General features: G+C 48.1%; 57 protein-coding genes and 1 pseudogene (1 of these 58 running past the window's edge). 11 read left to right on the plus strand and 47 right to left on the minus strand.

Annotated features, from left to right (window positions below):
* Positions 1-277: transposase (locus A3848_RS32830; RefSeq protein ID WP_256702214.1), on the plus strand; the 277-nt coding region annotated here is incomplete at its 5' end.
* Between the two features lie 140 nt (positions 278-417).
* Here the strand turns inward: A3848_RS32830 and A3848_RS32835 are convergent.
* The 4 genes from A3848_RS32835 to A3848_RS07840 all read right to left on the minus strand — a co-directional run bounded on the left by A3848_RS32835 (position 418) and on the right by A3848_RS07840 (position 3,119).
* Positions 418-546, minus strand: coding sequence for a DUF6254 family protein (locus tag A3848_RS32835; RefSeq protein ID WP_244169897.1), 129 nt, complete (start codon positions 544-546; stop codon positions 418-420).
* Between the two features lie 74 nt (positions 547-620).
* Positions 621-1,601 (minus strand): aldo/keto reductase, encoded by a 981-nt coding sequence (locus A3848_RS07830; protein ID WP_074084399.1) that lies wholly within the window; start codon positions 1,599-1,601, stop codon positions 621-623.
* Positions 1,602-1,620: 19 nt separating this feature from the next.
* On the minus strand, positions 1,621-2,016 hold the full coding sequence (locus A3848_RS07835; protein ID WP_074084400.1) for a cupin domain-containing protein: 396 nt from the start codon (positions 2,014-2,016) through the stop codon (positions 1,621-1,623).
* Positions 2,017-2,210: 194 nt separating this feature from the next.
* Complete coding sequence (locus A3848_RS07840) at positions 2,211-3,119, minus strand: ArsR/SmtB family transcription factor (protein ID WP_074084401.1); 909 nt, start codon at positions 3,117-3,119, stop codon at positions 2,211-2,213.
* A gap of 171 nt (positions 3,120-3,290) precedes the next feature.
* On the opposite strand from A3848_RS07840, the gene A3848_RS07845 reads away from it, so the two are divergent.
* Entirely contained in the window at positions 3,291-4,790 is a 1,500-nt protein-coding gene (locus tag A3848_RS07845; protein ID WP_074084402.1) for a glycoside hydrolase family 43 protein, read from the plus strand.
* A 70-nt stretch (positions 4,791-4,860) separates the two neighbouring features.
* On the opposite strand, the gene A3848_RS07850 is transcribed toward A3848_RS07845, so the two are convergent.
* On the minus strand, positions 4,861-5,169 hold the full coding sequence (locus tag A3848_RS07850) for a hypothetical protein (protein ID WP_074084403.1): 309 nt from the start codon (positions 5,167-5,169) through the stop codon (positions 4,861-4,863).
* A gap of 122 nt (positions 5,170-5,291) precedes the next feature.
* Between A3848_RS07850 and A3848_RS32180 the strand changes: the two genes are divergently transcribed.
* Entirely contained in the window at positions 5,292-5,516 is a 225-nt protein-coding gene (locus A3848_RS32180) for a hypothetical protein (RefSeq protein ID WP_178381929.1), read from the plus strand.
* Positions 5,517-5,604: 88 nt separating this feature from the next.
* Here the strand turns inward: A3848_RS32180 and A3848_RS07860 are convergent, their stop codons facing one another.
* From A3848_RS07860 to A3848_RS07875, 4 genes are all read right to left on the minus strand, one after another.
* Positions 5,605-6,348 (minus strand): amino acid ABC transporter ATP-binding protein, encoded by a 744-nt coding sequence (locus A3848_RS07860; RefSeq protein WP_074084405.1) that lies wholly within the window; start codon positions 6,346-6,348, stop codon positions 5,605-5,607.
* A gap of 15 nt (positions 6,349-6,363) precedes the next feature.
* Positions 6,364-7,023, minus strand: coding sequence for an amino acid ABC transporter permease (locus tag A3848_RS07865; protein ID WP_074084406.1), 660 nt, complete (start codon positions 7,021-7,023; stop codon positions 6,364-6,366).
* 30 nt (positions 7,024-7,053) lie between these two features.
* Positions 7,054-7,824, minus strand: a complete 771-nt coding sequence (locus tag A3848_RS07870; RefSeq protein WP_074084407.1) for an amino acid ABC transporter substrate-binding protein — start codon at positions 7,822-7,824, stop codon at positions 7,054-7,056.
* 296 nt (positions 7,825-8,120) lie between these two features.
* Positions 8,121-8,996, minus strand: coding sequence for a LysR family transcriptional regulator (locus A3848_RS07875; protein WP_074084408.1), 876 nt, complete (start codon positions 8,994-8,996; stop codon positions 8,121-8,123).
* A 115-nt stretch (positions 8,997-9,111) separates the two neighbouring features.
* Here A3848_RS07875 and A3848_RS07880 point away from each other — a divergent pair, with 115 nt between their 5' ends.
* Entirely contained in the window at positions 9,112-10,494 is a 1,383-nt protein-coding gene (locus tag A3848_RS07880) for an MFS transporter (RefSeq protein ID WP_074084409.1), read from the plus strand.
* A 31-nt stretch (positions 10,495-10,525) separates the two neighbouring features.
* On the opposite strand, the gene A3848_RS07885 is transcribed toward A3848_RS07880, so the two are convergent.
* The 3 genes from A3848_RS07885 to A3848_RS07895 all read right to left on the minus strand — a co-directional run bounded on the left by A3848_RS07885 (position 10,526) and on the right by A3848_RS07895 (position 12,945).
* Entirely contained in the window at positions 10,526-10,894 is a 369-nt protein-coding gene (locus A3848_RS07885; RefSeq protein WP_371916083.1) for an MmcQ/YjbR family DNA-binding protein, read from the minus strand.
* A gap of 115 nt (positions 10,895-11,009) precedes the next feature.
* Positions 11,010-12,008: a histidinol phosphate phosphatase domain-containing protein gene (locus tag A3848_RS07890; protein ID WP_074084410.1), complete on the minus strand. Its 999-nt coding sequence runs from the start codon at positions 12,006-12,008 to the stop codon at positions 11,010-11,012.
* Positions 12,009-12,045: 37 nt separating this feature from the next.
* Entirely contained in the window at positions 12,046-12,945 is a 900-nt protein-coding gene (locus A3848_RS07895; protein ID WP_074084411.1) for a metallophosphoesterase family protein, read from the minus strand.
* Positions 12,946-13,073: 128 nt separating this feature from the next.
* Between A3848_RS07895 and A3848_RS33400 the strand changes: the two genes are divergently transcribed.
* Positions 13,074-13,355, plus strand: a complete 282-nt coding sequence (locus A3848_RS33400; protein WP_371916084.1) for a YwiC-like family protein — start codon at positions 13,074-13,076, stop codon at positions 13,353-13,355.
* On the opposite strand, the gene A3848_RS32840 is transcribed toward A3848_RS33400, so the two are convergent.
* The 21 genes and pseudogenes from A3848_RS32840 to A3848_RS08000 all read right to left on the minus strand — a co-directional run bounded on the left by A3848_RS32840 (position 13,297) and on the right by A3848_RS08000 (position 36,424).
* Positions 13,297-13,419, minus strand: coding sequence for a hypothetical protein (locus A3848_RS32840; RefSeq protein ID WP_256702216.1), 123 nt, complete (start codon positions 13,417-13,419; stop codon positions 13,297-13,299). The genes A3848_RS33400 and A3848_RS32840 overlap by 59 nt on opposite strands.
* 11 nt (positions 13,420-13,430) lie before the next feature.
* Positions 13,431-13,811, minus strand: a pseudogene (locus A3848_RS07905) (oxygen-binding di-iron domain-containing protein); the annotation flags it as partial.
* Positions 13,812-13,979: 168 nt separating this feature from the next.
* A complete protein-coding gene (locus A3848_RS07910) occupies positions 13,980-14,927 on the minus strand; it encodes a helix-turn-helix transcriptional regulator (protein WP_074084413.1) in 948 nt (315 codons plus the stop codon).
* A gap of 26 nt (positions 14,928-14,953) precedes the next feature.
* The gene (locus tag A3848_RS07915) at positions 14,954-17,338 is read right to left on the minus strand and encodes a polyprenyl synthetase family protein (protein ID WP_083612013.1); all 2,385 of its coding nucleotides are present in this window, start codon (positions 17,336-17,338) and stop codon (positions 14,954-14,956) included.
* A gap of 188 nt (positions 17,339-17,526) precedes the next feature.
* Entirely contained in the window at positions 17,527-18,453 is a 927-nt protein-coding gene (locus A3848_RS07920; RefSeq protein WP_074084576.1) for a hypothetical protein, read from the minus strand.
* Between the two features lie 117 nt (positions 18,454-18,570).
* The gene (locus A3848_RS07925; RefSeq protein WP_074084415.1) at positions 18,571-19,146 is read right to left on the minus strand and encodes a dihydrofolate reductase family protein; all 576 of its coding nucleotides are present in this window, start codon (positions 19,144-19,146) and stop codon (positions 18,571-18,573) included.
* A gap of 193 nt (positions 19,147-19,339) precedes the next feature.
* The gene (locus A3848_RS07930) at positions 19,340-22,144 is read right to left on the minus strand and encodes a glycoside hydrolase family 2 protein (RefSeq protein ID WP_074084416.1); all 2,805 of its coding nucleotides are present in this window, start codon (positions 22,142-22,144) and stop codon (positions 19,340-19,342) included.
* A gap of 232 nt (positions 22,145-22,376) precedes the next feature.
* Positions 22,377-23,528, minus strand: coding sequence for an amidohydrolase family protein (locus A3848_RS07935; RefSeq protein ID WP_074084417.1), 1,152 nt, complete (start codon positions 23,526-23,528; stop codon positions 22,377-22,379).
* Between the two features lie 2 nt (positions 23,529-23,530).
* Positions 23,531-24,589 (minus strand): aminotransferase class V-fold PLP-dependent enzyme, encoded by a 1,059-nt coding sequence (locus A3848_RS07940; protein ID WP_074084418.1) that lies wholly within the window; start codon positions 24,587-24,589, stop codon positions 23,531-23,533.
* Positions 24,586-25,353 (minus strand): ABC transporter ATP-binding protein, encoded by a 768-nt coding sequence (locus tag A3848_RS07945; protein ID WP_256702221.1) that lies wholly within the window; start codon positions 25,351-25,353, stop codon positions 24,586-24,588. Before A3848_RS07945 ends, A3848_RS07940 begins: the two co-directional genes overlap by 4 nt.
* Before the next feature lie 5 nt (positions 25,354-25,358).
* Positions 25,359-26,114 (minus strand): ABC transporter ATP-binding protein, encoded by a 756-nt coding sequence (locus tag A3848_RS07950; protein WP_074084420.1) that lies wholly within the window; start codon positions 26,112-26,114, stop codon positions 25,359-25,361.
* The gene (locus A3848_RS07955) at positions 26,114-26,980 is read right to left on the minus strand and encodes an ABC transporter permease (RefSeq protein WP_074084421.1); all 867 of its coding nucleotides are present in this window, start codon (positions 26,978-26,980) and stop codon (positions 26,114-26,116) included. The genes A3848_RS07950 and A3848_RS07955 overlap by 1 nt, the downstream gene beginning before the upstream one ends.
* Positions 26,977-27,966, minus strand: coding sequence for an ABC transporter permease (locus A3848_RS07960; protein WP_371916085.1), 990 nt, complete (start codon positions 27,964-27,966; stop codon positions 26,977-26,979). Before A3848_RS07960 ends, A3848_RS07955 begins: the two co-directional genes overlap by 4 nt.
* Positions 27,963-29,582: an ABC transporter substrate-binding protein gene (locus A3848_RS07965; RefSeq protein WP_074084423.1), complete on the minus strand. Its 1,620-nt coding sequence runs from the start codon at positions 29,580-29,582 to the stop codon at positions 27,963-27,965. Before A3848_RS07965 ends, A3848_RS07960 begins: the two co-directional genes overlap by 4 nt.
* Before the next feature lie 144 nt (positions 29,583-29,726).
* The gene (locus tag A3848_RS07970) at positions 29,727-30,551 is read right to left on the minus strand and encodes a Cof-type HAD-IIB family hydrolase (RefSeq protein WP_074084424.1); all 825 of its coding nucleotides are present in this window, start codon (positions 30,549-30,551) and stop codon (positions 29,727-29,729) included.
* Between the two features lie 74 nt (positions 30,552-30,625).
* Positions 30,626-31,057, minus strand: a complete 432-nt coding sequence (locus A3848_RS07975; protein ID WP_074084425.1) for a MarR family winged helix-turn-helix transcriptional regulator — start codon at positions 31,055-31,057, stop codon at positions 30,626-30,628.
* A 159-nt stretch (positions 31,058-31,216) separates the two neighbouring features.
* Positions 31,217-33,175 carry an FtsX-like permease family protein gene (locus tag A3848_RS07980; RefSeq protein WP_074084426.1) on the minus strand — a complete coding sequence of 653 codons (1,959 nt, stop codon included), beginning with the start codon at positions 33,173-33,175 and terminating at the stop codon, positions 31,217-31,219.
* Positions 33,165-33,932: an ABC transporter ATP-binding protein gene (locus A3848_RS07985; protein WP_178381930.1), complete on the minus strand. Its 768-nt coding sequence runs from the start codon at positions 33,930-33,932 to the stop codon at positions 33,165-33,167. Before A3848_RS07985 ends, A3848_RS07980 begins: the two co-directional genes overlap by 11 nt.
* Positions 33,933-34,015: 83 nt before the next feature.
* The gene (locus A3848_RS07990; RefSeq protein ID WP_074084428.1) at positions 34,016-35,047 is read right to left on the minus strand and encodes a sensor histidine kinase; all 1,032 of its coding nucleotides are present in this window, start codon (positions 35,045-35,047) and stop codon (positions 34,016-34,018) included.
* Entirely contained in the window at positions 35,044-35,748 is a 705-nt protein-coding gene (locus A3848_RS07995) for a response regulator transcription factor (protein ID WP_143192360.1), read from the minus strand. The genes A3848_RS07990 and A3848_RS07995 overlap by 4 nt, the downstream gene beginning before the upstream one ends.
* Complete coding sequence (locus A3848_RS08000; RefSeq protein ID WP_167374782.1) at positions 35,720-36,424, minus strand: 4'-phosphopantetheinyl transferase family protein; 705 nt, start codon at positions 36,422-36,424, stop codon at positions 35,720-35,722. Before A3848_RS08000 ends, A3848_RS07995 begins: the two co-directional genes overlap by 29 nt.
* Positions 36,425-36,854: 430 nt before the next feature.
* Between A3848_RS08000 and A3848_RS08005 the strand changes: the two genes are divergently transcribed.
* Positions 36,855-37,103 (plus strand): ribosomal protein L7/L12, encoded by a 249-nt coding sequence (locus tag A3848_RS08005; protein WP_178381931.1) that lies wholly within the window; start codon positions 36,855-36,857, stop codon positions 37,101-37,103.
* A 157-nt stretch (positions 37,104-37,260) separates the two neighbouring features.
* Here A3848_RS08005 and A3848_RS08010 read toward each other — a convergent pair whose 3' ends face one another.
* From A3848_RS08010 to A3848_RS08020, 3 genes are read right to left on the minus strand one after another with little or no spacing between them, the layout of a single operon-like run.
* On the minus strand, positions 37,261-37,899 hold the full coding sequence (locus A3848_RS08010; protein WP_074084431.1) for an ABC-2 transporter permease: 639 nt from the start codon (positions 37,897-37,899) through the stop codon (positions 37,261-37,263).
* Complete coding sequence (locus A3848_RS08015; protein WP_074084432.1) at positions 37,892-38,761, minus strand: ABC transporter ATP-binding protein; 870 nt, start codon at positions 38,759-38,761, stop codon at positions 37,892-37,894. Before A3848_RS08015 ends, A3848_RS08010 begins: the two co-directional genes overlap by 8 nt.
* Positions 38,758-39,138: a GntR family transcriptional regulator gene (locus A3848_RS08020; RefSeq protein ID WP_074084433.1), complete on the minus strand. Its 381-nt coding sequence runs from the start codon at positions 39,136-39,138 to the stop codon at positions 38,758-38,760. The genes A3848_RS08015 and A3848_RS08020 overlap by 4 nt, the downstream gene beginning before the upstream one ends.
* A 227-nt stretch (positions 39,139-39,365) precedes the next feature.
* Here A3848_RS08020 and A3848_RS08025 point away from each other — a divergent pair, with 227 nt between their 5' ends.
* Entirely contained in the window at positions 39,366-40,799 is a 1,434-nt protein-coding gene (locus A3848_RS08025) for a hypothetical protein (RefSeq protein WP_074084434.1), read from the plus strand.
* 204 nt (positions 40,800-41,003) lie between these two features.
* Positions 41,004-41,864, plus strand: coding sequence for an AraC family transcriptional regulator (locus A3848_RS08030; RefSeq protein ID WP_074084435.1), 861 nt, complete (start codon positions 41,004-41,006; stop codon positions 41,862-41,864).
* A 12-nt stretch (positions 41,865-41,876) separates the two neighbouring features.
* Here the strand turns inward: A3848_RS08030 and A3848_RS08035 are convergent, their stop codons facing one another.
* The 4 genes from A3848_RS08035 to A3848_RS08050 form a co-directional block, all read right to left on the minus strand.
* Positions 41,877-42,491, minus strand: a complete 615-nt coding sequence (locus A3848_RS08035) for a DedA family protein (RefSeq protein ID WP_074084436.1) — start codon at positions 42,489-42,491, stop codon at positions 41,877-41,879.
* A gap of 50 nt (positions 42,492-42,541) precedes the next feature.
* Complete coding sequence (locus A3848_RS08040; protein WP_074084437.1) at positions 42,542-43,957, minus strand: HAMP domain-containing sensor histidine kinase; 1,416 nt, start codon at positions 43,955-43,957, stop codon at positions 42,542-42,544.
* Positions 43,954-44,625 (minus strand): response regulator transcription factor, encoded by a 672-nt coding sequence (locus A3848_RS08045; protein WP_074084438.1) that lies wholly within the window; start codon positions 44,623-44,625, stop codon positions 43,954-43,956. Before A3848_RS08045 ends, A3848_RS08040 begins: the two co-directional genes overlap by 4 nt.
* Before the next feature lie 439 nt (positions 44,626-45,064).
* Entirely contained in the window at positions 45,065-45,625 is a 561-nt protein-coding gene (locus tag A3848_RS08050) for a GrpB family protein (protein ID WP_256702225.1), read from the minus strand.
* Positions 45,626-45,789: 164 nt separating this feature from the next.
* On the opposite strand from A3848_RS08050, the gene A3848_RS32185 reads away from it, so the two are divergent.
* From A3848_RS32185 to A3848_RS08060, 3 genes are all read left to right on the plus strand, one after another.
* Entirely contained in the window at positions 45,790-45,960 is a 171-nt protein-coding gene (locus tag A3848_RS32185; protein ID WP_167374780.1) for a hypothetical protein, read from the plus strand.
* A 323-nt stretch (positions 45,961-46,283) separates the two neighbouring features.
* Positions 46,284-47,072: a GNAT family N-acetyltransferase gene (locus tag A3848_RS08055; protein WP_074084439.1), complete on the plus strand. Its 789-nt coding sequence runs from the start codon at positions 46,284-46,286 to the stop codon at positions 47,070-47,072.
* Between the two features lie 190 nt (positions 47,073-47,262).
* Entirely contained in the window at positions 47,263-47,616 is a 354-nt protein-coding gene (locus A3848_RS08060; RefSeq protein ID WP_074084440.1) for a DUF4190 domain-containing protein, read from the plus strand.
* Between the two features lie 103 nt (positions 47,617-47,719).
* Here the strand turns inward: A3848_RS08060 and A3848_RS08065 are convergent, their stop codons facing one another.
* The 7 genes from A3848_RS08065 to A3848_RS08095 form a co-directional block, all read right to left on the minus strand.
* Positions 47,720-48,928, minus strand: a complete 1,209-nt coding sequence (locus tag A3848_RS08065) for a response regulator (protein ID WP_074084441.1) — start codon at positions 48,926-48,928, stop codon at positions 47,720-47,722.
* Positions 48,925-50,691: a cache domain-containing sensor histidine kinase gene (locus A3848_RS08070; RefSeq protein ID WP_074084442.1), complete on the minus strand. Its 1,767-nt coding sequence runs from the start codon at positions 50,689-50,691 to the stop codon at positions 48,925-48,927. The genes A3848_RS08065 and A3848_RS08070 overlap by 4 nt, the downstream gene beginning before the upstream one ends.
* A gap of 75 nt (positions 50,692-50,766) precedes the next feature.
* Complete coding sequence (locus A3848_RS08075; RefSeq protein WP_074084443.1) at positions 50,767-51,591, minus strand: carbohydrate ABC transporter permease; 825 nt, start codon at positions 51,589-51,591, stop codon at positions 50,767-50,769.
* A 17-nt stretch (positions 51,592-51,608) separates the two neighbouring features.
* On the minus strand, positions 51,609-52,499 hold the full coding sequence (locus A3848_RS08080; RefSeq protein ID WP_074084444.1) for a carbohydrate ABC transporter permease: 891 nt from the start codon (positions 52,497-52,499) through the stop codon (positions 51,609-51,611).
* Positions 52,500-52,626: 127 nt separating this feature from the next.
* Positions 52,627-53,997, minus strand: coding sequence for a sugar ABC transporter substrate-binding protein (locus A3848_RS08085; RefSeq protein ID WP_083609589.1), 1,371 nt, complete (start codon positions 53,995-53,997; stop codon positions 52,627-52,629).
* 219 nt (positions 53,998-54,216) lie between these two features.
* A complete protein-coding gene (locus tag A3848_RS08090; protein ID WP_074084445.1) occupies positions 54,217-56,415 on the minus strand; it encodes a DEAD/DEAH box helicase in 2,199 nt (732 codons plus the stop codon).
* A protein-coding gene (locus A3848_RS08095; protein ID WP_074084446.1) for an ATP-binding protein crosses the window boundary here: on the minus strand, positions 56,412-57,671 show its 3' portion. The gene runs 60 nt beyond the window's last position; the window shows 1,260 of its 1,320 coding nt (coding positions 61-1,320); its start codon lies beyond the right edge, outside the window; its stop codon occupies positions 56,412-56,414. Before A3848_RS08095 ends, A3848_RS08090 begins: the two co-directional genes overlap by 4 nt.

The following is a 57,671-nucleotide window of genomic DNA, read 5'->3' on the forward strand; positions in this document are numbered from 1 at the left end:
TATTACAGGAAGTCATATTCTTGGCGACAAAGCCTATGGCTCAGAAGGGATTCGGAATTGGATTACAGCTAAGCAGGCATCCTACACTATCCCGCCTAAAGCGAATAGTCAAAACCCATGGAAAGTCGATTGGTATCGGTACAAAGAGCGACACTTAGTGGAGTGCTTTTTCAATAAAATCAAACATTTTCGCCGTGTGGCTACTCGTTACGACAAATTGGCCAAGTCATTCTTGGCGTTTGTATACGTAGCAGCCATTTTCAAATTGACTCAATGAAAAGTTTTCAGACACGACCTAGTCATTGCACTTGATAAAAACACAAAAAAAGAAATCGCTCTGGAGCGATTTCTTATCAGTCCCGAAATGACTTAATGAAAAAAGACCGCCAGCGCATTCTCCTGGCAGTCTTTCTTCCCCTACAAAGTAGTATGCTTCTCTTCATATTCGCTGGACAAAACCTTAAGCGATTTGATTTTACCATGGGGATGCTGTTCTTGCTTTCGTGACTTCCAGGCAGCTTCTTTCCTTCTCATCTGGTGAGCCATACAAGAATCCTCCTCGGGAAACTGAGATGTATACTACATCCTTATGATGTCGTTCCCAGGCTGCGTTCATTCATTTACTGCGCTCCAACTATTGGATGCGGAATATAAAGTTCTTCAAGGAATGAAACTTCTTCCGTGGATAATTTCACCGACAGAGCACCTGCTGCATCTTCGAGTTGCGATAGCTTCGTCGCGCCGATAATAGGAGCAGCTACAGATTCTTTCTGCAGCAGCCAGGCTAGAGCAATATGAATGCGGGGTACACCGTGTTTTTCTGCAAGTGACGCCACACGTTCAATGATCAGACGGTCTGCAGCTGCACTCGAATCGTATTTGGCTTTTTGAATGAGATCGGTTTCGGATCTATGGGTGCTTTCCGACCAATCGCGGATCAGTCTTCCTGATGCCAGTGGACTATAAGGTGTCACAGCAATTTTGTAGTCCTTGCAGAGCGGCATCATCTCCCTTTCCTCTTCCCGGTAAATGAGATTAAGGTGATTTTGCATGGATACAAAACGAGTCCAGCCATTATTCTCCGCTACATGTAACGCCTTTTGAAATTGCCATGCGAACATGGCAGAAGCGCCGATATATCTGGCCTTCCCGGACTTCACTACATCGTGCATGGCTTCCATAGTTTCTTCGATTGGCGTATGGTAATCCCAGCGGTGAATGATGTAGAGATCTACATAATCAGTCCCTAGCCGCTTCAAGCTTTTGTCGATTTCGCTCATAATAGCCTTACGGGACAGCCCCGAACCATTTGGACCTTGATGCATGCGTCCCCAAACCTTTGTGGCGAGAACAATTTCATCCCGGTTCGCATAATCCTTTAGAGCCCGTCCAATAATCTCCTCACTGGTTCCATTCGCATAGACATTCGCTGTATCAAAAAAGTTAATCCCGAGCTCAAGAGCTCTTTTTATGATAGGGCGGCTGTTATCCTCATCAAGTACCCATTGATGCCCTCCCGGCAGTACACTTCCAAAGCTCATACACCCCAGACAAATCCGCGATACGTCCATTCCTGTATGGCCAAATTTGATATATTCCACAGGTCCAACCTCCTCTTTCCTACAATTCATCAAACCATGCATCATCGACGGCTTCGAACCAATCCGTGGTTCCTGGGGTCATAGCCAGGTGCACAAACCAGCTGTCCTTTGTCGCACCATGCCAATGCTTCACGTTAGGCGGAATATTGACCACATCACCAGTTGTGAGTGAACGGGCGGGTTTGCCTTCTTCCTGATACCAGCCATTGCCGCCTGTAACTAACAGAACCTGTCCAACCTGATGAGCATGCCAGTTATTGCGGGCCCCTGGAGCAAAGGTTACATTGCCGATCACGGTATTCAGAGGCGCTGGATCTGTAAACACCATTTGCAGATAAGCGTCACCTGTAAAATATGCTTGTACCTTCTCTCCTAACGGGAAAATGGTACTATTGCTGAGTTGTTCATTTTTCATTATTATGTCCTTCTTTCTGTTCATAGATGAAATCATGTTCAGCCTCATTTTTATGATGAATGGATACTTTAATGTGTACACGTCTATTATAAAGATATTAAAGACCTTGCCTATTGTTAATACCCTGCGATTTGTTCATTAATGAACGGAATGCTAGAAATTGATCATTATAAAATAATATACACACCTGTCTATCACTCGCTAAGGTATGCACGAATTACAATATCTTGATCATGATTGCCGAAACCGGCCCCATAGAGCGTCAATCCGCCTACATTTACAGAATCCTCTTCAACCGCGAAACGAAGGGTCCAGAATTGTTCCTTTAGCTTGATATCATCAACAGTTACGTCCGACATCCACTCTCCATCTATAAACGTACCTGAAGCGTCAATGCGGATCGTCTTCAATAGTCCGTATTGATTCACATTTCGATGCCACCATTTCGGCGTATATATTCCCCTGGCAGCTCTTCCGAAGTCTGCCGGGCTTGTCCATATTCCAAGTGCGACACCGTTAAACGTGAACCGGATGTCCGAAGGCCAATAATCTCGCAGGCCCGGCGCTTCCGAAGCCATTTCCACTGAAATCTCGATAGCCTCTGGCGTTTGATCAGGAAGCAGATAGTTAGGTGTTTTATACTCTACATAGCCCCTTCCGAACCACAAAATGGCAGCATGAACCCGCTCGGGGTCGAGAAAATAGCGCGGATCGTCCCAAACACCGATTTCTTTCTCGTGCGTGCCAAGTCCGCAAGTAGGATGAACTTCAAATGCGGTATAATGACCGACTGAAATGGTTTGTTCTCTGCTCTTCGTAGCCCGGCTGGCGAAAGGCAGCTCGATCTCAATGTTTTTTTGTGTGAGGAAGCATATTTTGTGCGTCCCTCCGTTTAGACGGACCCTGCGGCTCCCGATTAATCCGGCTTGCTCGAGTTTCCTTATGTGCATGGTAACGATGGAGGGGCTAAGTTCAAGCATAGCCGCAATATCTTTTACATTCATTTCGTTATCGGCAATCAAGCCCATAATCCGCCACCGCACTTCGCTTGCCAGCGCTTCATATAGCGCCATGAATTTCGGTTCCCCGTTCGCTTTTAACATGAACAATCTCCTGACGTTACATATTGAAATCATATATATATTAATTTAATAAATTTACTACCAACCTTCAACCCTCCTCCATTGAAAGTTTATATCGAATGGTGTTTAATTTTCTTAGCAGCAAGGCAAGCTGAATTCTTACATATATGAATTTATAATGAGGAGGATATAATGAAATACAATAATCCGGTCATCAAAGGGTTTTACCCTGACCCCAGCGTATGCAAAGTGGAAAATACCTATTATCTGGTATGCAGTTCCTTTCAATATTTCCCCGGTGTTCCGATTTTTAAGAGCCAAGACCTGATAAATTGGACCCCCATCGGACATTGCTTAACCCGGACAAGCCAGGTTCAGCTGGATAGTGTAAGCAGCTCCGGAGGTGTCTTTGCGCCAACCCTGCGTTACCATCAAGGCCGATTCTACATGACGACCACAAATGATACTACACGTCAGAACTTTTATGTCTGGACCGATGATATTTATGGCGAATGGTCTGAACCTATCATTGTTGATCAAGGGGGAATCGATCCGGATTTATATTTTGAAGACGGAAAAACGTATTTCATGAGCAATGGCACAGATGATGATGGAGTTGCCGGTATTGTCCAGTGTGAAATTGATATTGAATCCGGCCGTAAGCTGTCTCCAAGCCGTTCAGTCTGGCAAGGTACAGGGGGACGCTATCTGGAAAGCCCTCATCTATACAAAATAAATGGACGGTACTATCTGATGGCAGCTGAAGGCGGAACCGAATATGGCCATATGGTCACTTATGCGCGGGGAGATTCACCTTCCGGCCCGTTTGAGGCCTATAGGAACAACCCTGTTTTGACCAATAGGAATTTAGGCGGTTACGAGCTTCAAGGCGTTGGCCACGGTGATCTGATCCAAAACCACGAAGGGAATTGGTGGCTGTTGCATCTGGGATTCCGTCAGACGGGTCTGTATCTTACTTATCACCACTTGGGACGTGAAGTATTCCTGACCCCGGTTACTTTTGGCGAGGATGGATGGTTTACGGCAGGTCATAAGGGTACCACTCTATTAAGTTTCGAAACCGATCGTATCGCGGATACCATCCTTCAACAGGAGAAACAGCTCTTCACGTTCGAGAACACCGATTGGAATCTGGACTGGTGTTATCTCCGGCATCCGGATGCAGAGCATTATGTGTTGGAATCCGATAAGATTAAGCTTAAGGGGACCAGTGTTACGCTTGATGTTCCGGCATCTCCGACCTTTATAGGCATTCGTCAAAAAGACTTCAACGCGGTTATTTCATGCGATATCAGCCTAACCGGTGGCGAAGCTGGCATTACAGTCTATATGGACGAAAACCACCATTATGATCTGGCACTGCGCGGACATCAAGATGGATACGAGGTCATTGAACGACTGAATATCGGTGATATTAAATCCATTGAAAGAGCTATAAATATGGACCAAAATAATCAGGCTACATTGGTTATCAAGTCTACTCCTACTCATTATCACTTCTACGCTCAAGTCAATGGGACAGAAACCCAACTTGGAGCTGCGCAAACGAGATACCTTTCCTCAGAAGTAGCAGGAGGATTTACAGGTGTACTAATCGGCTTGTATGCAGTTGGAGAAAAACCTGATTCCCACGCTGTTTTCACACGATTTAGCTGTGAGTATTTTAAATGAAATAAACAAAAAGGCATCCGCCATGAGAGCGGATGCTTTGCTTACAATAGGAATTACTCGCTTCTCCAGTTCACCCTTCCACCACATCTGCTCGCAGATCCGTAGCCACTTCAATCATTTTGGGAACAATAGCTTCGTTTGAAATAGCTACATACAAATCCCCCATATACAGCCGAAAAGGAATCTCCATATCCCCAAGTTTCCACATAAAAAAATCACCATCGATGGACATGATACTATCTGCTCCTTGAATGGTAAGAACCTGCGAGTATGAAAAGTCAGGTGAGGATGCAAAGTATTGTTTGCACTCTTCCAAAGTGATGCTTTGCTCCGCATTGTTATCTTGCATGGATCGGGTTATACGAAAACGCTGATTCATTAATCTGCCTCCTCTTCTACAAAGCCATATTTTCTCACTTTCTAAGCCCACTGTCAAAACCATGCTTGTCCACGCTTGTCAGAAAGTCCATCGAAGCACCTCCTTCATCTCATCAATCCAGAATGCCGCAAATCGCTTTCAGTTCAATAGTTACCGAAATGCATACGGTGCATAACGCCGAAGCCGATCAATCCAATGTTCAACATAGGCTGGCTTCCTCCTACACCATTCATTACGCACCGTTCCAGGCTGTCCCGCCCCGCAAATTTCCGGGGAGAAGGCTGGACATGGAAAAGTTTCCTGCAGCAGCTTGGATTACGCTGTCATCGCGGATCGTCTGGGGATAAGCGAGGATTATAAGCTGAAATCTCGGTCTCCGATAGACAAAAAAAGCACATAGCATCGGCTATGCACTTTCTTAAATTCCACTTACGTTTAATCCCGATATAAAAATGTCCGGGTCCGCTCCAGCTGCGGGTTGCCGAAGATTTCCTCCGGTGTGCCCGATTCAGCGATTTCCCCGTTGTCCATAAAGAATACACGGTCTGCCACATCTCGGGCAAAGTTCATCTCATGTGTGACGATGATCATCGTCATGTTCTCCTCCGCAAGCTGGCGGATGACACGCAGCACCTCGCCGGTCAGTTCGGGATCAAGCGCCGACGTCGGCTCGTCAAACAGCAGAATGTCCGGGTTGAGCATAAGTGCTCTGGCGATAGCCACCCGCTGCTTCTGCCCGCCTGACAGCATGGAGGGGTATACCTCTGCTTTATCAGCAAGACCTACCTTGGAGAGCAGTTCCCGGCTTTTAGCGGTTATATCCTGAGTGTTCTCCCGTTTCAGCGTTCTCGGCGCAAGTTCCAGGTTTCCCCGTACAGTGAGGTGAGGGAAAAGATTAAAGTGCTGAAACACCATGCCCATAGCTGCGGTAATCCCCCTAATGTCCGCACCACTAGCGTATTTACCGTTCTCCACGAGCGGCTTACCTTGAATAAAAATGCTCCCGCCGGTAACCTCTTCCAGATGCACAAGACTGCGGAGCATGGTGCTTTTTCCGGAGCCGGAAGGCCCGATCACCGCCACTACTTCTCCGGGTTTAACGTCAAAGGTAATCTTTTTCAGCACATCGAGGCTGCCGAAAGATTTCTGCAATTGTTTTACTTCAATCATACTACTCATAGCCAAACAGCCCTTCTACTCATATTTGAAACGTTTCTCCAGACCCTTGAAGAACAGCGTAAGCACCAGTGTCATCAGCAAATAAATTACGCCCGCTACTACAAATGGGGTCACTGTAAAATCGCGGTTCACCGCCGTTTTTGCAAAATTCAACAGCTCCGGTACGGCTACTGCATATAGCAAGGCAGTATCCTTGATCAGGGTAATCGACTCGTTGGCTACCGCCGGCAGTGCCACCCGGAACATTTGGGCGAGAATCACCTTGCGCAGGGTCTGCCATTTGCTGAGTCCGAGCACCTTGGCTGCCTCATGTTGCCCCTTGTCAATCGACAGCATCCCGCCACGGAAAATCTCGGCAAAATACGCACCATAATTGAGGATAAACCCAAGGCTGGCTGCGACGAAACGGTCCATGACCAGATACTGCCCAATCACGGGAATCTGCGGCAGGCCGAAGCAGAAGAACAGCAGTTGCAGCAACAGTGGTGTTCCACGCATGACGTAGATATAAGTGTGTGCGATCCAGGCCAGCGGCTTGAGGGCACTTTTGGCCATCAGAGTAACAATCATTCCGAGTGGAATGGACAGCAGGATCACAATCAGGAACAGCAAGACTGTCGTCCGCGCTCCCTCCAGCATCGGCCCGGAAATCTTAATAATATAGTCAATATTCATGTCTTTCACCCGACTCCTAAAGGAAACAATCTATTTAAGTACTTTATTTTCTCCAAACCACTTCGTTGAGATTTTAGCAGCCGTTCCGTCACTGTTCAATTCATCCAGAGCCTTCTGCAGCTCAGTCAGCAGTGCTTCATTGCCTTTCTTAATGCCGATGCCATATTGCTCAGGAGCAAGGGATTCATCCAGCAGCTTGTAAGTGTCCGGTTCCTTGGACATATAATATCTTGCCACCACTTCATCAATGACCACTCCATCCAGGCGTCCCGACTTCAGGTCCGTCAGGGCAAGTACATTATCCGTGAACTCGGAAACACTAGAAAGCTTGGCCTTGATAGGGCTGGCCTCCAGGGCATCCGCAGCCGACGAAAGGCTCTGCAGTCCGACTTCTTTTCCGGCCAGATCATCCAGCTTCGACAGCGTTGAATCCGCCAGTACGACTACAACCTGGCTGTTCTCCAGATAAGGCTTGGTAAATAAGACCTTCTCCTTACGCTCGTCTGTTATGGTGTACCCGTTCCAAATCATATCAATGCGTCCACTGTTCAGCTCCGATTCCTTGGCTGACCAGTCTATTGGCTGGAAGGTAACCTCTTTGCCCATTTTCTCAGCTGCCGCTTTCGCATAATCAATATCAAAACCGACAATTTCATTGTTATCATCTCTGAAGCCCATCGGTGCAAACTTATCATCTATACCGATCACCAGCTTGCCATCCTTACTGCCTGAACTGGAGCAGCCCGCTATCACAGTAATAGCCATTACAACTAATAATACCAATATTCCTCTTCTCTTCATCTCACAAATCCCCCTAGTAGATAACACATTGGATCATGTGCTTTAGTTCGTTAACACGTTATCAGTTTATCATGATAACATATCATATGAGCTGAGTCGATAGAGAAGAGAAACACTTCTGTGTCAATATAAATCCGCAACCCACTGCTCCGGATATCCGGATGCTGCTAGTGATGAATATGGTTTCCCACAATTTAGGAAGACTCATATTGACATAGAGAGAAGCAGAGAAGCCCCCCGGCTATGCCTGGAGGGCTTCTCTGCTATTCTTTAGTTATTAATGAACCTGCTGGAATTCAACACATCGACCGGAAATATTCCACAACCACCTCACGGAATTCCAGAGCAGCCTGCGAAATGTAGCGGCTTTTGTGCCATAATAAAGCGATTTCTCTTACCATTTCGTGATCCTCCACTTGAATATAGTGGATGTCTTCCCGTGAGTTCCGTGCACTGTTTGGCATGAAGGCAATACCGATTTCCGCTTCCACAAGAGCACTTAACCTTGCAGGTTCATCTCCCTCATATACATATTGGGGTACAAATCCAGCAGATTCGCAAACCGCGTCAACTCTATCGCGAGTCCCGTAGCCTCTCTTTACACCGACAAACCACTCATCCCTTAGTTCTATCAAAGATACCTTTTTTCGATTTGCTAGGTGATGCCCCTTAGGTACAGCGACAACGATCGGGTCCATGTATACAATTTGACATTCAATATCATCCCCTTGTACCGGAGGTGAAGACAAGCATACATCTACCGCTCCACTAAGAAGAAGTGCGACCATTTCCTGCGTGGCAAGCATTTGAACATGAAAGTGAACAGAAGGCCTCTTTTTCCGAAACTCCCGAAGGATATTGGGCAGCGTACTTGCGGCGGTCACCGCCAGTTCCAGGGTCCTATGTTCCAGGTTGGCCAGATCCTTAATCTCCTGCTTGCCCTGTTCCAATTCAAACAAAGCCCGTTCTGCACGGCAGAGAAATCTGCTTCCGAACTCATTCAACCGCAGTCTTCTTCCCGTCCGGTCAAATAAGGGAGCCCCCAAATCGTCCTCCAGACGGGCAATCGTTTTGCTCAAAGAGGATTGAGTAACGTGCAGACTTCGTGCAGCTTCAGTAACATGCTCCAATCGAGCTACGGTTATAAAATATTGCAATTGAAGAAGTTCCATCTCTCAGCCTCCATTCATTCCCTTGGGTCAATGAAATCATAACATGAAATGCGTTGGAGTAAATACATAAAGTCAAGTAAGATAGGTTTAAAACAATACGGGGAGGAACGCACATATGAATTCACGTAGCTGGTGGTTAATGATTTCCGTGGGATTGGGTATTCTCTTGAATCCACTTAACTCTTCGATGGTTTCGGTTGCGATTCCACGGCTGCAACAGGTGTTTCAGCTCGATTTCACACAGGTTTCTTGGGTTATTTTTTCTTTTTACATAGCGAGTGCTGTTGCACAACCTGTCATGGGAAAAGCCAGTGATTTATTCGGCCGCAGAAAAATATTCCTTACCGGGTTATGTGTTGCCTTCGCTGCCTCATTCTTAGCTCCACTGTCGCCTAGCTTTGGGTGGCTTATCGTGTTCCGTATCGTGCAATCCATTGGAACAAGTATGATGGTTGCCGTTGGAATGGCCATTGTGCGAGTTCATATCACAGAGAAGCAAGCGACGGCATTATCTGTTTTATCCATATTCCTATCTGGAGCAGCAGCTATTGGACCCTTTATTGGCGGGGTAATCATTCATTGGTGGGATTGGCATGCTATCTTTTTCGTCAATATTCCGTTTGTGGCGGTGAGCTTTCTAATGGCCTGGAGGACAATCCCTAAGGACGATCCGCGAGCAGCCATCGCAAGCAACATGTCTTTTCGGAATTGGGCACAGATGATTGATGTAACAGGTATCCTGCTTTTCACAACAGGTCTGGTTGCACTACTCGTTGGATTACTGTCGGCAAAATCATCCGGGCATATCTCATGGCTAACGGTTACTGTCGGACTGATTGGCCTCATATTCATTTGGGCTTTCGTCCGGCACGAGCTGCAAACGACCTCACCTTTTATTCCCTTACGTACATTTGCACACTATCCTGCAATGACTTGGGTCAATATTGAATTCATGCTTGTCAATGTATTGTATTATTCGGTATTTTTCGGGCTTCCTTCCTATTTGCAAATGGTACGTCATGTCAGTGAATTCCATACAGGGATTCTGATGTTAACCTTAGGATTGTGCTCACTAGTGGTTTCTCCGCTGGCAGGACGTTGGATCGATCAATCGGGGGCAGGTCCGGCACTCTTGGTGTCCGCCATATTAATGACGTTGGGGTCCGTTTGGATCGTGTCATTGAATCAACATTCACCAGTGATCAGTGTGTGTGTGGCTCTAGCTGTTTTCGGAATAAGTAATGGGCTTAATAATGTCGGTATGCAAGCAGCCCTGTTCAAAAGCTCACCGAAAGAAATAATCGGAGTAGCGTCCGGTTTGTTCAATACATCCAGATACCTTGGAACGATTCTCTCCTCATTGTTGATAGGGATTGTAATGGGCGGAAAGTTCAGCTTCGGGGGATTCCGGGTGCTTGGGCTGATCCTCACGGGCGTTGCCTTGTCCTTGGTTGTCATGAGCCTGCGTCGCCGGAGGTCAGGGCAAATGCAAGAGTAGGATACACTTATATGATATTAAGCCCTTAACATTAATTCTCCAGTATGGAGTTTTGGAGGCTTTTGGGGAGGGTTTTAACCACTAAAAGATAAGAGTGGTCGATCATAGCAAATAGATCAGGCTCGGGTACGGAACCATCGAGGGTTATTGAATTCCAGTGTTTTTTGTTCATATGGTAACCTGGACGAACGTTTTCATACTGCTCTCTTAGATTATCCGCAATTACAGGATCACATTTCAGGTTGATAATGGTGTGCTTCTCAATATTCTCAAAAATCAGAGCGAACATTTTGTCTTGAATTTTAATCACCAGGGGTTCAGGTCCGAAGGGGTACTCCTGGGTTGCCCCTTTTTTCTGCAAACAGTATTCTATTATATTCGTTTTCATTGTGCTCTTCATCTGAACAACTCTCCTCTACCGAACTTGTGTATTCTATTATAACCGATCCCAAAAAACATACCCAACTATAACAAAACGAGCCTTTCCTCAAGAAGAAAGACTCGCGATGTATTCGTTATTCCAGCCCGTGCCGGCTCCTCTGCCGGTTGTGGAAGGTTACAATGTCCCGTATCCCCGCCTGCTTCAGAAGTTCGAGCTGCTGATCCGTATAGCCGCCAAGATCTTCAGGAAAATGAGCATCGGTGGAGGTCGTGAAAAGCACGCCTTTGGCCGCCAATACCGCCAGGAAAGCCGGGCTCGGGCACATTTCCTGAATCGGATAACGGTACACCATACCTGCGTTAATCTCTGTGGCTGTATCATATGCAATCAGCAGATCCGCAATTCGCTCATACGATGACAGCAACCGTTGCTCGTCGGGGCGATAGTTGAAGGCTTTGAGGTTATCCAGGTGGGCAACCATATCGAACAAGCGTGAAGTGATCGCATTACCGACGATTTCGAAGAATCGGGCGTACAGTGCTTCCAGATCGAATTGTTCAAAATACGTTTGTGTCGCTGGATTGTCAAAGCCCCAGCCATCTACAAAGTGCACTGAGCCGATAACATAGTCATACGGCTGTTCTTCCAATATACTGCTTAGCTCCAGCTCGCAGCCCGGAAAATAGTCCGCTTCGATACCGAGCCGCAGCTCAATGCCCTCATGCCGCCATTTCTCCTTTTGGAGCTGAATGCATCGTACAAAATCGTCCGAATCTGCCATGCATACCTGGTCCAGCCATTCCCGCTGTAAACGGCCTATCCAGGTATCATCCAGGACCATATGCTTTTCATAATAGGCTTTATATTTCGTGAACCGGTACAGATGATCAACGATGCCGACAGTATGAAGGCCTCTCTTCTTGGCTTGCTCCAGATACAGGTCCAGCCACTCTGTAGTGAAAGCTCCGCCCGCGATGCGCCGTTCCAATAGACGAAAGCTCTCCTGCATCCAAGACAGCGTATGTATCTGCTCACTGCTGCCTTTCATAGCCGCCAGACTCTCGAGCGTACGTTGCAGCCACCTTGGTGAATAGGGTCCTTCTTCCAGATGGAGATGAAAATCTACCTTCATTTCGTATACCCTCCTGTTGTCTCTATCCATGCTTAGGCTACATTACACTGCCATCCTCCAGCCTGATCCAAGTCTCGAAACTCCGCTCCCCTTCCAGGAGTTGTATGACCCGTGCGCCGCGTTGCAGTGCCCCGTAAGTGTTGTGCCCGGTCACCCGGCCATAGGCCAGCGTTATCCCGTGCAGTACGCCTATGTAATCATTGTCGTGATCGTGCCCGGCGAAGGCTGCCATCACATCCCCCGCTTCCAGCATCGCTGCGAACCAGCCGCTGTTCACTTTGGAGCAGCAGACCATTTCACCTTTTCTCCCGGCTACACGCCCCGACTGCCACACCTCATTGTATTCGGGAATAGGAATATGCATAAAAGCCAGAGCTGGCAGTATTCCTCCGTTTCTCTCACGAATCTTAGCAGATTCCCGGGAATACCATTCGACTTGATTGGGATGAATCCAGGCATACCCTCCGATCGCAGCAGGCGCATATTCACCCGAATCCACGAAATACAGTACCGCCGACTCCCTGTCTCCAGCATGGCTATAGAGAGGTAGCACATAATTTCCAGTACCTTGCACCTCTTCCGGTCCCGCATCAGCTACGCATAACTCATATTCCGTCAAAATCGCCTGGAGCTCTGCCCGTGTAACCCCCTTCTCCGTATCGTGGTTGCCATAGATCACGGCAAACGGCGTCCCGGCCTGTACCGCTACCTCAATAACCCGCCGGAAGGTGGCCTTAGGGTCCACTGTATCAACGCTGTAAATCAGGTCACCACTGAACACAACCAGATCCGGCTGCTCGGTTTCCAGAATGCGCTGCATAAGCGCCAGTGTCCGGGCATCGCGCTCCGGCTCGATTCCATCCTGGAGATGGATATCGGTAAACTGCACCATTTTAAAAGTTCCATCCGTGTGAAAGGTAAGATGTCGGTTATTCATATTAAGCCTCCTGAAATCCGGGTGATCACTCCTGTGATCCCAAGTTGTTCTTTTGTGCTTTTTCGTTGTTTCGTGTGGCTTTTATTTTAAAATAGCACTATTTGACAAGCAGATGCAAGTATTATTTTTTGCATGACGGTAGTTATAGGTGTGAAAGACCTTCTGCGGCGATACTGAAAAAGTATGTTCCTAATCAACATGGGGTATGGTTTATGCTGATTCTCCCTTATTTATTAGGGATGGCAGCTGTACATATCAGTGATTGTCTTATATTTCTAACCATAGATATCTCCAGGAAAGCAAAAAAGCGGACTCCGATACAGGAACCCGCTTCTTTATATTGTGATGCCGCTACTCTTCGATCATGTCGTGATTCCCGGCCCCCGGAGGAACGATGGGATATACATTAGATTCTTCAGTAATATCAAATTCCATGATTACTACACCCTTGGTGTGAAAAGCTTCTTCAATCATGTACTCTGCTTCCCGTCATTTACAACCAGGAAATTCCGGTTGTGGAGCTTGTACATTTCCTGCAGCTCCGGCACGGCGATCGCCGTACAGACAATCGTGGCATTGAGGGCCCGTGAGGAAAGTGCAGCCAGTCCCCCGGAATGATCGGGTTCGGTATGGTTAATTACGATATATTCAATATCCATAGGGTCTATGAATTGGCTTAAACGCTCCGCATATTCACGTCCGAACTCCATATCTACGGTGTCAATCACTGTAGGTTTACCCGTTTTTAGCAGGTAGGAGTTATAGGTGGTTCCTTTCGCCAGGATCAGACGATGAAAGGGTACCTCCCGGTTGTCTATTTTACCCACCCAATAAGTATCTTTGGCAATCTTGTATTCTGTGTTCATCTGCTTAGCCTCCTGAATGATAATGTTTATCAGCAATTTCATTCTATATCGGAGACTAAACAAAAAGGAGGATTACAATCACATTTTGAAAGTTTCAAAATCCATCTATTCATACTATAAATATACACGATTGCGGCCATAGGATTATGCGTATGGTCACTTTGTGTATCAGTATCGTTTTAATATTTTATCAGCCTCTTCCCGGATCCGGCAGCGGAAAGACTCCGGTTCGAGTACTTCTACATTCCCGCCCCAGCTAAGGACATATGGCAGCAGTTCCTCCGGGTGCCGGACTCGAAAGGTGAATAATAGACCGTCCGTACTCTCCTCCGTCGATTCCATATAGAAATTACCGGTCTCCAGGATTCTATCGGCTATCTCAGGGCTCACCCGAACCAGCACCTGTAAGTTCCGGTCATCCTTTTGGCGGTAACGGCTCAGGTCAAACCCGGGCGGTACAAGAAACGGCTCTTCCAGCATAGCAAGCTCCGTCATCCGTGATAACCTGAAATGGCGGATATCCTGCCGAAGGTCGCAGCGTGCGATCAAAATCCAATTCCCCTGAATGAACATCAGCCCATAGGGAGCAACCTCACGTCTGCTCTTCCGGTTTCCGTCAGATTCAGGCAATGTTTTCTGATACGTGAAACTTAATTTGCGCCGCTCAAGAATGGCACGCCTGGCTTCTCCAAGATAGTCCCTTTCCTTAATTCCGGTTACTGGTTCACTGGTGTGAAGAAGGCGCATCGTTTCCCGCACCCGTGTGGATTCAAAACGTACCGGCTCTGGCAGGATCGCCTCAATTTTGCGACGGGACGTCTTAGCCACGCTGCCATACAAGGAATCCAGCCTCTGTTCGATGAAATCCGTCCCCATGATCAGGGCCACGGCCTCCTCAGCGGTGAAGCCGACTGGCGGCAGGAAATACCCATCCATCAGGGAATATCCCTGTCCAGGAGCACCGATAATCGGAACTCCAGCTTCGCTCAGAGCCTGAATGTCGCGGTATATCGTCCGTACGCTCGTCTCGAATTGAGCAGCCAAATCTTCCGCTCTTAGCACCTTGCTCCGCTGCAGTTCAAGTGTAATGGCGAGCTGCCGTTCGGTTTTATTCATATTAACCCCTCACTGCTTCCTTAATTTTAGCGGTTTCGGCTAATGATATAGTCCAATAAATGCTTCAGAAAAGTGATTTTGCGGGGAATCGCACCCAGTGCTTCCACAGCGTGGCAATAGTGATCCCACATCTCGATTCTGGCAGCTTCCGGACCAAGTATAGATACAAAGGTTGAATTATTATTCTCCACATCCATACGGGTGTTTTTGCCAAGCAACTGATGATCCCCCTCCAAATCAAGCAAATCATCTTTGATCTGAAAGGCAATGCCTGCATGATAGGCGAATGTCTTCAAGGCAGTGATTTCCGCAGGCTGCACCTCAGCAAGAATGGCTGGCATCACCAGAGAGGCTTCAAACGCCAACCCCGTTTTATAAAAACACATCATATTCAACTGCTCCAGAGTTAATGGGATACCTTTGGATTGCAAATCCATGACTTGCCCCATGCACATGTCCTCTGCCTTTTCCGCCGAATATCGCATCAGCGCCAGCACGGTTTCCGGATTGAAAGCCTTCAGCGACGCTTGTTCTTGAATGGCCTTCTGAATCAGATAGAGACCCGTTAATTCTGCTGTGGCGCTATTATGCACCTGATGCAAGGTTGGCCGTCCTCTGCGGGTTGATGCATTATCCTGGGAAGGCAGATCATCAAAGATCAAAGATGCGGTATGCATGAATTCCAATGATCGGAGCAGCGGCTCAATTGCAGCAGGCTGAAGTCCATACACTTCGACCCCGAGGACCCAGGTCAAAATAGGCCGAATCCGCTTCCCGTCTCCGGTCAGACTATAATTTGCAGCCTCAATCAGCGATTCCTTCATCGGAGGAATTCCGTCCGGCCTGGGAATCTTCAGCAATTCGTTAATTTGATCCCTCACCGTGTGAACGGTACGCTGAAAATCTTCTTTTTCCTTCCGGTTATTCTTCAAATCGGTATTGATCTGGTCCCGCAGCAGCTTGTCGAAGAAATCCACATGATCTGCTTTCCGAACCATTTGCTGTACGAGCTGATTGAATTCCGGATTCCCGGAGTCGAAAATCCCCATGATCTCATTATACTTTTCTGTGCCGATGCGTGCTTTACAGCGTTTGAGTCCGTTAATTGCACGGTCCAGAATGACCTCAAGGGTCTTCGGGTCGGAGTGGTATACATTATGGATCAAATGGCAGATGACCGTCCAGTATAACTCATAGGGGTTGATCAGATCCGAACGCTCATGCCGGTATTTCAAATAGTAGGTATATGGGGTTACCGCTCCGTCCTTCATATCGTCAAACATATCCGCAAAATCGTCAGCCAGCTGATTGTAGATACCATAATAAAAGGTCCGCTCATCAAACCCTTCATCTGCTTGTGCGCCAATTACGGAACGGACAATTAACCGGGAGGATGAGGATTTTATAATGATAGGGATATAGAGCTCCTCGTTGCTGTATCCCGTATTTGAGAGCTCCTTATTGCGGTCTATATCCTGGGAATGAAAGAACACATACGATTGCTCAAAAAAGGTTGTCTCTGTCTCTGGCTTCTGAAGGCTCTTGATATATTCGAACGCATTCGTTAGCTCTGCATGGACATATTGAATGATCTCCATGTTCATTCCGGGCCACTCGTTAAGCTCCGGCACAACCCCAGTTAGAAGTGCGGTTCGTATCATGCTGGAATATTGTTCTTTCTCCGGAGCTGTTAAAACCTTAGAATCCAGAAGATCGTCAATAAAAGGATACGTCAACCCATAAGAATAGCCAATCCGGATGGCTTCATCCAGTCTTCGGGTACGTTCTGCGGACGTTGTATTCTCATCCATATCTTCTACTACATGCAGGACGACTCCGACAATGATTTTGATTAATTTGCGTTCAGCTTGATCGGCATCCATTTCCTTCGGGATATGAGTGGCGACATTCTTAAGTTTCTCTATCAGCCAAATGGCCGGGGTTTCTATACCTTCCTTCTGGGCCCATCGGAAAAATCCAGCTACGCTGATGGATTCGGGACGGCTCCCCCTTACGGTTGTATCGGAAGGAACCAAGTGATTCTTCGTGTCGGTGACTACCCGCTGAATTCGTGCCTTTGTGCGGGGATCGTCAAGCGCTTTCCCTAAGTCTCTCATATAAATATAGGAAATGCTTCGATCCAAGTAGTCATCTAACTTACCGTTATCATTCAGCCATGCTATATATTTATCATAGTCCCGGGGATCCGCACTTTTCTTCCCCCGCGAAAAAAAAGACAGCCACGAAATTTTATGAACATGGTTCCGTTTCCACAACTGAATATCTTTGGTCAAAGCAGGGATATACGTTTTGTCCATAACCTGTATATTAAGGGATGCAAAATACTGAGCTGCCTTATGCTCCGCCACCCTGTATACCGTCTCACCCTGATCCGTAGTCTTCTCATTCATATGCATTCATTACCTCTGCTTAAATTTTTTATGAGCATCCTAATCATAACCCTAATACGGGTAGAAATCTTTTTGGTTACACAGCAAAAAAACCGCCCTATTGATAAATGGAGGGGACACCCAACCATCTCTACAAAGGAGCGATTTCTCACTGAAGTCTTTATTTATATCTCCCGAAACCTCTACATTTACCGGCCCGTGTCCTGAAACTCAACTGTCCGGTCATAACTCAACCTCTGCTGCAGGACTATGGCCAGTTCTTCAGCGGTATCATAGACGATTGGACGGATATCTTTGACTTGTACCCACAGTTTACCGGCTTCACTGCTGTGCACGGTCCAGATCACCGGGATCTTCAGCCCAAGCGCGTATCCTGCTGTAAAATACACCGCTGGAGAATGACTGGACAAGTCCGCGATCATCAATTTGCTGTCCCCGATACGCTCAAGGGAATAGTTGTCCTGATTCTGAGCTTTTTCATCACGAAGCAAGTGCGGCATATAACCGAACTGCTCGATTTTCGGCAACAGCATTTCCAGCCACTCTATGCGCTGATCCTCATCATCTGGAATGAGGACGAAGCATGGCTTTAATTTCTTTCCCCCAGCGTTTGCCGCGGCCTCGCTCCATCCCTTGTCTGTAAGCTTAAAGGTCATGCCTTCCCGGATGAGCAGCTGCTCGCCGATCAGTTTATCAAGGATATATACCAGCTCTTGCAGGTTGGGAGAATACGTCAGGTTATAGCTGCTGGAGAGTGGCTGAATGACAACCGGTTCTCCCGGGCCTTCGGAATGCCTGTACAAATATTGATTGAACCGGTTCCCTTTGTCCTCAATAGTCACAGGGATTTTCGGGGAATTTGTTATGGATTCTAAATCGTCACTGGATAGTGTAACCTGTACACCACAATCGGTCATTTCACGGATATAAGCTGATACGATATGAAGCATATCGCGTTTCTTTTGGTGCGGGAGTGAATGAATAGCTTCGTAGCTGTCCCTCAGCAAGTCATAGAACCCGCCTGGTGAACAAGAACAACCTTCATATCTGTCATATTCACCTTCAGGCTTCACCGGGACCATCTCATCACAGAATAAACAGTGTTTTCTATTCATGATCATACATCACCTCTTAGTCCATACTCTCTCCACCTTATCAATAATCTATGGAAAAGTAGACAAGAAGATATTTCCTGCACTAAAAGCCGAAGCTATGGATAGCCCAGACAACGGTCATCTAACCGTCTGGTAAACGAGACCTATGGCTCCAGAATCAAAGGTCTTATTTTCGATAAGCTTAAGATTGATCTTTTCCTTTAGACCTTGGAATAAGGGTAACCCGCTGCCGATCAGGACGGGAGAAACTGTAATTTTATACTCATCTATTAAATCAAGCTGCATAAGGTAGTGAGCGAACCTAGGACTGCCGAGGATAACCATATCCTTGCCTGGCTGCTCTTTGAGGTTCTTGATCTCTTCCCTGACATTTTCTTTCACAAGTCTGGAATTGTTCCATTCGGCTTTCTCCAGTGTCGTGGAAAAAACGATTTTGGCTGTCTTTTCAATCCACTCGGCATGATTCAGTTCATGCTGCGTAGCAGATGGGTTCGAAGGCACAGAGGGCCAGTAACTGTGCATCATCTGATAAGTCCCGCGTCCCCATATAACAGTGTCGGCAGTACTTAGAATTTCTTTCGCGTGTTTCTCCAAATCAGCATCGTAGGAAACCCAGCCAATGTCCATTTCACCCTTAGGCCCTTCTACAAAACCGTCAAGCGATGCGTGCAGGAATAGAACGAGTTTTCTCATTATCAAATTCTCCTTTGTCCATTAGGGATATTTAAAATCTAAATTACCTACATTTTAGCATAATTCAACTCGGGTTGTTTCTTACGTATTGCTAATCTGCCCGTTCATTATACCAAGTATTGATCCTGCTCAAAAAACCGGGGTATCCCGCGCTGCCAATTACATGGCATATGGGAACACCCCGGTTGCTTTCTTACTGAATCAGTTGCTGAAGCTGAGAACCCTCCGCACGGTACTGCGGCTTGAAATCTGCGGATTTCATGTAATGCGTCAAGCTGGATAAGAACTGTCTGCCCTCAGGTGTGCCGCTTACTTTGTCCGCGTCAAGTGCACAGATCAGGAGATTACCTGCCCCGACGCTGCACTCCAGCAAGAAGCCTAGCTTATGATTACGCTCAAAGTTGTCGATGGTCTGCACAATAGGACTCCACGAACGGTCGAATCCATCCAGGATGATGGACTTCGAGTTCTGAATGATGTTCCACCAAGGGTAAGTGGAATATTCTTCACACGGGAAATCACGGAACACAGGATGCCTGTTGTCAATCAGCAGACCCATTGTACCCACGGGTACCGGCTTGTTCATACTCTCGGAGATTGAACGGAACATGGGATAACACCAGAAATCCGTACAATAAAAACCTTCAACAGCATTTTGTAGCAACTCCGGCTTTGGCATGAGCAGCACATTCTGGCCTTGGTCCAGCAGGGCTAGTGCTTCCGGTGATAGCTCCTGGAAAATATGTACACCGTCCAGCACTCCGCTGCTGTTTTCCGGATATATCCACACATCATAGCTCTTGCGGATATCAGTACCCGGTATCCACAAGGAAAAAACGGCTTGGGTCATCTGCACGACCTCAGGAAGAGTGATGGATAAATCACAGATATCAATGTAATTTGAACCAGCCGGTACCCCTGCTTCTGAACTGCCTGCCGCCAGTGTTCCCTCTTCTGTATTCAACTCCCATTTCAGTACAAGGATATCCGGTGCCCCGTTCCGGTACCAGGACAGCTCAACATGAGCTTCGAAATGTTCCCCGGAGACATAGTTATACTTCGGAAATCTTGCCAACAGGACTGCATCACTGCAGAAAGTACGCCATTCCTCAGCGGAAACAAGTCCCTTGGAATCCATGAAGGCATCGAGTACCCCTACCAGCGCCGTTCCCTGACCACTGAAATCCTGTAAATCCAGAAGCTGGAATCCCGCAAGTCTTCGGGTACGGAACGCAGCCTCAAGCTCTTCTTTGTAGCAGGCTACTGCCAGCTGTCCAGAGCATTCAAAATATTTCGCCGCGAGATGGCCCAGTCCCTTGTCCTCCAGCCGGCTGCGGAAGACTTCAAAATTTTTGGCTTTGAGAGAGCCTGTATATTTACTGATTTCTGCATAATTCGGATAAGTCGCATATTGACCAATCTCGTGGGAGACTACCGGAATTCGCGGAATCCATTCACCGGATGCGTCCCCGATCTGCACGGTCTTGGCTTCAGTGCCGTACTGGATTTGAATGGTATCCCCCGTTGCCGCTGCTGTGTCTTCCCCGTTCCCCACAGTGGGCGGTACGAATTGCTCATCATAATCCTTCATGGTGCCAGGAACATCCGTCTGAACATGTCCCAGGGGAGCATCACACATCGCATAAGAGCCTCTGAACAGCCGGTCTTTGGAAAACCGCACACCACAGAAGAAATCTTCATGCTCCAGGACTTCCGGAACAAACTGATGGTTGTTGGAGCCCTGCGTATACAGATGTCTATCGTCGAATGCCTTATAGTCTTTCAAAAAGGAATCAATCTTGGTTCTGCTGCCCCACAGTTCGTTGCCGAGTGACATCATTACGAAGGAAGGATGGTTGCCAAATGTCCGTAGAATGGCATATCCTTCGCTGATCAGATAGTCTTGCTCGGCTTGTTTATGGCCTTCATCCGTTTCTTCTGTGATCGTTCCCCAGAACGGCAGCTCCGGCTCCATGTAGATACCGAGCATGTCTGCTGCGGCAAAGGCTGCCTCCGGCGGGCAACAGGTATGAAAACGGTAATGATTAATACCGTAGGACTTCGAGATGCCAAGTATTCTGAGCCATTCCTCCAGATCAGTCGGGGCGTATCCGGTTAATGGGAAAATCAGACCGTCATGCTTGCCACGGAGAAAGGTTTTTTGTCCGTTAATCGTAAATTTGTCGCCGCCGGTCTTGAATTCCCGGAGTCCAAAAATCAGCTCATGTTGATCAGAAGCCTCTTCTCCTGTGCCGCTCAGGTCAATGCTTATCTTATAGAGATTGGGTTCGGAGTCACTCCAAAGTAATGCATCCGGCCCCAGGCCGTAGCTGATTGAAAACTCCCCGCGTGAGATGTTGTACTCCTGTACGGCTCTAGTTTGAGCAGTCTTACTATTGAAAGTAACGGCTGATACTTTGATTACGCCCGTATCCGCGCCTTCAAGGGTGGCTGTAATTCGTACGGATCGCGCGGATACATCCGGATCAAGACGAATGCCGCTCAAATAGCATTCGCTGTAAAATTGCAGTTCAATACGTCCGGTAATCCCATTCCAGTTGGTCTGGGTATCCTTCGATGTTAAATGTCCGCCCTTTGTCGGATAATCCGTATTGTCAACCCGGATAGTGAGAGTGTGATTACCTGAGCGGAGCTGTCCGAGGTCGTACACATGAGGGGTATTCAAGCTGTCACGGTTGCCGATCTCCAGACCATCCAGCCAGACCGTGGTAAGTCTTGTCCGTTCCAGATGAAGCATACATGTTTTACCGGTAAGCGCTACCGGAATTTCGAAGTCTTTTGAATACCAGGCCTGCCCTTCAAACAGGTACTCATCTGTGAGAGCGTCTACAAGTATATCCCCGTTCTTCGGTCCCTTAAGGGCGTGTGACGTTGTGCCCGGAAGAGAGATGACATCAGCAAAAGGCATTGCCAGTCCTTGTTTTGTCTTATCCAATTGCAACTTCCATTCGCCTTCCAGGCTGATCTTCGTCTGCATCATATCACTCCTAATATAATCTCTAGTCTCTCTTTCTCTCTTAGCGTGCCAGTTTCCTGCAAGATTACAACACTGTTATTAACAGTAGCACAAACAAAAATAACAATTCAAACAGATTAACAGCATAGAAATACTTGACTAAAGGGATCGTTAGCTTGCTATAAAACAAAAAAACCAACAGAGTCCGGATCTCTGCTGGTTATCGTTTGTTGCCAATATAACATTTGACGGGTCAGACCAAATCTAATTCCTGTGCTCCAGTGATAACGGAAACAATACTTTTTCGGAGCTGGTCCGCGTTTTGCGCCTGATATGGGTTAGCATTGTATATAATTGCATCTGCAATATACCCTTCGGCAATTCGCCCTAATTCATTGCCACTGCCCAGAATCCCGGCAGCACTCTCTGTAGCAGACTTCCATACTTCTGTCCGGCTCAGCCCGTAATCCATTAACGTATCTAGCTCTTGCAGGTTGTAACCATGCAATGCAGGGGTAGCGTAATCCGTACCGAATCCTAAACGGACTCCTGCTTTTTGGGCATAACCAATAGCTTTCGAATGGGCTTCAGCAGCACGCGCTGCCCGATCGCAAATCAGCGGGTTCAAGGCCAGTACACCCTTCAGATCAGCGGCAATGCGGTAAATTGAGGTTGTGGGCACATAAGCTACTCCAGACTCAGCGAGTCTGCCAGCCTGCTCCTCACTCAGGAACATTCCATGCTCAATAGATTCCACACCCGCTTGAATGGACCAGTCAATCGTCACTCCGCCCCACGTATGTACCAGCACCCTTTTATCATGGGCATGCGCATTGCGGACAATGAAGGCGAACTCCTCTTCCGAGAAAATAGGATCAACTACTTTCTCGGTAGGTGTGCCAAGTCCGCCTGTCGCCATGATTTTAATCCAGCCTGCTCCTGTAGCAAAGATATCAGCCATTCGAGCTTCCAAATGCTTAAGACCGCGTGCATCCGCTGACCCGATCATATCGCTGCTGGTCTGCACCCGGAGGGGCTGCTGATAATGCCGGACCAGATGACGCACCGTGCTTGGCAGAATCCCGCCTGCATCACGTGTAGTCGTGACACCCGTCCGAAGCGTAGCCGCGAAGGCTTCAGCCTGCATCGCTTCGATCTCAGGTTGATCGCGTTTCAATTGATCGGCGTGGTCAAAATCTGTCCAGGCAAGATGCGTATGAAGGTCTATCACACCAGGACTTATCCATAAATCCTGGCCCGGCTGATTTGATTCATTAGGATAGGGACCAGCCTCAACTATCGAATAGAACCGTCCCTCTTTAATCACAATATCGAATCGTTTATCTTCAATACCTGCTATATTCATATTTTCTAGTGTCAGTAGCTTAGGTTGTTTTTGGATCATACTCATTCTCCCCATACCCGCCGGACAGCCAGTAATGCCTGTTCAGGGTCCATCTTCAACAATTGGGCAAGAACCGTTATTGCTTCTTCTACGCTTATCCGTGAAGCATTCTTTCCGAAATGGTTAACCCGCAGAAGCTGGCCGAATAGTCCACCGTCACCGGGAGCCACGATACCCACAGGCTGATGGATCAGCAATTCCTGCTTCCCCGAGATTTTGACGGTTGTAGTCAGAGTAGAATAGTGTCTGTTGTCCTTCTGCCACGGTTCAAGACCCAAGGCAGTGATTCCTGCGATAGCAGAGGATGCGGCACGTTCATGTCGCTTAATCACCTGCTCCAGACCTTCTTCTTCGATTCGTGTCAACGCCAGGATCAATGCTCTGGCTTCCAAAACAGGTATGTTGGGTGGAACCCGTAACGGAGCAGCCCCATCCGGGGATGGTTTCAAATCCAGCAACGACAGGATGGAATTGCGGGGGGCGATTGCATTCGACTCAAGAAATTCCCAGCCGCGTGGAGAAATACTGACAGCACTAACGCCATTAGGGCCAGCCAAGGCTTTTTGGGCACCGATTACCGCAAAGTCTACGCCCCATTCATCTACGGGGAGAACCTCCCCTCCGACCGCCGATACAGAATCTGATACTGTAATCAGGTTGAACTCCTGTGCAAGCTTAACAATTTCCCTGACGGGATTAGAACCGCCTGTAACCACTTCAGCGTGAACAAAGGATAGGGCATCTGGTTGGTATTGTTCAATCGCCGCTGCAACGAGGTCCGCTGTAGCGACTTCATCAAAGGGGACTATAACCTCAGCAACTGTTGCTCCTCCCCGCTCCAGCCATTGTCCAAATAATCTGCCGTAAGGGCCTGTAACCACATTTACAAAGGTACGACCCGGTGCGGCTATTCCAGCAGCGACCGCCTCAATCCCCAAGATAGCCTCACCCGGGATAATAACCGGAGGATGCTGGGTCAATAAAAGTTTGGAAAGCAATTCAGTAAGTGTATTGAACTCTGCCAGCGAAAGCGGCACAAATCCTTGATGTTCCGGGTTCATAATAACCTCCTGGTGGTACTTGTTTTTGGCATTTTTGGAACGGCTGACAAAAGCTCGCGACTATATTCATGTTCCGGGCGGATGAAGAATTGGTCCTTGGGACTTGTCTCCACCAGCTTACCTTGCCGCATGACTGCAACCGTATCGCTAATGGCATGAATAACCCCCAGATCATGGGAGATGAACAGTAGCGAAAGATGAAGCTCAGCTTTGAGCGTATTGAACAGTTCGAGCACACTCCGCTGAACAGACACATCGAGTGCGCTCGTCGGCTCGTCCGCAATCAGTAGGCTTGGTTCCACACTTAACGCACGCGCGATTGCGATCCGCTGGCGCTGGCCGCCGGAGAATTCATGAGGGTATTTATCCAGTGATCTGGCTTCCAACTGAACAAGGGCCAAAAGCTCTTGGCATCGTTTCTCAACCTGTGACCGGCTCACGATGTTGTGAAACAGCAGCGCTTCGGAAAGAATCTGCCGGATAGAATGCTTGGGATTTAGCGAGGCATCCGGATTCTGGAAGATCATTTGGATCTGTTTATGCTGATATAGGCTCCTCTTCTTCCGTAATTCTTGAGATCCCAGCAATATCTTCCCTTCATCGGGTGCAATTAGTCCGGCAATCACCCTTGCCAGGGTAGATTTGCCTGAACCGGATTCTCCGACAAGCCCAAGCGTGGTATGCTGTTCCAGGTTGAGACTGAGTTTGTCCAGGGCAGTGAATCCGCCGTAACGAACGGTGAGGTTGTGTACTTGCAGGGCCATAACCATCAAGCTCCACTCCCTTCAAGCTCCGGCACTGGAAGCACTGAATCAATCAGCATTTGTGTATAGGGGTCTGTCGGGTTCTGTAAAAGATCAAGTGTATCTCCGTGCTCTACAATCCGGCCTGCTTTCATCACGTACAGTCTGGAGCACAGGTTCGCTGCAATCGCCAGATTATGGGTAACAAAGACCATAGCAAACCCCAATTCATGCTGAAGGTCGGTAATGGTATCAATAATTTGCCGTTGAACCGTAACATCCAGCGCCGTGGTCGGCTCATCACAGAGAAGAATGCCTGGTTTGCAAGCCAGGGCCATGGCAATCACCACCCGTTGGCACTGACCGCCAGACAGCTGGCTCGGATACCGGTCCGATTTCTTCAGAGAATCGGGCAGACCGAGTCTCTCGAGCAGTTCCAGTGCAATGATGCGTGAAGCCTTCCGGTTGACCTGCTGCCTGTAATATACGACTTCTGCCAGCTGATTAACTACCGGACAGAGCGGATCGAGTGCGCCTCTCGGGTCTTGGAAAACCATTGCGCTGCTAACCCCGCTCTTAATCATACCTCCGGTCTGAGTAACACCGCGCGGCAGCAGTCCCAGAATGGCCCGCAGCGTAAGCGATTTGCCGGAACCCGACTCACCTACCAAGCCCAGACTTTCTCCTTTACCGAGTGAGAAACTGACGTTATTCACTAATGTTTCTTTGGATTTCGCCGCCAGCGACAGTCCCTCAATTTGCAAAATCGGATGTATTGACATTATTTTTTCCTCCAAATATCGGCCAATCCATCACCAACAAGCGACAAAGCGATGCCTGTATACACTACAGCAAATCCCGGAACTGCCGAGAGCCACCAAGCTGTCGTAATGAAGGGTTGTCCATCAGCGATCATGGTCCCCCAGTCGGGCGTTGGCGGTGCAATGCCGATGCCCAGATAACCGAGTGTAACAATGGCTACAAGCAAACCAATCATATCCGTCATCAGGACGACAACCGCTTGGGGCAGTACATTAGGCAGCAGATGGCGCAGAATAATTCTTACCCCGGGCAACCCTAGTGTCTGTGCGGATGCTACCCATTCCTGCTCGCGGAAAGACGCGCTCAGACCTCTGACGACACGGGCAAATACGATCCATCCGACCAGAATAAAGGTGATGTAAATCCCCCGTTCTCCTGCTCCACTGGCAAAGGCCACAATAATAACAATCAGATAGAAAGGAAAGGCGATTAACGTATCCGTGAGCAGCGTAATGACGGTATCAATCCATTTTCCGTAATAACCTGCCAGCATGCCCAGAAACACACCTGTACAGAAGGGAATGATTTCTGCCAGCACCATAATTTTCAGATCGGTTCGCGCAGCGTAGATCAATCTCGTGAACAAATCACGTCCCAGCTGATCGGTTCCGAGCCAATGTGCTGCGGACGGAGGTTGTAAAAATGCGCTCAGATTCTGCCCCGAAGGCTCATAAGGACTTAAGTAAGGAATAAACACGGCCAGGATAATGAGCACGGCAAACATCATGCTGCCCACAAGAAGTGAAGGCGTATTCCATATTCGTCTGAGGCTGCCTGCTGTTCTGCCGCCCTCTTGCAATGGTGGGTCTACCCGTATATCGTTCATTGTTTTCCTTTCGTTCTGGGATCTAGCCACCAGGAAATGGTTTCAATCAGTAGACTGATGATCACAACAGATAGGGCACAATATAGAGCTATGCCTTGAATAACCGGAAAATCCCGTTTCGAGATTGAAGTAAACAGCAGACTGCCCATTCCCTTGATTCCAAACACCTGTTCAACAACCAGTGTCCCGCCGATCAGATAGGAGATATTCACCCCAAGCAGCATCAGTGTAGGAAGAGCAGAGTTGCGCAGCACATGTTTGAACAGAATCACCCTGCCCGGTATTCCGGCAGCTCTCAAGGTAACTACAAAATCGGATTCCAGGACTTCAAGCATCTGCGCCCTTAACGACCGGACAAGCGTAGGAATCTGTGAAAAAGCAACAGTTATCGCCGGGAGCGCAAGGCTGTGCAGGGCTCCGGTCCACCCTTCTCCCACTCCGCCGACAGGAAACCAGCCAAGCCGGACGCTAAACAGCAGAATCAAAAGAATGCCAACCCAGAAGATTGGCATACCCAGAGTGATTGCAGGGAAAATACGGATCAGATGATCCAGCAGCTTATCCTTATGAGTGGCTGCGAGTGTAGCGAGCAGAAGTGCTATGATGATTGCCAGCACACAAGCCATCAGAATGAGCAGCAAAGTAATGGGAGCCCGCTGCGTGATCAGCTCTCTGGCTGAGGTCCCTGTAACAATTGAATTTCCTGTATCTCCTTGGGTAAACAATGTCTTCACAAAACGTAGGAACTGGTCCCATAAAGAGAGGTCAAGCCCGAGCGTATGATGCATACTCTTGAGCGCCTCAGGTGTACCGTATTCTCCCAGAATCATTTTCGCGGGGTCTCCAGGCACGATGCGGATTATGAAAAAGACTGCCGTCATTACGCATAGGATCACGGCCAGTGCTCTCACAAGTGCTATTAATAGCCACTTGTGAGATGCATTGCCTCCCGTCCGTCCAGTAAATGAAGAATTAGATTTCATCATTTACTGATGCTAACCGTGTCAAATCGTACACTGCCGTTAGGCAAAACAACCAGTCCCTGGACGGAAGAACGGGCACCGATCAGAATATCAGGATAATACAACGGAATATAAGGTACTTCATCGGCCAGTGTCTGCAGCAGCTTGGAGTAAATGTCTGCACGGCCATCCCCATCTGCTGTTTTCTGTCCATCATACAGAAGCTTGGTGACTTCATCATTCGTGTAATGGGTCCAATACGATTTACTGAAGCCTTGCGGGTCCGTCTGGAAAGCAAGAATGGAGTTCGCTTCCGGAGAGTCCGCTTGTCCGCTGTTCAGCATAGCTGAGAAATCATAAGCGAAAAACCGTTCACGGAAGGCGGCAAGTTCAATCGATTCAATCTCTATTTTGATGCCAATCGCTTGCCCTGCAGCCTGAATAATTTGCGCCTCCTGGGCTCTTGAACTGTTGCCTGAAGCAACAAGCAATTTTGTACTGAACCCGCCAGGGAAGGCAGACTTGGCAAGCTCCGCTTTGGCTTCATCCACATTGAAGTTCAGCGCTTTAATCGTATCATTTGCATTATAAGGTATCGTTGGAGGCAGCAGGGAATTTGCAGTCTGTGCATAGCCAAACGTAAGTGCCTTAGTCAAGCCGTCACGGTCCAGTGCGAGCGCCAGGGCACGTCGAACATGCACATCCTTGAAGTGTTCGTCGAGTGTATTGAAGAACAGCTGCTCGGTCACCCAGCTCCCGTTGGTAACTACTGCTGTGTCAGAGCCGTCCTTGATCTCATTGGCATTCTGCAGGGCCAAGGATTCAATTGCATCCACTTCTCCTGCCTTCAGCTGGTTAATCGCCTGGCTGTCATCTTCAATCAGCTTATATACAAGCTTATCAATATTGGGCTTGCCTTCCTGCCAATAGTTCGGATTCTTGGTGAAGGTCAAATCACCAGCAGGGTCCCAGGTCTCAACTACGAACGGTCCTGTACCGATTGGTTTCTTGAAGAACTCTTCTTCGGTAACTCCGCCGAAATGGTTCGGGATAATCCCGTTCGAGAAGTTGGACAGCTCGGAGATGAACGGTGTATATGGCTCTTTGAGCGTAATAACCAGCGTTTGTTTATCCTGTGCTTTGATCGTAGCCACCTTTGCCGAAATGGCCAGCGGGCCTTTAACCTTCAAATGCCGCTGCAGCGAAAAAACCGCATCTTCAGCAGTTACATCCGTACCGTTCGAGAACTTCAAGCCGTCACGGAGAACAAAAGTATAGGTCAAGCCGTCTTTACTGATGCTGTGTGACTTGGCAAGAAAGTCCACTATTTCACCTTTGCTGTCAAATGAAACGAGGGATTCAAACACTTTATCAATCGCAAACGCATTGTTCGATGTAATTTCATTATGCAGATCGAATGAAGTCACCGCAGCAGGCCGACCATAGACAAAAGTGCCACCCACAGCGGGTTCAGCCGCGCCTGCACTCTGAGTTGGAGCCGGACTGGCACTCTCCTGAGCCGCATTGGTTGAATCAGCTTTATTATTGGAGCCGGAGCATCCTGCTAGTAATACCAGAAACAGAACTGCCAACGTCCCTATTCCAACCGACTTTTTAAAAGATGCTTTTAACTTTGACACGAGTGACCACCCCTTCTGATAAATCTTATGTGTTTAGTATGGATTGAATTATGGATGAATCATCCTCGTCTGTCAAACAAAAAATCAGATCCCGGCTGATAATAGATCTAATATATCCATTGCAGGAAATGAATTCGTTTTTATCTATATTTCCAGCAAGGACGGCTCCCCCAGGAGCAATGAAATTTCATGCAGCACACCCTGTTCATTATTGCTCACCGTGTGATAATTGACTACAGCTTTGACTTCCGGCGAAGCGTTGTCCATAGCATAACTGTATTTGCATAACTTCAGCATTTCAATATCATTACTGCTGTCTCCAAATGCCGCACATTCCTCAGGCCGCACACCATAGCGCTCCATCAGACGTTCAAGCCCTGAGGCCTTGTGGCAACCGGGAATGATCAGGTCAATACACTGATGGCCACTGGTCACAGGATCTACCATTCCCCTCAGCTCTTCCATGAGCAGCGGCAGATATTTCGCAACACCACCGGCTGTCCAATCAGGAGTGAGTAAGGAAAATTTGAAAATCTGGTCATTTACCTGCTCAAATGAGCTTACCTTCTGCAATCTCGGATAATAGCGGCACATGAGCTCATAGAAATCATTGCTGGCATCCTCGAGCACATAAGCCCCTTCCACTCCGCACATGACTGCCGAAATTTCCTCATATTGACTCAGCTTCTTCACGATCAGCCTTACCTGATCCGGTGGAATTTTGCCCGTAAACAACACTTCTGTCCCATCGATGACATAGGCGCCATTCTCTGCAACATAAGCGAGCTCATCCTGGATATCTTCAAAAATAGATTTTAGCTTATAATACTGGTTCCCGCTGGCTACCACGAAATGAACGCCTTTAGCCTTCATTACAGCGTAGAGCTGTTTGAACCATTTTTGATTATAGTTTTTTTTATCATCTAAAAAGGTGCCGTCCATATCTACTGCAATTAACTTGATGTTCATTGTAAGTTCTCCTCATGTAAGTTTATGTTGTCTCCTTTACTGTAAATTGTGAAATGCATTTCATGTCAAGCAACCTACAGACTCGAATTCACCTTACTCAATAATCTCATCAGTGTTTCCGCCTCTTCCGCAGTAAGATTTTCCGTGATGCTTTTTTCCACTTCCGCAAAAATCTCATTGAACTCCTCGACTAGAACCGCCGCTTTCTCCAATAGATATATTTTTTTCTGCCGCTCATTTTCTTTGGGGATCACGCGTTGGATATATCCTTTTCTCTCCAGGCCTTGAAGCATGCTGGTGATGCTGGCCTCCTTACGGTTGAAATGCTCCGCCAGATCCTTTTGGATCAGACCGTTCTCCTGATTTTCCGCAATATAGCCGATCATCTGCCCCTGCTGTGCATTCATGCCCAGCTCCGCTAATCTTTCATTTGCCTGTCTTTTCTTTTTCAATCCAATTTCCCGGATCAAATCTGAAAATGGCGTGTTCGAAGGTTGTTCAGTCATGGGAAAACTCCTTTAGCTATGGATGGATAGTTAGATATCTAATTATATGAATAGCATATACTTCATCTTTCTAACAGTCAAACAAAACAGGCCAATGATCATTTCTGATCACTGACCTGCAATTGCCAGGTGACTTGCCCAACCCGCGTATCATTCGTTCTATGACGCACTGGTCAGCTTTCGCACAACCTCTTGGACGTACTTGCGTTTGGTAATGATGTAGAAGCTGAGCTGAAATAGGAAATAGATAGCGATCACAATCGTAGTGTTCTTCATGAATTCACCAAGGATATCGGAGCCGCTCATGACATGTGTGACTAGATAGATGAAGGAGTAACCGAAGAGGCTGCCCAGAAGCAGGGGTACAAAAAAGGTTATGAGCAGCTCTGCGGATACCACCGTCCGTATCTCCCTGTCACTGATCCCTATTTTGTACAGCTTGCGGAAAAAGACAATGGCATTCCCTATTTCGGTGTATTGCTTGAAATACAGCACCATTCCACCTGCCACAAAAAACAAAACGCCGACAAGCGAGGTTATGAACACAAACAGCGAATAGTTCTTTTTCAGCTCTTTATAGGCATCTATTTTGGAGGAGACCGCAAACCATTGGCCGCTTCCATCCTTGTCTGTTGCCTGCAAAGTATCCTTCAGCCTCTGGACGATCCCTTCTGTACCCTTCCAGTCTGTAAAGTTGATCCCATAATGGGTACCTATTGCACCGCCGTCTACCTTAGCCGCCATGTCCTTGTAATCCTCATTACTGATTACGATGCCTGAGCTTGTGGGATAAGAGCTTGCTGTTGCAAACCAATCGCCATGGTAGGAAGACTTCACCTTAAAATCGAAGGTTTGGGTACCATCGGTGAATTCAATCGCTGCTCCCGGGTCAATTCCATGAGAACCCGGCTCCCATGCCGTGATGATATTCAAGGCTTCTCCTACCCCCACGGTTACCTTCTCGCCTGTTAGTGAGTTATACTTATCCTGTGAAATAATTGGCTTTGACTTCAGAACATCGTATTTGTCGCCTTCCAGGTTCATTCTCAGATTCAGAAAGCTGGTTTCTGTGATCGACTTGAGCGGCTCGGTGGACTGCTTCATCAGCTGCTCCAGCTGTCCGCTCTCCAGCGTGTGTACACCTGTTACCGAAATATACTTGATATCATATTTATTCCGCTCCGCAATACTTTCCGACAGCTGCAGCAATGAGAAAGGTGAAGCTGCGAGAAAAATGGTCACCCCGCTGAGAATACTCAGGATAAACATCACACGCTTGTTCTGATTGAATTTGTGATTAATTTCGGTGATGGAGAGAAGGTGACGGTAATAGAATTTCTTATTCTTCAGGAAGCGGATCAGCGTGTTCCCCAGATGGGCAATGACCATGTAGATCCCGGTGAAGCTCATCAAAATATATGAAATGATCATGAACGGATTCGTATTCAGGCTCTCATGATTGGAGATCAGCACCAGGAAGAGGATCGAGGCCACAACCAGCCCCACGCCTGCCAGCCCTAGTATAGTGTCATTCTTCTTCGCATGATTATCCTGGGTACGGGAATCCTTCATCAGATCCGCGATATCCAGCTTGCCGACTTTTACGCTTGATATCAGCTGTGAGGCGGCAAAAATCACTGTAAAAACAACCGCAGTCACTACAAAACTCGCCGCACTAAGGGAATACGAAACCTCCTTCAGATCCAGCAAATCAATCGCTATATTCTGAAACAGCCGGGAAAAGACCGCTCCTGTGATGATCCCGGCGACGAGTGAGGAAGCACTGATGATCAGATTCTCCAGCAGAATAAGTTTCTGCAAATCATTTTTGTGCATGCCCAGTGACATAAAGATGGCGAATTCTTTGCTTCTCGATTTGATAAATGAGGAATGTGCATAATTGATGAAAAATACGGAAAACAGCGTCAGAGCTACCAGACTCAAGATCAGTACAATCCGGATCACATCCTCCGCCGTGCCCTCTCGAACACTATTATTGAACAGCAAGGAAGCATAGAGGAAAAAAATCGTGATTGCAAAGGCACTGCACATGAAATAGGAGGAAAAATTCCGTACATTACGTTTGAAGTTTTTAATCGTGACGTCTCTAAAGGTCATTGCGCTCTCCTCCGATGATCGCCAGACAATCCAGGATCTGATCGAAGAACGCCTTGCGGACCCCACTGCTGACAATCTCCATGCAGATCGCCCCGTCCTTGATGAATATGATTTTTTTGCAAAAGCTAGCAGCGAAGGCGTCATGGGTTACCATCAGAATGGTGCTCTCACGCTCCTGATTCATCCTCGCGATGCATTTCATCACGGCACTCGAAGATTTGGAATCCAGGTTACCAGTAGGCTCATCTGCAAAAATAATATCCGGATCATTGACCAGCGCCCGGCTGACCGCGACTCTCTGCTGCTGCCCCCCGGAAATGTTATAGGGATATTTGCCGGCAATTTCGTTGATGCCGAACAGCTTCATAATCTCCTCGCTTTTAGCTTCCATCTGTTCTTTGTCTTTCTTGTCAAGAATCATGGGCAGCATGATATTTTCCTTCAGCGTCAGACTGTCCATCAGATTAAATTCCTGGAATACAAAGCCGAGATGCTGCCTGCGGAAGAGCGACATTTCATTTTTGTCCAGAGAGGTGATATTCTTGCCGCCTATAAAAACCTCACCGTAGCTCGGCTTGCTAATACCGCTTAGGATATTCAGCAAGGTGGTTTTGCCGCTGCCTGAGGGTCCCATAATGCCGATGAAATCTCCCTTTTCCACAATAAAGCTGATGGAATCGAGTGCTACTGTCGAGTTACCACCATTCTGAACACCATAGATCTTCTTGACCTCTTTGACTTCCAGTACTATGTTCACCAGTTCATCTCCCTTTTTGTTTTCTGGGTGTATTGAACGATATATCTTCATTGTAGAAGTCCCCGGGAGCAGTATCCATCCATTTAAGTTACGCTGTCTTTCAATTTTGAAAGGTAAGCAATCTGTACCTCTGTGCCCTGATTTACTTCTGAGGAAATGGTGAGGTGATGACCCAGCTTCCGGGCAATTTCCGAGCAGACATAGAGGCCAATACCTGTCGCCTGATGGTGGGTACGGCCGTTTTTCCCGGTAAAAAAGGGCTGGAACACCCGCTGTAAATCCACTTTTTCGATGCCAACGCCTTCATCCCGGATGGACAGCACCACCTGATCGCCACTCTGCTTAATATGGAAGTGGATGGATTTCGCCTCTTCTCCCGCATCCGAATATTTGATCGCATTGGTGACGATTTGCTCCAGCATCGCGTGATTCCATTTGCTGTCCGTCATGACGATTACGTTCTCCTCTTCGCATTCGATCACCGGATAGACATTGTTATATATGTATTGGTTCCGCTTGCTGTTGATCAGGGCTCTGAGCGATTCCAGCAGATGGATGGGTTCCGGGTTATAATCACGGGTGAAATGCTCCAGCCGGAAGAATTTCAGCATCTGGTTCAGCATGCTCAGGATTTTGTCCTTCTCTTCTCCGATATGCTGCAAGGCAAGGGCGTGGCCGGTAGTGTTCATATTGTAATTCTGCAAGATGAGGTCGATGACCGACAGCGGGGTTTTTAGATTATGTATCCACTGCGATATGAATTTGTGAGTACTGTCAGCCTGGGCTTTGATCTCATAAATCTGGTCCTGGTAGGTGTGGTGAATGCGGTGAATCATCGAAATGATGGACTGCTGTTCACAGGAAAAGCCTTTTTCTTCAATCTCAACATTCTCTGATAGCCTCTGGATCTCCCGACGGGTGGAGACATATTTGATGAAGCGGAAGCACATGAATAAGATATAGACATACACACTGATGCTGAGCAGGTACAGAAGCTGGATATTGCCGCTAATATAATGATTGCAGTATACACTCACCAGAAGATGGCTGATAAAATAGACAAGCGTGAACGAAAAATGATCTCGCAAAAAATCCCGAAACAGCTTGATACTCACTGGCGTGCCCCTCCTGCCATAGCCGAATCAAAGATATAGCCCACGCCTCTTCTTACCTTGATAACATCCTGAAAGCCCAGATTGGCCAGTTTGCTCTTCACCCGGGTGACATTCACAGTGAGCGTATTATCCACAACGAAATGCACATCGTCCCACAGCTCCTCCAGCAGCTCTTCCCTGCTGACGATCGTATCCTGCTTATCCATCAGCTTCTTCAGCAGCTTGTACTCATTCTTGCTTAACTCTTCAACCATACCATTGGAGGAAATGCTGAAATTGCGGTCATCCAAATGTATCGGCAGCGGTTCTTTCTCCGGTTCCGGCTTGGCTGCATATTCCCCGTAATTCCGGCGCAAAATCGCCATAATCTTGGCCAGCAGCACCTGAATGTTCAGCGGCTTGACGATAAAATCATCCGCACCCAGCTCCATGCTCAGCACCTGGCTAGACTCTTCATCTCTGGCGGAGATCACAATGATCGGCACCGTGGTTTTTCTTCTGAATACCCGGCAATAGTAGAATCCGTCATAGTACGGTAAATTCAGGTCAAGCAGCACCAGATGCGGCAGTTCCTGCTCAAAGATCTGCTCGACTTGCAAAAAATCCGCAACCTCCACTACTTCATAGCTGTACTTGCGCAGAATATCGGTGATCAAGGTTCTGATTTTGCTGTCATCCTCGACGATCATAATCTTGAACAATTCCGTCACCTCCGGGCATTAGCGCCTCCAACTGCTGCATCAGCCAGGTCTCTCCCATCTCAGTCATCGCTTTGGAAGGAAGCACGATGGTAAAGACATATGTACTTCGAAGCACAGTTATGGCCTTATATGAAGGGAAGTTTTTAAATTGGGTGATGACATTTTGTTCTTTCCATACGCATCCCTTAACTTCAAACAGCTCGGTAGGGACTGTAAAACCGGTCTGAATCACTTTGGACATCGCTTCCTTTACTGTCCAGAGCAAAGTCAGGAAAACGGGAGCCTGTATTCCAAGTCCATGCAGCAGGAATTGCTCCTCCTTGGATGTAATTCTCGCTATGGCATCCATGGCCTTCTCATCTATGAGCTCCATATCAACACCCAATAAAAGCCGGGGGTCATAATCAATTGCCGCGCCCATGGTATCGCAATGGGTAATGGTGATCTTCCGGTCACTTCCACGTATAAATGGCTGACCCATGACTCCATGATCAATGACTATATCATTTAGATCATCATCGGCACGAGCCACTGCCATTTTACAAGCCAGCTTACTGAGGAGATAGCTATTACGTCTTCGCTGGTATTGGAAGCTGTTGTATTGATCCTTTTCCACCTTGCTCAGATAATCCAGTGGTCCATCCTCTGGAGGCACGGAAACCACACTAATATTCAACCCATATATGCCTTCCGGACCTTCTAGTTTAAGCTCCGCTTTCCTTACAATCCTGGTGAGAAAAAGCTTGTATTGCTTTTCAAAAGTTGCATACAGCATATCTGTGCCCCTATTCTTGTTCTCAAGTACTTTTCGATTTTTTTACCAGAATATCCCGTTTGAATCTACTAAATTATCATCTACCCTCTTCTGAAATGTCAATGAATGTTTATGCTGTATAATGTTGAATTCCGGCACAAAAAAGCCTGCAATTATTTAATTGCAGACTGAACATCGTTATACATGTCGGGTATTGTGTAATATAGAATATACCAATGATCACAGGGAGGTTATATCCTTGCCAACTACAGATTGGATCCCGGTCGCCGCACTTACTCTCTCGATATTATTGATGTTCAGAGTAATGACCCTTAGTAGGAGGGTTAAAGATTTGCAATCACAGCTGGATCGGATCGATAACCGCTCAGGAATGGGAGGAAGTATGTTCAAACCAAATATGGAAACACCCACACCGCTGTATGTACAGAACATGGAATTTGCTCCGGACCTGGAGAGAAGGCTGCATCTGCTGCTGGCTGAAGGTAAGAAAATCCAGGCGATCAAGGTGCTTCGTGAAGCGAGGAATTTATCGCTGAAGGATGCCAAGGATTACGTTGACCATATGGACCAGGGCAGGTAATCCTTTGTAAATAGTACTTTCCGGCCATAGCCTTGCTTAACCAATGAAGACAAGAACCGGCTGCGCGAATCCCTATAGGGACAGTGCAGCCGGTTCTACGATAACGTATATAGTTATCGAGGGCCTTATCCAGCGCGCCATGGGACATATTAGCGCATTAGATGTCTTTCTTAACGAAAATCCGCAACGAAATCAGATAAGAACAATACAGCAGAAATATGTAAGCCACGCCGCCTATAGCCCATAATAAGATATGGCTTGAGGTTTGCGGGTGAATCCAATCGAGCAGAGCCGGAAACCGCTTTGCCAAATGAGAAGTAGCAGTGATATTCAACATGATCAGCATGATAAAGGCAAAATTCACGATCTGCATCCCTTTTTGTCCCAGCCAGAAGTACAGCGGTAAATAAAAGGCTGCAAGTACCGGGAAGGTTGCAATGGTCAATAGTAACTCTCTCCAGGCAACCGGTTCACTAATCTGCCCGGATAAAACCCCGGCGAGGTAGAGCAGCAGCGTGCAGATCAGACTAATGATAGCATAGGGGATCAGACTTAAATATTTGGCCAGTACCAGCTGATGGCGGGGCACCGGGAGACTGATCTGAAACCGCTGGTTGTTATCCAGCACGTCCATAGCGCAGGCATTCAACAATATCAGCATTGCCGGAAGCAGAGCAAATACCGCGTAGGCATCAATATTCGTAAAACCCATAATGATATAGTATGGAATCAGCAACAACAAAAACTTGCGGACCAGGAAGAAATCCTTACGGATTAAATAAATGGAGTTACGCATGTGCTTCACTTCCTTTTACGGTAAAATACATGATTTCCTCCAGCGTAGGGATCTCACAGATGGCGGTATCCTTGAAGTAGCGTTCGCCTTCCGCACGGTTACCGATCAGTCCTTCGAAGCCTACGGCTGTCTCACGAATACCAATGAACCAGCGCCGGACGTCCCGGTCAAGCAGTTCCCTCCCGCCTTTGACTAGCAGATATTTCTCCGTAAGAGATTCCTTCATCTCGTTGAAAACCAGCCGTCCGTCATTGATGAACACAATATAATCGGCAATGCGGTCCAGATCCATTGTGTTATGTGTGGAGAAGAGAATGGACTTCTTTTCATCCTGGATGTGTTCACTAAGCAGCTCCAGCAGTTCTCTGCGGAATATCGGGTCGAGCCCCGAAGTAGGCTCATCCATAATCAGCAGATCCGCATCGTGGGACAGGGCAATGGCAAGTGAGAACTTGATTTTCATCCCTTTGGACAGATCCTTGATCTTCTTATCCTGCGGGAGCTTGAATCTCTCCTGGTACTTCTGGTATATATCCTCATTCCAGCGGCTGTAGAACGGAGCAATGATCCTCTTCATTTGATTAACAGTAAGACGTTCGTAATAAATATTTTCATCGGATACATAGCCGATCCGGTCCTTGATAGCCGCCTGATGAAGCAGATGGTTCTGCCCGAATAGCTGAATTTCACCCTGATCCGGATAGACCATACCCATGATTATTTGGATCAGGCTTGTTTTACCCGCCCCATTCGGGCCGATCAGCCCTGTGATATACCCTTCCTTAATGCCGACCGTAATATCACGCAGTTCAAACCGGTCATAGCTTTTACTTAAGCCTTCCAGCTGAATGACCTCACTCATTCTTTCTCCTCCTCATAGAGCAGTTTCAGCATCTCCGCAAGTTCCTTATATTCCATTCCCAAAAGCCTGCTCTCGTCAATAAGCTCTTTCAGCTTGCCTTCCATAATCCGCAGCCGCTGCTCCCGGATGAACTCCTGATCTGCCCCGGATACAAATGAACCCTTCCCGACGATAGAATTAATCAGACCCTCCCGCTCCAGCTCCTCATAAGCCCGTTTTGTGGTGATCACGCTGATCTGCAGCTCTTTGGCAAGCTGGCGGATGGATGGCAGGGGCATCCCGGTAACCAGTTCACCCTGAAGAATCAGCTGGCGGACCTGACCCGCTATCTGGGCATAAATCGGCTCGCCGGATGTACTCGATATCAATATGTTCATGTTGCAGCATCAGCACCCTCTGTAATTACTGTAATTACTGTAATTATTGTATATGTGTAATATATACACTATTTGTTTGCTTGTCAAGATTCTCTCTATGCATTAAAGCATGAGGTATCCTGATACCTCTTTATGGGAAAAGGTATGAATATGAGTTTTTATCAAGCTTTTAACTGTTCACTAACGATTGGAAATTATAGTAGATCTAAAAGGGGTTAATCCTTCCAATGCGCACAAAATGGTTCAAGCTAGGCTACGGGACTCTGATTGTTGTCTTCATTCTGCTGTTGATGCCCAAATATTCTTACAATGACCCTGACACGTTCTGGCATATTGAACTCGGCCGTTACATGATTGCCCACCACACCGTGCTGCATCATGCCATCCATACCTTTTACAATGACAAGCTGCCCTATATTCCCCATGAGTTCGGATTTCAGCTTCTTATTGCTCCCTTGTACCAGGCATTCGGGTGGCCGGGAATCTACCTGTTGACTGCCATTTGCCTCTTCTGGCTTATTATGGGACTGCTCCGTTTAGGGAAGGTTTCGCGCAAAGAACTGGGCCTGCCTGAGGAGCATCCGCTCCTCCTGCCTTTTGTGCTGCTGATCACCAGCTGGATCTATTACAACTATTTCAAAGGGCGGCCGCAGATGATCTCTTCCGGGATGATTGTGTGGTTCTTCGTGTATCTGCGGGAATTCCAGCTGAAGACAAGTCTTAAATATGCCACTGCGATGTTGCTCCTCTCCTGCGCAATAGCTAATATTCACACCGGAGTATGGCTGGTGATTGCAGTGTTTACGGGCATGGCTGTGCTGGAATCATTGCTGGAGAAAAAACTAAATTTACGCCGTGCCGCAGTATTCATACTGGTCTGGCTCTCCGGACTTTTGAATCCGGCTGGTGCAAAGAGCTTGCTATATATCTTCACCGTAACCCATAATCACTTCAACATGCTCATCAACGAGTGGCAGCCGATCCAGTTCAACCGAATTGAGAATCTGCCTATTTTGCTGCTGCTGTTGTTTTTTGCGGTAACCCTTCCTTTTTCACTCTACAAAAAGCCCTTCCGCTTCTTCCTGATGGCTGGCATTCTCTATTTGGGGGTAACCAATTTCAAGCAAAACCTGTTTATGTGGTTGTTTATTCCTTATTTCGCAGGCGTTTTCTTCGAAGTGGTACCGTATTTCCGTAGCCTGTCCCTGCGTCTTGGCCGGGGGACTCTGATGTTTGCACTGACAGTAGGCCTGTCCCTTAATATCGTCTGTATTTTCACCGTACCGCCGGCTATCGATGCCAGAGCTTATCCCGTGAAAGAAATGGACTATGTCCTGGAACATGCGGCACAGGGCGTCCGACCTAGGGTGCTCTCCAGCTATGGATCATCCGGTTATGTCATGTACCGCGGGGGTGACGTGCTCTGTGACGGAAGGCAGGACCCTTTTATCACCAAAGCCTCTGCCGGCCCGATGGGCTGGACCGCTTTTGAGCGTTCCATGTACGGTTTCTCGGAATACCTTCCCGATATTGTGAAGTTCGACCATCCCGACTTTTTAATCGTCAAAAACAACAGCTCCACGCGGCTTTATCAGGACTGGGTTAAAGCCTTTGGAACACCGGTCTTCAAAGGAGACTATGGCAGCGTATTTTCGTTATGAGAGGTTGCAGAAAGGACCTCCTCCGGTTCCATGCTAAACAGGCATAATCCGCTTCAGATAGAGGGAATATACCTGTTACTTTATTATCCATTGGCAGCTCACGTAGGAACACCAATTGTTATATGGACAAATGTTGCAAATAGAACAAACCTGTTGTAGCCTGACAATAGTGCGTCTCATTCATTACATAAAGGTGGACCGGCCATGATTCCTGAGCATTATTCCTTTACCGCCGGCTTTAATCTGCTCCCCGAGGAGCAGGACCTTGCCGTTCTGTTCAGCGGTGAAGGCCAGCCATATCCCGGTCATAAAATCGGACCATCCGTTCATGATTATTATCTGATCCATACGGTGTTGGAGGGTGAGGGCTGCTTTCAGAGCAGCACTGTTTCTCAGCAGTGCAGGAGCGGAGACACCTTCGTAATCTTTCCCGGCTCCCTCTTCAGCTATCAGGCGGATGATCGTAACCCGTGGCATTATGCCTGGGTTGCGCTCCAAGGCACCGGTGTATCCGGGCTTCTGTCCGATATCGGCATTACAAAGGAGCGGCCGCTGCTGCATACAGAGAATACCCTGGAGCTGCATAGCTTGTACGAACGAATCCGTCTGTGCTTCCGGCAGTCTGCTTATCCGCGTCTGGAAAGTCTGGAGGCCTCTGGATGGACGCGGCTCCTGCTTCACCATTTCGGACAGGACAACCTGGCCATCCTGCCTGCCAGGCCTAAGGAAATGCCGGAAATCATCGACCGGCAGATTGACCAGGCCATCCGCTGGATCTCCCTGCAGTTCCATCAACAGATCAGCATTGACCATATGGCCGCTACGCTCGGTTACCACCGTGCGCATCTGTCCAAGGCTTTTAAGCAGAAAACAGGCCTCTCCCCCAAGCAGTATCTGCTAAAGATGCGGATGGACAAAGCCAAAGGTCTGCTTGCCGGCCCCCTCACCATTGATCAGGTAGCTTCGTCTGTCGGCTTCAACGATGCACTGTATTTCTCCAGGCAATTCCGCAAATTCAGCGGTATGTCACCCAGTGAATACCGCTCAATGCTGCGGCAGGAATAGACGGCGCACCTGTTAAGCCGTGCGTTCTTTTCTCCGGCGCACCAGCCAGAGAACGATAAGAATAACAACGGCACCGCAAATGATATAACTCACAGGACGCATGTACTCCTCAACGACTGTCCAATGGTCTCCAAGGCGATATCCCAGATATACCAGAGCGATATTCCAGGGCAAGGAACCCAGAGCTGTAAAAAAAACAAATTTCCCGGGTTTCATCCCGGCAATTCCAGCGGGTAAAGAAATGAAGGTCCGAATAAAAGGCAGCATCCGGGTGAAGAACACCGTACTTTCACCGTAACGGTCGAACCAGCGCTGGGACTGCTCCAGGTGACGTGAATTAAAGAGAATATATTTACCATACTTTTCCAATAATCTTCTGCCTCCATGTGCCCCCACATAAAATGCGGCTATAGACCCAACGAGATTGCCGAGCACTCCCGCGGCCACCACCTCCGGAAAAGACAACGCTCCTCTGGCAATCAGCAGTCCACCGCTAAGCATAATGACCTCACTGGGAATGGGAATACAGGCGCTCTCCAGCACCATCCCGATCCAGATTCCCCAGATTCCCAGCGTATTTACAAGATTCAGAGCGGCATCCGTTATCGCGTTCAGTAATTGGTGCATGCTATCCCTCCTTATCTTACCTTATTGCTCTTATCACACTTCAGAACCATTTAATGGTTCTGAAGCTCCTCTACAACGGGAAAAGACAGCGTGACTGCCGTTCCCTGTCCGGGTATGCTGGAGAGCGTTATGCTGCCGCTGTATCTTGCGACCAGTCGTTCTGCAATGGCGAGCCCCAGGCCGCTTCCGCCTTGTTCCCGGCTTCTTGACTTGTCCACGCGATAGAACCGCTGAAACAATAGGGGCAAGTCCTCCTCCGGCACTCCAATACCACAGTCCTCTACACTGATGTGAAGCCGGGACTCCTGCACAGCTCCATTTATCGTAATGGTCCGTGTAGACCCCGAATATTTAACAGCATTATCCAATAGAATAAGCAAAATCTGCTCCAGATGATTCGGCACGATATGGATTACCGCACCGTCTATGTCATCGAGATTCTGAGTGAAATGGAAATCGGGATGCAGCAAAGCAAAGTTCCGCAGGGTGTATTGAAGGGTATCATTGGCTATGCAAGGAAAGTCGTATAGCTCCCTGCTCTTCTCTTCTGCCCGTGTAAGCTCCAGTAATTCATTGACAATCCCTTTCAGTCGGCCCAGCTCCTGCACCGATACATTCAGCGATTCTTCAAGAATCATCGGATCATGTTTACCCCAACGGCTAAGCAATGAAATATGCCCTTCAATGATAGAAATCGGTGTCCGTAATTCATGGGAAGCATCCTCAACGAACTGCTTTTGGCTATAAAAGGAAGTCTCGAGCTGATCCATCAGATCATTAAAAACCCTGGCAAGCTGAGCCAGCTCATCATTGCTGCCCGAGATGCGTACCCTCTCCTGCAGCCCTTTTTGCTTAATGCTGGTCATGGTGTCTCTTAACGATTGAATGGGCCGCAGGAGCTGCCGGGACAAAAAAACTCCCCCTATCCCGCTGATGACGATAGCACCCAGCCAGCCGGCGATCATAACACCCAGCAGCAGATCACTTAGCTGATCAGAGCTTTCCAGGTTGTTCACAATTTCTATAGTTCCGTTAAACTTGGAGGTTCGCAGCGGACTTCTGACGATCAGAAGATGTTCTTCTTCATGCCAGATACTGTCCGTGGTTGTCTTCGTTGATACTTGCGGTTTCACCCATTCCTCCGGCAGTTGGGCAGATGCGGTTAATACCGGTTTACCGCGAGCATCCAGAATACGGATCAGCTGATGGCTCCCGTTGATGCTCTCAATAAAAGAATGGCTGCCGGCGATTCCTTCAGCCGTTTCGTTCTCTGCCCGGAAGTACCCTTGAATCTCCTCTATATTCTTGTGGAGGGCAATCTGCTCCTGATGCAACATCCAGCGGTTAATCACAAAATATTGCACCCCGTTGTAACTCAGAAACAGTACACACAGCAAAATAGAGGACCAAATGGCCAGCATCCAGCGGATGGACAACCGCGACAGCAGTGTGGTGACTCTTCTCATTTACGGATCACATATCCCAGACCGCGCAGAGTCTGTACAACACTGGGTTGTCCAGGTGAGTCGATTTTCCCTCTCAAATAGCTGATGTACACATCTACCACCTTCATTTCTACATCCGTTTCATAGCCCCATACTGCCTCCATCAGCTTCTCCCTGGTCATCACCCGGCCCATGTTCTGCATCAACACCAGCAGGATATCGAATTCGCGCTTCGTGAGCTCAAGGGTCTCCCCGGCTTTGGTAAGGGTCCGGCCCAGCGCGTCGAGCTGAAGATCCTGGCATACCAGCAGATGCCCTTCCAATAGAGTGCCCGCTCTTCGCAGTAACGATCTCATACGTGCGAGCAGCTCCTCAATCGCAAAAGGTTTGGCGATATAATCATCGGCACCACTGTCCAGCCCGTTGATTTTATCGGACAATCCGTCCCGGGCTGTAATGATAATGACCGGAGTCTGCTTCACCTTGCGGATGCGCCGGCAGACCTCAATTCCGTTAAGGCCCGGCAGCATCAGGTCCAGCAATATTAAATCCCAGTTTTCTTCCTCTGCCAGCTTCAGACCGTTAATCCCATCCTGCGCCCGGGTAACCGAATAAGATACATGCTGCAGCTCCAGTTCAATGAAGCGGGCCAGATTCTTCTCATCTTCAATCAATAGTATTCTGTTCATATGTGATCCTCTCCACGTGAAGCCATTCATTCATTCCTTCACTTCTATACAGGTACAACTAAGTGTACCTCTGCTTTCTTAAAGAATCATTAATTTATGAATGGTGTTCCTGATCAATTGTCACTTCACCTGTTCCAACTCTGATAAAGCTGTCCCAAAATGACCCTACCCTATCATTAAGCGAGTTTCAGGCGATTAAAAACGGAGGAATGGGCAGATTTACGCATAACAAAAAGGAGCATTGGGGGAAATGCTCCTTTTTGTCTTACATCTTCAAGTTGGTTGCTGTGATCGCTGGGCCCAGTTAGAATCCCAAACTTATATCTATAATTTACCATCAAAATTACATAAATACAAGTATTTCCTTTCTATTCCATGGAAAAACATTTCATCAGGAGTACGGTTCGTTTATTTGGATCTCTACATCATAGCTACGGAGTCATTTGTGTGTGTGATGTTCCTGGGTAGCTGCCTCATAACCGGCCCTTTGCAAAATAGAATGGACCACAGCCGTCTTCCCTTCGCAGTAAGCATCGATATCATATCGGAACTGCTCGGCCAGACTCAGCTTCACTTGTTCATATTCCCGTGCGGCTGATGGGTTGACCCGTAGATATTCGCGTAAAATAATATGCTCCAGATGCCCTTTACCGTCCTTTGGACACACGTACAGATGATATTTCATGAACCCGTCTTCCTGCTCCCGATTGAATGCCTCCCTGCCTTCGATACCGAGATTGCCTTGATGAACATATCCATATTGACTTAACCGCTCAACGATCTTCGGGAAAACCTCATAACTCTCCATCACCAAATCTATATCAATGATGGGTTTGGCTGATAATCCTTCAACAGAAGTGCTGCCGACATGTTCAATAGCTAGGATAAGATCACCAGTTATTTCATGCAGCCATTCGCGCAATCTGCCGAACTCACTCTTCCATGCGGGATCATAAGGAACCACTTCAACAACCTTAGTGTTTTTAGCGATGCTCTTCACCCCCTATACGTTTCTTAATAGACCAGCATTGTATGGCACAACTATTATAGCAGGATCTGTCAATTAAAATCTCAAATTACTTTTTGCCCTAAGATGGATAACATACTGGGATAAAATACAAAACACCGCATCATACTAAGCTTGGAGAGATGGAGGTGAACGTCATGCCCAAAAACAGTGCCGATCCCAAACACGACCGCGCCAATAACCGTGCGGATAAGAAAAACAATCAGCAGAATCACGATCATCTCACCGAGGAGCCTCAAATGGTTAGCAACAATAAAGCTGCCGATTATGTGCCAAGCTTAAATGGTGTTACCAAAAATGAAACTTAGTTGACGGAAAGGCTGCACCTCGTTGCTCTTGGACGAAAGTGCAGTCTTTTCATGTAACCATCTGGAATGGACTGCACATAAGCCAATCATGTCAAAAACCAGACGATACCTGAGCCCACCCGTGAGAATTTGTATGGATGGTCTGGCCTTTTTATTTAGCTTTCGTCCTGGTAGGTCGGTTGCTGTTACTCCTATTTGTGCTTCGACTGTACGGGGATTGAATCACATCAGGGAATATTCTTGAGGTCAAATGGAGGATTTTATAGTAATATAGAAGAAATGCCCGATTCTGGATTCTCAAACCGGACAGGAGGTGAACACAAATGATCCAGTACGACAGGATTATGGAGAAGCTGCGCATGAATCCGCTGAAAAATGTCACCTTGCTAAAAATGCTCACTGCACACCACCAAGTGATGGACAGTTATCTTATCGAACAGGAGAACAATTGGGGGATTCTGCTGCTGCTGCCGGCTAACGCTTTCTCATATGATCTCAGAGCTTATCCCAATGCCAACACCATCGTGCTCTTGGATTACAGCAGCCCGGAACTGATCCCGGCATTAATTGACCAGTTGCCCAAGGATGCCCGGCTTGTCTTCAAGCTTCAGGATGAGTATAGCGTACTTGCATTTTCTGAACACTATCCGCTGTATAAAACCCGCTGTTTTTACTCCTACAGCACAGCATCCGCTCATTCCTTTGCCGAGGACAGGGATACGGTGCTCAGTGAACTGCCGGATGAAAGACTATATCCGTTGTGGGCGGCAAATGGCTATTCCAGTGACGAAATCGGGCATTATTTTGCGGAAGGTGCTTTTTCCGTATCTCTTTTTGAAGGCGAATTTCCGCTGAGTACCTGCTTTGTTTTCCGTAATGAAGAACAGATCTGGGAAATCGGGGGTGTGCATACCGTTGAAGAAGGAAGGAACAAGGGATTGGCGAAGCGTGTGGTCCGCACAGCACTATTCCATACCCTGCAAAGGGGGTATATTCCCAGATACCAGGTTCAGGACAATAATGTTCCTTCCATTCGACTGGCGGAGTCTTTAGGTCTGTCGCTTGCGGTGAAGCTTACACACTGGATCAACTACATAGAACAGCCGATATAAATAAATACAAGTGGAAACGGCTTCGCCGTCCTTTTGAGGACGGTATCCGTTTCAGCGAGAAATAGAAGGATAATTTATCGCGTGAAACATAAAAATTCTTATCTTTGAACAAAGAGCACATCTCCGGTTGGAAAATATTATATAATACACTGGAGCCATGGTTCACAAAACACATAAAAGGAGCTATCACATGAGTTATCAACCCCCGCCATTTGGAAATCAGGAATATTACACACAGCCACCCGCGCCCGCCAAAACAAACGGCAAATCCGTTGCCGCCCTGGTGCTGGGAATTTTATCGATCGTATCTCCTTATATTGGTCTGATCTTTGGGATTATTGCCATTATTCTCTCCGCGATTTCGCTCAAAGAGATCCGCAACCGTAATGAACAAGGCAAAGGGATGGCTATTGCCGGGCTGGTCTGCGGAATTGTAGGTACTATTATTTATGCGGTTATTATTGCTATCGTTGTTGTTGCAATTATTTTCTTTAATGACTATGATGGCGGCATTAATTCGTTCAACAGCTTCAACAACATCTAACCTGCCCTATAAATCCTTATATTTTGAACATAAAAAGGAAGCGGACACCGGTTTCGAAACCTGGTATCTACTTCCTTTTTATGTTGCAGTATAGGCGGGGTGATTATTGCGGCGGCGTTCCTTTGCTCATCAGAATATTGATATTCTGCTGCTGGCGATACTCGGTAGGGGTTAAATGGTACCGTTTGCGGAACATCTGGGTGAAATGCTTCATGTCCTGATACCCTACACGCTCGGCGATCTCAGCCAGTTTCAATTTCGGATTAAGCAATAACAGCTTGGCCTGCTCCAGCCGCAGCGAAGTAACATACTCTTTGTAGCCCTGCCCGGTTTTTTGCTTGAACAGCTGACTGAAATAGGCCGGATTCAGGAAAACTACCGAAGCCATTTTTTCCAGGGACAAGTCTTCATAGAAATGCTCCTTGATATAATGCAGCGCCACATCTATCGCCTTCTCCCCGCTCCCCTTCATCGGTTCGAGCTCCAGTGCCTGTGACGCCGAGGCTTCTCTCATCCGTTTGACGACCTGCGGAACAGTATTGAAATCATAACTGAGGCCGGAGTGTATCATTTGAAAAGGGATCTTTAAATAGTGTGTGAGATGCTCCTTGACTTCATCCTGAAACTGCTGAATCGTGGCATCCTCCCGCAGGGTAATGAGTCCAAGCAGACTCTGGCGGTCATAGCTGACAACAAAGCCTCGCCCGTGCAGCTCAATAAGCTCAGACAGCACATTCTCGACAATGAAGTGCTCCAGCCGTATGCTTCTGTCCTCCGCATCCAGCTGCACCATCACCATATAGAAATGCTTATAATCTTCGATGAAGGGCTCAATGTCCAAATTACCGATATCGAGTCCTGAGGCTAAACGCTGAAAGACGCCTTCCCTCAGAAACCGCAGGCTCGCTTTCAGCCGCTCTCCCTGCCGGGAAATATCATTGTCCTGCTCAATTTCAACAGTGAGATTGGTGATGATTTCCAGCAGCTTGCTCTTGCCGATGGGCTTAAGCAGATAATCCCTCGCCCCAAGTCGTACCGCCTCCTGGGCATAGGAGAACTCACTGTGCGCCGAGATCACGACCCATTTTACATAAGGGTACCGGCGCTTGGAGATCTTCATGAATTCAAGTCCGCTCATCCCTGGCATCAAAATATCCGTCAGAACGATGTGAATCCGCTGCTCTTCCATAATCTTGACGGCGTCTTCCGCCTTTGCCGCCACAAATACCTGATGATCCGGACTGATCTGTCCGATGGTTCGCATGATGCCTTCGCGGATTACTCTTTCATCATCGGCTACAAGAATATTCACGTGATGTTGTCTCCTTCCAACCTAATCGGCAGCACAATGGCAACCTGTGTCCCTTCTCCGGGAAAGCTCTGAATGTGCAGGCCATATTCCTCTCCGAACATATGCTGCAGGCGGCGGTGCAGATTCTGCAGTCCAATCCCGCCTTTGCCGCCTTCTTTGGGCCTATCCCCGTTCAGGGACTGAAGCAGGCGCTCCAGCTGACCGGCATTCATTCCATCGCCATTGTCCTCCACAATCAATTGCAGAATAGAACCCTCTTCGCGTGTGTACACCTTCAGAATACCTTGGCGGCTCAGAGATTCGAGTCCATGCTTGACGGCGTTCTCAATAACAGGCTGCACCGTCATCTTCGGAACACGGATGTTCAGCCAGCGCTCGTCGATATCCATAATAATCTGCAGTCTCCCTTCCAAGCGGATGGAAATGATCTTCAGATAATGACCAATCTGCTCCAGCTCTTCACGCAGGGTAACCTCGGCGGCATCCTCCCACTGGCTGCTGTACCGGAACATGGATGACAGGGAGAGCACCAGCTCGCCCAGTTGCTCATTTCCCTCTTCATCCAGCATCCAGTAGATCATGTCCAGTGTATTGTAGAGGAAATGCGGATTGACCTGGGACTGCAGGGCATGCAGCTCTGCATTTTTTTCACTGACAGAAGACAGTTTCACGCGTTCAATCAGCTCTTCAATCCGCCGGACCATCCGGTTAAAGGAAGCTACGAGGATATTAATCTCCTGGTAGGAGGACACATTGACCATTCCCCGGAAGTTCCCGACCTCCACCTGCCTCATTTCGCGGATCAGCTTTTTTAACGGTGAGGAGATCGTCTGAGACACAATAGACGCAATTAATGTCGAAACGATAATTAGAATCGAGATGACAATCAGCAAATAACGCTTCATTTCTTTCAATTCCACATTGAGATCCTTATCCGGTGTAATACTCATTACCCACCACCCGGAAAAAGACAGCTTGGAGGCCACCACGAGACGTCCCGCTTCCTGCCGGACACTCTGATCCTGGAAACTCTGCAAGGAAGGCAGCGTTCCCATCACTGGAGCCGGGTCTGTTGCTGAGGTCACAAACCGCCCATCCTCTGACATCAAGTACACCTGGCTGTGCGCGCCCAGCTTGAGGTTCTCCAGAGCGTCAAGAACCGGCTGGGGATTCGTCTCGTAGAGAACAATACCGATCGGCTTGTGCTCATTCAGATCATAGATTTGCCGGCCAAAAGCAAACACCGGGCTATCCTCCACCTGGTCGATTAACGAATGCTGATATACGCCGAGCCAGACCATTTTGCCGGAAGAGGCTTGAAGCTGTTTGTACCAATTCTGACTGTGGTATTTCGGATCGACGACATTCATATAGTTCCCGTAATTATAAATCTTGCCCTTGTCTGTAATGACATGAATGCCTACCAGATCATCCCGCGAATAAAATATGGAACCGATAATATTGGTGATGGTCTGCTCATTAATGTAGGCTACCGCCGGCTCATCCGTTGTTTCATTAATCAATCGAATCATCTCGAAGTTGTTGCTGAGTGATTTGGACAGAGAATCGTACCCTTTGTAGAGCAGGCTGAACAGCCCGGCGGTCTGGGAGACGTTCTTTTGCGACAAATCACTGATCTTCTCATGCAATTGCACGGTAGTCCGGTTATAGTACAGCAGGCTGACAATAAGCAGAATACTGGACATGCAAAAAAGAAACAGCAAGAACAACCGATGATGGATGGAATGAAAGCCGCTTTTCATAGGACTCTCTCCTTTCAACACCTTGTCCTGCCGTTTCCTATTATAAATCTATCCCATTTTTATTTGCAACGACGATTAGCCTTTTACCGCTCCTGCTACCATACCTTTGGTAATTTTGTTGGACAGGAAGAAGTAGATCAGGATAACCGGCAGCGCACCCATGACGAGGAATGCTCCAATGTTGCCGTAATTTACGGAATATTGGCTGACAAACGTGTATACCCCGAATGGCAATGTTTTTAGCTTCTCGGAGGAAATAAAGGTTGCCGCCAGGATGTATTCATTCCAGATGTTGATAAAGGTCAGGATACATACAGTCATTACCGGCGGAATAGACACCGGAAGAATAATGCTGCGGAAGATCCGGTACACGCTTGCTCCATCAATAAATGCCGATTCCTCAATCTCATGGGGGATATCTCTCATAAACCCGGAGAGGATGAAGACAGCAATCGGTGTGGAGAATGCAACGTAAGGCAGGATCAGCGACAAATGAGTGTTCAGAACGTGAATGTTCTTGAAAATAATCATCAGCGGCAGCAGTGTCGCCTGCATCGGAATCATCATGCCCATCAGGAAGATCGTCATAACGATATTGCCGTATTTCCAGCGGAAACGCGAGATGGCATAAGCCACCATGGAAGCCAGCACGATAACACAGATCATTGTAATGCCGGTAACGAACACACTGTTGGATAAGTATTTCAGATAGCTGCCTGACGTATAGGCTTCACTGTAGTTATGCCATTGAAAGGTTTTGGGGAAAGAAAAAAAACTGCCATCCATAATTTCTTCATTGGTTTTCAATGAATAGAGTAATAACCAGAGTAAAGGATATAACTGGGTCACCACAGGAATTGCGAAAAGAAGATACACGATTCCTTTTTTGAATTTTCGCATGATCGCGCACTCCTTTTCTAATTGAATTTACGTTCAATTCTATTGAATATAGTATTGATAAATCCGGTAAAGACCAGACAGACTACAACCAGGAAGCTGGCAATCGCACTGCCGTATCCATACTTCAAAGACATAAATGAGCTGTTGTACATATGTGTGGAGATAACATCGGTTGCATGAGCCGGACCACCGGCGGTCATAACCATAACCAGATCGAAGGCCTGCAGGGAACCGATAAACGCCAGTACAATCGATATTTTAAAGATCGGGACGATCAGCGGAAGTGTGATGTAGCGATCCGCTTTGAATCCGTCCGCCCCGTCAATTTTGGCCGCTTCATAAAGCTCATCCGGAATATTCTGCACCCCTGTGTACTGAATCAATAGATGGTAGCCGAAGAACTGCCATAGGGATACGAGATAAAGAGCGAACATCGCAATTTTGGGCTCGGTCAGCCAGTTGTGTGTCCAGCTGTTCAGTCCCAGAGAAATCAGAACACCGTTGAGCATACCGCCCATGGATGCCGGGTTGTAGATCGTTTTCCACAATTGTCCAATAATAACAACAGAAAGAATAACCGGTGTGAAGTAGATCGAAACCAGTGTGTTTCCTCTTTTGACATAACGGTTAAGCAAAATAGCCATTCCCAGGCAAAGTGGAATTTCCAGCATGGAAGCTACGGCATATAGCAAGGTTCTTCTTACAGACGGCCAAAACACCGGGTCATTGAAGAACATATTTTTGAAATTGCCGAAACCGACAAATGTGGCAGACGTAAGTCCGTCCCATTTCAATAAACCTGTATACAGTGAAACCAGTATGGGTATAAACACAAGGCACACGTACAAGAACAGACACGGCAACACGAAGACGGCTATTGTGCGTGCTGGCACCTTCAGTACTTTCATCTTTCCCGCCTCCTAAACAAGCAGATTCTTTGTCTATAGTAGATGTTATGTTTCATTGATAAATTTCGGTGCGAAGAAGCCAGGTTCAGCTTGCTTCGCACCGAGAGTGAACGATGATTGTGGCTGCTTATTTATTAGCTTCGAATGCGGTTTGATGTTCTTTGGCTACCGCAGCGGAATCCATTTTCTGCACGAACAGGTTCTGGATACTGCTGAGATGCACCTGAGAGGTGGCCGGATTCATCGTGTTGTCAAACGAAAGGTCGCCGCCCTTAACTTGGTTGAACAGACCGGCAATGGTAATCGCCAGATCGGAGTAACCGGCTGCTTTCAAATCGCCGTCAACCTTTTGACCCAAACCTACAGCATTTTTCAATTCAAATTGTTTTTTAGGCAGATTGCTGGCGAAGAAGTTGAGGAAATCTTTGGTTTCCTGCAGGTGCTCACTGTTAGCAGATATTGCGAATGCACTTCCTGGTGCAAGCATGAATTGGTTAGGGTCGCCTTTGCCGTTAACTGTAGGGAATTGGAATGCTCCTACTTTACCAGCTACGGACGAAGCATCCACTGCGCCTGTTTCCCAAGATCCGATAACCCACATAGCCGCTTTACCGGATTTGAAGATGTTACCGCCGGCATTGGCGTCGATGGAAGTTGCGCCGTCAGGGAACGCGCCTGCTTGAACCAACTGTTGGAAAGCATCTACTGCTTCTACGAAAGCAGGATCTTCAAAGGTTTTCTTGCCATCCATTACGTCCTGCAGGAAGCCGGGGCCGCCGTTGGTGCGAAGCAGGATATTCATGAACAAGAAGGAGCCTGTCCAGGAATCTTTTTCACCGATTGCCAGTGGGGTAATGCCCTTATCCTTGAGGATCTTTACATCTTTAAGCATTTCTTCAAAGGTAGTTGGTGTTTTAGCGATACCAGCCTTTGCGAATAAATCTTTGTTGTAATAAACCACTTCGATGTTATTACCATCCGGCAGCGCGTATACATTGCCATTAAAACTGTAGTAGTCCAGCAGCCCCGATTGATATGTGTCTTTGAGTCCGTTCTGGTCCAGCATATCGTTCAGCGGAGCGAACAGTCCGGCATCTACAAACGGTTTCATTTGTGCAGCCGGGTTCACGATGGTGATATCCGGAACCTCTTTGGAAGCCGCTTGGGTTTTGAGCTTCACCTTTTGCTGGTCCGTGTTCAGCGTGTCCAGTTCAATCTTGATATTTGGATGTTCCTTTTCGTACTGATCCTTCAGCTCATGCACCATTTTGTAGGACGGTGTGGTTGGATCGGGATAAATGTTCTGGAAGGTGATGGTTACCTTCTTGTCACTCTTCGTTGTATTTGTTGCTGTTCCGCTGTTGGTGCTGTCAGGTGCTGTACTTGCCGCTGCGTTATTCTTGCTGTTGTCGTTCGAGTTGCCGCATGCCGCAACGCTTAAAGCCATTGCTGCTGTTAGTGCGACGGTGAATGTTGTCTTCATTTGTCTGTTGACCATGAATCAATGCCCCCTGTGTTCGTGATAGGTTTATTATCTTCTGATTAAGCGCTTCCAACAAGGTGGGAACTGCAGAAATAAGGTTTGTTTTTTCTAGGTATACCAAAAAAATACTCCTGTGCTCAGCAGCAGGAGTATTTGAAATTTCAAATCTATTCATTAACAGGCCTTGATATATATAGCATGGACAGACCTTCTTGCTGATTCAGCACGTTTTCTTTATTCCGTTCTCCCCCACTGTTTCAGCACCTCTACCAGCCCCGGAACATCCAGCCCATCGAGCGAAAAAGCTTTTCGCAGCAGGTCATGCGGAATGAATTCATCGTATTTGCCAAGGTACGGTGCTTCATCTGGTCCCAGTAGAGCGATCGGATTGGATGCAGCGGTGGCCTCCGCGATAATCTCCTGCTCCAGCGTCTCAGCATCTGTTTTTCCGGCAACAACCATATAATAAGGCTCCATGGGGGTTACCGAACGTAATCCCAGCGGGCCTTTGTGATTATTCTTCAGCAGCCGTTCCAGGGTACGGAACTGCCGGCTTCCGGCCCAAGGGAGAATGAACATCGAATCTCCGCCTGCAGGAAGCACAGAATGCTTAAGCAGTCCGCTCTCCTTGGCCAGGCGGCGGGCCCGTTCCAGTCTTGCGGCCGCACTGGGTGCCAGATAGGGGTACAGCACCGTAGCTCCCAGTACTTCACGAATCTTAGTCATAATGCGGGTATGCACATCCCCGCCCGCGCCTAGCCATAAGGTATCGACTTTACCGCGCGAGCCTTTGACATACACGGCCTTATGGCGGTTGTCTACCTCTTCAACCTTCCAGAGCTTGCCCGCAAGTGTGAAGCAGTATCCTGGCGGCGGCACTGTGGTAATCGAACCAATCTCCTCAGTGCCGTTATAGACCACATGCTCCTCGTCGTCTTTGAATACGGCATAGAACCGGAAGTTATTGACGATCTTCTCCCCCGCCAGCCCGATCAGCAGACTGCCCTCATCCATGGACTGAATATGACCCATGCCGATCATATATTCCATGAACGCATCATAATCGGCAGGCTCAATACAACTGAACGAAGGCAGGCTAAGCACTGCATCCTTTAGATCCTCCGGCTCGGCTTCGCCCATACTCTTCAGTATGCTCATCGTCTGATGGTAGAGCAGCCCGACAGGAAGCTGCCGCACGACCAGCGGCTCAACCCACTTCTCGCGCACATAGAGTTCGATAACCGCGATAGCCCTCAGCAGCGTCCACGGCATCCTCGCGGGAAGCTGCGCCTCCTCGTCCTCTTCCTCCGGTGTGACGAAGATCATCTCCGAGGCGGTGTCTCCCCTTCGCCCGGAACGGCCCAGCCGCTGCACAAAGCTGGCGCAGCTGTAGGGCGCACCAAGCTGCAGTACGCGCTCCAGCTCCCCAAGGTCAATGCCGAGCTCCAGCGTCAGCGTAGCTGCCGCCACCGCCGGACCACTTCCCTGTCGGAGCGCAGCCTCCGTCTCTTCACGCAGCATCGCGGAGATACTTCCGTGATGTACATGGAACACATCGCGCTCCCCCCGCTTCGCCGCAAGCCGCCGCATCTCCAGGATCGCCTCCTCAGCATCGGAGCGGCTGTTCGTGAAGATAAGCGCCTTCTTCGAATGTGTATGATCATAGATGAAACCATAATACGCCTGGCGCGCCCGCTCCAGATGTTCGGCCTGTACCTCGTCCCGTGCATCCGGGAAGGAAAAATGTTCTACGCTGAGGCGCAGCTTGCGCCCGCCCTGCGGTGCGGAGACCTCCACACTGTCGCGGGTACCGGCAGCCAGCCATTCCGTTACGGATGCGTAGTCGCTAAGTGTGGCAGATAGACCGATCCGCCGCGGGTGGCAGCCCGCCATCCGGTTGATCCGGGCAAGCTGGCTGAGCACCTGGATACCGCGGTCCGCCCCCATGAAGGCATGCACTTCATCGACTATAATGAAGCGAAGATCATGGAACAGCGCTGGAATGGCGTTGGGGCGGTTCATAAGCAGCCCCTCCAGGGATTCCGGTGTAATCTGCAGGACTCCGGAGGGGTTCTGCATCAGCTTCGTCTTGTCTGCCTGCGGTACATCCCCATGCCAGTGCCAGACGGGAATATTCCCTTCGCGCAGCAAATCATTCAGCCGGGTGAACTGGTCATTGATCAGCGCCTTAAGCGGCGCTATGTAGAGAATACCCACCGAAGCTGAAGGATCTTCATACAGCTGGGTAAGCGCCGGGAAGAATGCCGCTTCCGTCTTGCCGGAAGCTGTGCCAGAGGCTATCAGCAGATGATGCGTTGTATCGAACAGGACGCGGCAGGCGTCCACCTGGGCCTCACGTAGTGTTTCCCAGCGGTTCTTATAGATAAACTCCTTAATAAACGGAGCAAGCCTGTAAAATGGATTATCGCTCATAGGTCAAACTCCGCCAGAAATCCGTCCAGCTCGTTCGTCTCTGTTTCAGCAGGCTTTACCGTCCGCTCACCAACAAGCTTCTCGAACGATATTTCCGGATGCTGGTGCAACGTATGCAGCAGGTCCATGAAATCGCGCACCACCTCGCGTGCGGTGAGCAGCTCTTCCGCACCGAGACGGCCTACGGCTTCTTCCATGAAATATACGAGCTGCTCCTGCGTAAGCTTGGCCTCATAACCGTAGTGAAGAGCGTGAATATCCCGCAGCTTTTGCAGCAGCACCAGAATTTCCTCGTGAGAGAGCATATCCAGTGATATAATCGGCCCGGTAAAATTATTAAGACCCGTCCCGCCATAACGTCCGGCTACAAGCCTTGACCGCAGCGCTTCATAACTGAACAGCCCGCGGCGTCCGTCTTCGACGAATTGCGGTGTCCCTCCAATAAAGATCCCCAGCCGCTCCGCCTTGCCCTGCATAGTATCGTTGAACATGGTCAACAACTTCTCATAATTGCTCTGGCGCGAAATACTGTTGGTGATCTTATATAAGTTAACCCCTTCATCAATAAACAGCAGCAACCCTTGATACCCGATGGCACCCGTGAATTCCGCCCATAACTTCATATAATCATACCAGTTGTCATCGTCGATAATGACACCTACACCAAGCGCCTTGCGCGCTTCGGTACGGGTGGCGAACTCGCCGCGCAGCCAGCGCAGGGAATCCTGCTTGAGCTCATCATCGGCAAGCTTATGGCCGTTCCAGTAAGCGGCTAACACCTTGGCAAAATCAAAACCGTGTACGAGCCCGCGCATTTCCGAAGCCACGGAATAGATTCTTTGTTCCACCTCTTCACCGAGCTGCGGGGCGTCCGGGCCATAGCCCTTCTCCTGCATCACGGCTTGCTGCAGGGTAACGATCCACTTCTGGAGGATCATCTCCAGTGCTCCGCCGTCCGGGCGTGTTCGTGTGGACAGGTGGCTCATCAGCTCTTTATATGTAGCTAGGCCCTGCCCTTTGGTTCCTACCAGACGCCTTTCCGGGGACAGGTCGGCGTCCGCCACTACAAAGTCCCGGTCCATGGCGTAGTTGCGGATAATTTGCAGCAGGAAGCTTTTGCCGCTGCCGAATTTACCGGTAATCAACTTGAAGGCTGCGCCGCCTTCGGCAATATTATCCATATCACGGAGTATGGCCTCGACCTCGGGCCGGCGGCCAACCGCGATATGCTCCAGACCAATACGCGGAACAACACC

This window comes from Paenibacillus sp. P32E, assembly GCF_001909085.1.
GTDB classification, from domain to species: domain Bacteria; phylum Bacillota; class Bacilli; order Paenibacillales; family Paenibacillaceae; genus Paenibacillus_AQ; species Paenibacillus_AQ helianthi.

What these genes read in the sequence shown, in the direction of transcription:
- A3848_RS32835 (WP_244169897.1), bottom strand. Translation starts at nt 546, where the DNA reads ATGGCTCACCAGATGAGAAGGAAAGAAGCTGCCTGGAAGTCACGAAAG.
- A3848_RS07835 (WP_074084400.1), bottom strand. Translation starts at nt 2,016, where the DNA reads ATGAAAAATGAACAACTCAGCAATAGTACCATTTTCCCGTTAGGAGAG.
- A3848_RS07840 (WP_074084401.1), bottom strand. Translation starts at nt 3,119, where the DNA reads ATGTTAAAAGCGAACGGGGAACCGAAATTCATGGCGCTATATGAAGCG.
- A3848_RS07845 (WP_074084402.1), top strand. Translation starts at nt 3,291, where the DNA reads ATGAAATACAATAATCCGGTCATCAAAGGGTTTTACCCTGACCCCAGC.
- A3848_RS07850 (WP_074084403.1), bottom strand. Translation starts at nt 5,169, where the DNA reads ATGAATCAGCGTTTTCGTATAACCCGATCCATGCAAGATAACAATGCG.
- A3848_RS32180 (WP_178381929.1), top strand. Translation starts at nt 5,292, where the DNA reads ATGCCGCAAATCGCTTTCAGTTCAATAGTTACCGAAATGCATACGGTG.
- A3848_RS07860 (WP_074084405.1), bottom strand. Translation starts at nt 6,348, where the DNA reads ATGAGTAGTATGATTGAAGTAAAACAATTGCAGAAATCTTTCGGCAGC.
- A3848_RS07865 (WP_074084406.1), bottom strand. Translation starts at nt 7,023, where the DNA reads ATGAATATTGACTATATTATTAAGATTTCCGGGCCGATGCTGGAGGGA.
- A3848_RS07870 (WP_074084407.1), bottom strand. Translation starts at nt 7,824, where the DNA reads ATGAAGAGAAGAGGAATATTGGTATTATTAGTTGTAATGGCTATTACT.
- A3848_RS07875 (WP_074084408.1), bottom strand. Translation starts at nt 8,996, where the DNA reads ATGGAACTTCTTCAATTGCAATATTTTATAACCGTAGCTCGATTGGAG.
- A3848_RS07880 (WP_074084409.1), top strand. Translation starts at nt 9,112, where the DNA reads ATGAATTCACGTAGCTGGTGGTTAATGATTTCCGTGGGATTGGGTATT.
- A3848_RS07885 (WP_371916083.1), bottom strand. Translation starts at nt 10,894, where the DNA reads ATGAAGAGCACAATGAAAACGAATATAATAGAATACTGTTTGCAGAAA.
- A3848_RS07890 (WP_074084410.1), bottom strand. Translation starts at nt 12,008, where the DNA reads ATGAAGGTAGATTTTCATCTCCATCTGGAAGAAGGACCCTATTCACCA.
- A3848_RS07895 (WP_074084411.1), bottom strand. Translation starts at nt 12,945, where the DNA reads ATGAATAACCGACATCTTACCTTTCACACGGATGGAACTTTTAAAATG.
- A3848_RS32840 (WP_256702216.1), bottom strand. Translation starts at nt 13,419, where the DNA reads ATGATTGAAGAAGCTTTTCACACCAAGGGTGTAGTAATCATGGAATTT.
- A3848_RS07910 (WP_074084413.1), bottom strand. Translation starts at nt 14,927, where the DNA reads ATGAATAAAACCGAACGGCAGCTCGCCATTACACTTGAACTGCAGCGG.
- A3848_RS07915 (WP_083612013.1), bottom strand. Translation starts at nt 17,338, where the DNA reads ATGAATGAGAAGACTACGGATCAGGGTGAGACGGTATACAGGGTGGCG.
- A3848_RS07920 (WP_074084576.1), bottom strand. Translation starts at nt 18,453, where the DNA reads ATGAATAGAAAACACTGTTTATTCTGTGATGAGATGGTCCCGGTGAAG.
- A3848_RS07925 (WP_074084415.1), bottom strand. Translation starts at nt 19,146, where the DNA reads ATGAGAAAACTCGTTCTATTCCTGCACGCATCGCTTGACGGTTTTGTA.
- A3848_RS07930 (WP_074084416.1), bottom strand. Translation starts at nt 22,144, where the DNA reads ATGCAGACGAAGATCAGCCTGGAAGGCGAATGGAAGTTGCAATTGGAT.
- A3848_RS07935 (WP_074084417.1), bottom strand. Translation starts at nt 23,528, where the DNA reads ATGATCCAAAAACAACCTAAGCTACTGACACTAGAAAATATGAATATA.
- A3848_RS07940 (WP_074084418.1), bottom strand. Translation starts at nt 24,589, where the DNA reads ATGAACCCGGAACATCAAGGATTTGTGCCGCTTTCGCTGGCAGAGTTC.
- A3848_RS07945 (WP_256702221.1), bottom strand. Translation starts at nt 25,353, where the DNA reads ATGGCCCTGCAAGTACACAACCTCACCGTTCGTTACGGCGGATTCACT.
- A3848_RS07950 (WP_074084420.1), bottom strand. Translation starts at nt 26,114, where the DNA reads ATGTCAATACATCCGATTTTGCAAATTGAGGGACTGTCGCTGGCGGCG.
- A3848_RS07955 (WP_074084421.1), bottom strand. Translation starts at nt 26,980, where the DNA reads ATGAACGATATACGGGTAGACCCACCATTGCAAGAGGGCGGCAGAACA.
- A3848_RS07960 (WP_371916085.1), bottom strand. Translation starts at nt 27,966, where the DNA reads ATGATGAAATCTAATTCTTCATTTACTGGACGGACGGGAGGCAATGCA.
- A3848_RS07970 (WP_074084424.1), bottom strand. Translation starts at nt 30,551, where the DNA reads ATGAACATCAAGTTAATTGCAGTAGATATGGACGGCACCTTTTTAGAT.
- A3848_RS07975 (WP_074084425.1), bottom strand. Translation starts at nt 31,057, where the DNA reads ATGACTGAACAACCTTCGAACACGCCATTTTCAGATTTGATCCGGGAA.
- A3848_RS07980 (WP_074084426.1), bottom strand. Translation starts at nt 33,175, where the DNA reads ATGACCTTTAGAGACGTCACGATTAAAAACTTCAAACGTAATGTACGG.
- A3848_RS08010 (WP_074084431.1), bottom strand. Translation starts at nt 37,899, where the DNA reads ATGCGTAACTCCATTTATTTAATCCGTAAGGATTTCTTCCTGGTCCGC.
- A3848_RS08015 (WP_074084432.1), bottom strand. Translation starts at nt 38,761, where the DNA reads ATGAGTGAGGTCATTCAGCTGGAAGGCTTAAGTAAAAGCTATGACCGG.
- A3848_RS08020 (WP_074084433.1), bottom strand. Translation starts at nt 39,138, where the DNA reads ATGAACATATTGATATCGAGTACATCCGGCGAGCCGATTTATGCCCAG.
- A3848_RS08025 (WP_074084434.1), top strand. Translation starts at nt 39,366, where the DNA reads ATGCGCACAAAATGGTTCAAGCTAGGCTACGGGACTCTGATTGTTGTC.
- A3848_RS08030 (WP_074084435.1), top strand. Translation starts at nt 41,004, where the DNA reads ATGATTCCTGAGCATTATTCCTTTACCGCCGGCTTTAATCTGCTCCCC.
- A3848_RS08035 (WP_074084436.1), bottom strand. Translation starts at nt 42,491, where the DNA reads ATGCACCAATTACTGAACGCGATAACGGATGCCGCTCTGAATCTTGTA.
- A3848_RS08040 (WP_074084437.1), bottom strand. Translation starts at nt 43,957, where the DNA reads ATGAGAAGAGTCACCACACTGCTGTCGCGGTTGTCCATCCGCTGGATG.
- A3848_RS08045 (WP_074084438.1), bottom strand. Translation starts at nt 44,625, where the DNA reads ATGAACAGAATACTATTGATTGAAGATGAGAAGAATCTGGCCCGCTTC.
- A3848_RS32185 (WP_167374780.1), top strand. Translation starts at nt 45,790, where the DNA reads ATGCCCAAAAACAGTGCCGATCCCAAACACGACCGCGCCAATAACCGT.
- A3848_RS08055 (WP_074084439.1), top strand. Translation starts at nt 46,284, where the DNA reads ATGATCCAGTACGACAGGATTATGGAGAAGCTGCGCATGAATCCGCTG.
- A3848_RS08060 (WP_074084440.1), top strand. Translation starts at nt 47,263, where the DNA reads ATGAGTTATCAACCCCCGCCATTTGGAAATCAGGAATATTACACACAG.
- A3848_RS08070 (WP_074084442.1), bottom strand. Translation starts at nt 50,691, where the DNA reads ATGAAAAGCGGCTTTCATTCCATCCATCATCGGTTGTTCTTGCTGTTT.
- A3848_RS08075 (WP_074084443.1), bottom strand. Translation starts at nt 51,591, where the DNA reads ATGCGAAAATTCAAAAAAGGAATCGTGTATCTTCTTTTCGCAATTCCT.
- A3848_RS08080 (WP_074084444.1), bottom strand. Translation starts at nt 52,499, where the DNA reads ATGAAAGTACTGAAGGTGCCAGCACGCACAATAGCCGTCTTCGTGTTG.
- A3848_RS08085 (WP_083609589.1), bottom strand. Translation starts at nt 53,997, where the DNA reads ATGGTCAACAGACAAATGAAGACAACATTCACCGTCGCACTAACAGCA.
- A3848_RS08090 (WP_074084445.1), bottom strand. Translation starts at nt 56,415, where the DNA reads ATGAGCGATAATCCATTTTACAGGCTTGCTCCGTTTATTAAGGAGTTT.